The organism is Aquabacterium soli (genome assembly GCF_003933735.1).
GTDB classification, from domain to species: domain Bacteria; phylum Pseudomonadota; class Gammaproteobacteria; order Burkholderiales; family Burkholderiaceae_C; genus Aquabacterium; species Aquabacterium soli.
In genome coordinates, this window is record NZ_RSED01000019.1 from 1 (window position 1) to 57,671 (window position 57,671).

Genomic DNA, 57,671 nt, shown 5'->3' on the forward strand with positions numbered 1-57,671 from the left:
CATCCCGCCGGCGCATTGAGCGCCCCTGAAGGGCACACACACCAACCGGCTGCAGGCTGCCACGCCTGCAGCCGGTTTTTTCATCCCCCTTCGGAGGGAATGCCGCAGGTGGTAAGGTGAAGGCTGTCCGCTCGCTTGTGCACACGCCTCGCCACACCCGATGTCCGTCTGCCCCCCCTTTCTCTCTTTTGCCATTCGGCGCAGTTCGATACAGCTGCTCACCATGGGCCTCGCAGGCAGCCTGTTGAGCGGTTGCGCCTTGGTGCGTCCCCTGACAGACCTGCTGCCCGATGTGTTGCCCGCCCCAGCGCCAACGCCCACCACCGTGGCGGTGGCCGGGCTGCCCGCCGGAGTGCCTGCACAAGTCAGCCTGCTGACGCCCCCTGGCGCGGCCACCCCTGCCCCATCTTCTGGCCAGGCCCCCGCGTTCGACACCGTGGTTCGAGGCGCTGAACGCAGCGATGGATTGCTGCCGATCTGGCGGCGGCAGGACAAGGTGTGGATCGAGCTGGCGCCCGCTGATTTCGGACGGGCTTTTTTCCTGTCACCCAAGATGCGCACAGGGCTGGGCGAGGCCGGCTTTTTTGGCGGCTTGCTGGCCAACCGCAATGCGCAGGTGGGCCGGCCCCAATGGGTCGAGTTCCGGCGCGTCAATCAGCAGGTGCAACTGGTGGCCATCAACGCCAGTTTCACGGCCACGCCGGGCACGCCCCAGGCACTGGCGGTGCAGGATGCTTTTTCGCACAGCCTGCTGGCCAGCGTGCCCATCGCCAGTCAGCCTCAAGGCAGCGAGGGCAAGGTGCTGGTGGAGCTCTCCAGCCTGATGTCCGGCGACTTGCTGGGCCTGGGCCTGCAACTGCAGCGCACCTTCCGGCAGGGCTATGCGCTCGACGCCCGCAACAGCGGCGTGACGCAGGCCCGCACGACGACCTCCGGCTTGCTGCTCGAAGTGCAGCAGCACTACGCCACGGGTTCGCTCACATCGTCGGCACCGTCCAGTGGCGCACAACCGGCCATTCCCACGGTGCTGCCCGATCCGCGCAGCCTGTTCCTGACGGTGCAATACACGCTCAGCCCCCTGCCTGCGCAAGCCATGGCCCCGCGGCTGGCCGATGCGCGCATCGGCCACTTCATCTCCACGGTGGCTGACTTCACGAACGACCTGGCACGCACGCCGCGGGTCCGCTACGTGAACCGCTGGCGCCTGGAAAAGAAGGATCCTCAGGCGGCCATTTCCGAACCCGTGCGCCCTCTGGTCTTCTGGCTGGACCGCAACATCCCTGATGATTACCGGCCGACCATCCGCGATGCCGTGCTGGCCTGGAACGCGGCCTTCGAGGCCATCGGCTTCAAGAACGCGATCCAGGTGCGCGACAGCACCGCCGATCAACCGCTGGACATCGTCGGCAATGGCCAGGCCATCATCCGCTGGATGACCAACGCCCGCCCGACGTTCGGAGCCATCGGCCCCTCTCATGTGGACCCTCGCACCGGCGAGATCCTCACGGCCGAGGTGGCGCTCGAGAGCCTGTCAGCCCGCGCCATCCGTGCGGTTCGGAGCCAGGTGTTCAGCGGCGAAGACAGTGCGCAATCAAGGGCGCATCATTCAAAACCCGGCAGTGCCGACGCGGCGGATCCATCCACGCTGCCGTTCGAAGACCGGTGCGACCACGCCGAGATCGCCGCAGAACAGATGTCCTACGGGTTGGATGTTTGGGCCCTGGCCCACGACGTGCCCGGCGACCTGCCGCCCGACAGTGCCGAGGTCAGGTCCTTTGTGCTGGCGTACCTGCGTGACACCACCATGCACGAGGTCGGTCACGCGCTCGGACTGCGGCACAACTTCAAGGCCTCGCGCTGGCATACGCAGGCGCAATTGCTGGATGCCAAGCTCACTGCCCGCGAAGGCAACAGCGCCTCGGTGATGGACTATGCGGCCATCAACCTCAGCGCACCCGGCCAGCCCCCCGTCACACCATTCCAGACCACGCTGGGACCTTATGACTACTGGGCCATCGAATACGCCTACAAGCCTTTGCCCGGCGGCGCGGCCGAACAGAAGGATGCCCTGGACGCCATCGCGCGCCGCAGCGCCGCCCCCAAGCTCGCCCTGGCCCTGGCCTACGGCACCGACGAAGACAATGCGCTGGGGCTCGACCCCGAGGCATTGACATTCGACCTGGGACGTGACCCGATCGCCTTCGCCCGCACCCGCATGAGCATCGCCCGCGACCTCATCGCCCGGCAGACCACGGCTCCCCTGCGTCCGACCGACGACGCCGCCGTGCTGCGCCGCCGGGTGGGCTACGCATTGCGCGACATCGAGCGCACGGCCGAGATCCTCACCCGCCAGATTGGCGGTGTGGTGACGCGGCGCGGCACCGCAGCCAGCGGGCTGGATGCACTCGACCCCCTGCCCGCAGAGACCCAGCGCGCCGCCCTGAACCTGCTGCTGGACCAGATCCTGTCGCCCCACGGCCTCCAGCTGCCACCGGCCCTTCAACGCCGGCTCGCCCCCGACTACCTGGAGCGTGGCGAGAGCCTGTTCCTCGGCGGCGGCGTGTCACCGACAGATTTTTCCGCTGCCGTGCAACTGGGCGTGTTGCAGCGCAGCGTGCTCAGCGACCTGATGGCCGATGGTCTGGCCGACCGCCTGCTGGACAACATCGACAAGACACGCGACCGTGAACCGCGGCCTCTGACCCTGGGCGAGCTGCACCAACGCCTGCGCGCCACCATCTGGGCCAGCCCGGACAGCCCGCAGGAGCGCCTGGTGCCGCCGCCATGGCGACGCAACCTGCAGCGGGACCACGTCAACCGCCTGAGCGCGGCCTTGCTGCGCGGTGCCAACCGCGCCGACGTACGCGTGCAGTTGCGCCTGCAGGCCGAGCAACTGGCCAAGCTGCTCTCACGCCCGGGTGTGCTGGGATCCAAGGACCCTGCGAGCGTGGCCGAAGCACATCGCCGCGACTGCCTGGACACCCTGCAGCGGGCACTGGACGCCACCGTGGTGCGCAACAACCCTTGAGCCGATTCGAGACCCACCGAGCGCCATGACCGACGCCCGCACCGACGACCTTTCCGACGCGCCACCCGAGACGCCCGCTGCTCAGGCTGATCCCCTGGGCCTGCGCGCCCTGTTCGCAGCCGATGGCCCACTCGCACGTGCCCTGCCGGGCTACCGTGTCCGCCCACAGCAGGTCGAGATGGCCCAGGCCATCGCCATCGCCATCCGCGAGAGCAGCAGCGTCGTGCTGGAGGCCGGTACCGGCGTGGGCAAGACCGCAGCCTACCTGGTGCCCGCCTTGCTGCAAGGCGGCAAGGTGATCGTGTCGACAGGCACCAAGGCCCTGCAGGACCAGCTCTTCAACCGCGACCTGCCCAATGTGCGCGATGCACTGGCCCTGCCGCTCAAGGCCGCCCTGCTCAAGGGCCGCAGCAACTACCTGTGCTGGCACCACCTGGAGCGCACCAACCAGGAGGCCACCCAACTGGGCAGCCGCCAGGAGGTGCGCGATCTGGGCCAGATCAACAGATTCATCCACCTCACGCCCACAGGCGACAAGGCCGAGTGCGCCGCCGTGCCAGAGACCGCCTCCATCTGGATGCGCGTCACCTCCACGCGCGAGAACTGCCTGGGCAGCGAGTGCGGGCATTACAACGACTGCTTCGTGCTCAAGGCCCGCCGAGAGGCGCAAGACGCCGATGTCGTCGTCGTCAACCATCACCTGTTCTTCGCCGACCTGATGCTGCGCGAGGAAGGCGTGCCCGAACTGCTGCCCAATGCACAGACCGTGATCTTCGACGAAGCCCACCAGCTGCCCGACACGGCCACCATGTTCTTCGGCGACACCGTGTCCAGCGCCCAGCTGATGGACCTGCTGCGCGACACCAAGGCCATCGGCCTGGCCCATGCGCGCGATGCGCTGCACTGGCCCGATGCCATCGCACCCACCGACCTGGCGCTGAAAGACCTGCGCCTGTGCTTCGATGCCGGCATGTCCAAATGGTCGCAGGGGCAGTTGCCGCCATCGCACCCGGTGTGGAAAGCCGTGGACACCCTGCGCAATACCTTGCGCGAACTGCGCGATGTGCTCGATGCCCAGTCTGAGCGCAGCCCCGATCTGGCCAACCTGCACCGCCGAGCCAACGACCTTATGCAGCGCCTGTGCCTGTGGGGTCACCCCGAGCGCGCCGACCAGCCCGAACTGTGCTGGCTGGATGTCAGCCAACTGGGGGTGCAGTTGCACCGCACACCGATCTCGGTGGCCGACGTGTTCCGGCGGCAACGACTGGGTGATGAAACAGGCGGCGAAGCACAGTCTCACGAGGATGCCCCGGCATGGGCCGATGACGAAGAGCAGGACGCGCCACCGCCGGATATCCCGCCCCGCAAGGCCTGGATCTTCACATCCGCCACGCTGGCGGTGCGCCAGGATTTCAGCCACTTCCAGGAAGCCTTGGGCCTGCAGGATGCGCAATGCCAGGCGTGGTCCAGCCCATACGACTACCCGTCACAGGCCATGCTCTATGTGCCGCAGCAACTGCCCCTGCCCACGGCACCCGGTCACACCGACGCCGTGGTCGATGCCGCTCTGCCACTGATCATCGCCAATGGAGGCCGCGCCTTCCTGCTGTGCACCAGCCACCGCGCCGTGCAGCGCGCGGCCGAGCGGCTCAAGCAGCGCATCGAGGCCGAAGGGCTGAACCTGAGCGTGCTGACCCAGGGCGATGCGCCCCGTCCCATGCTGCTGGATGATTTCCGCCGCCTGCGCCGCGCCGTGCTGGTGGGCAGCCACAGTTTCTGGGAAGGCATCGACGTGAAGGGCGATGCGCTCACGCTGGTGATCATCGACAAGCTGCCTTTCGCGCCACCTGATGACCCCGTGCTGGCCAAGCGGCTGGAGTTGCTGGAGCAAAGCGGCGGCAACCCCTTCATGGAGCATCAGGTGCCCCAGGCCATCATCGCGCTCAAACAGGGTGCAGGCCGGCTGATCCGCAGCGAGACCGACCACGGCGTGCTGATGATCTGCGACACCCGGCTGATCGACAAGCCCTACGGTCGGCGCATCTGGCAAAGCCTGCCCCCCATGCGCCGCAGCCGCGTGCAGGCCGAGGCGGTGGATTTTCTGATGTCATTGAAGCAGCAGGCATCGGCCTGACGGCTTCAAGCGCTCACAGCTCCAGGTTGTCGATCAGGCGAGTGGTGCCCAGGCGGGCTGCGGTGAGCGCCACCAGCGGCTGTTGCCGCGCGATGTCGTCGGCCGAAGGCACCAGCAGGTCCTGCTGGCGGCGCACCAGCACGTAGTCGGGCTTCCAGCCGCGGCTGGCCAGCGTGGCCATGGCCTGCTGCTCAAGCAGCGCCAGCGAATCGACGGACAAGCCGCCCGCCGCACGCTGCGCCACCACGGTTTCCTGCACACGGCGCAAGGTCGCGCTCAGTTGCACGGCCTCGGCGCGCTCGGCCGGGCTCAGGTAGCCATTGCGCGACGACAGCGCCAGGCCATCGTCAGCGCGCAGCGTCTCGCCGCCCAGCACCTCGATGGGCAGGCCCATCTGACGCACCATGTTGCGCAGCACCATGAGCTGCTGGTAATCCTTCTTGCCGAATATGGCGGCGCCTGGCTGCACGATGTTGAAGAGTTTGTGCACCACGGTGCACACGCCGGTGAAGAACCCCGGACGGAACGCGCCCTCCAGGATGTCGCCCAGCTCGGCGGGCGCGACCACCTTGTAGCCCTGCGGCTGCGGGTAGAGCTCGGCCTCGGATGGGGCGAACAACACGTCGCAGCCGGCCTGGGCCAGCAACTGCGCGTCGCGCTCGAGCGTGCGCGGATAGGTGTCGAAATCTTCGTTGGGACCGAACTGCAGGCGGTTCACGAAGATGCTGGCCACCACCGGGGCGCCTCGGGCCGCGGCCACCTCACGGGCCTGCCGCACCAGGGCCAGGTGCCCTTCGTGCAGGTTGCCCATGGTGGGCACGAACACCGGCCGTGCAGGCGCCTGGTCCAGGCGTTCGCGCAGTTCGCGGATGGTGTGGAGGGTTTGCATGCGTTCAGGCCTCGCGGTGTCTGCTCAATAGCCGTGGAGGGATTCGTCGGGGAAGCGTACGCCCTTGACCTCGCTGACATAGCGGCGGATGGCATCTTCGATCGAGCCGCCCTCGGCCATGAAATTGCGCGCGAAGCGGGGCAGCTTGCCGCGCGTGACATGCAGCATGTCGTGCAGCACCAGCACCTGGCCTGCAGTTCCCGAGCCCGCGCCGATGCCGATGGTCATCAGACCGGGGTTGTCGGCCTGCACCTGGCTGGCCACGGCCGAAGGCATCAGCTCGAGCACCATCATGGCGGCGCCTGCCTGGGCCAGCTCGCTCGCATGGCGGCGCAGCGTGTCGGCGCCTGCCTGGTCGCGGCCCTGGATGCGAAAGCCCCCTAGTGCGTGCACGGTCTGGGGTGTGAGCCCGAGGTGGGCACAGACGGGGATGCCGCGCTCGGTCAGGAAGTACACCGTCTCAGGCGTCCACCCGCCACCTTCGAGCTTGATCATCTGGGCGCCGGCCTGCATCAGGGCGACACAGGACCGCAGCGCCTGTTCCTTGCCTTCCTGGTAGCTGCCGAAAGGCAGATCGGACACGATCCAGGCGTGGCGGTTGCCTCGCACCACGCAACGCGTGTGGTAGACCATGTCGTCCAGCGTGACGGGCACGGTGCTGGTGTGGCCCTGCACCAGCATGCCGAGCGAATCGCCCACCAGGATGGTGTCCACGCCGCACTCGTCCATCAACCGGGTGAACATGGCGTCGTACGACGTGAGCATGGTGATCTTCTCGCCACGGGCGTGCATCTCGCGCAGGCGGTGCAGCGTCATCGGGCGGCGCTCGGCGGGTGGGGCCGTGGGGGTGCCAGTGGCTGTCGTCGTCATGGATTGCATATCCTCAGCACGCGGCGCCAAGGCCGCCGGAAGTGGCGCGATTCTAGGCCTGCTGAACGCCTGTCGCAGAAAATTCACGGGAAAGCCCGCAAACGCTTCACGCACCATCAGGCGAACAATGCCCGGCATGCAACGGGGATGAACGGGAGACACATCATGGCGCTGGGATGGGAGCAGATGATCCTGATGCTGATGGGCCCCCTGTTCGCGGTGTGCATGGCGCTGGAAGCCTGGTGGCAGTCACGCCCGGGGCGACGACAGACCTACACGGCGGACGGCACGGCCACGAACATCGCGTTGCTGTTGGGCTACGCGCTGGCAGATGGTTGCGCGTGGGCCCTGCTGACAGGACTGTTTTATACCGTGCACGAGCATCGGGTAATGGACGTTCCCGTCAATGCCTTGGGGCTGCTGGGTCTGCTGTTGGCGCAGGACTTCTGCCACTACTGGTTCCACCGCGCCAGCCACCGTGTGCGCTGGTTGTGGGCCAGCCATGTCACGCACCATTCCAGCCAGACCCTGAACCTGTCGACGGCACTGAGGCAGAGCCCCGCGTCACCCGTCTCGGGCATATGGCTGTTCTGGTTGCCTCTGGCCTGGCTGGGCTTCGAGCCTATGCACGTGATGCTGTGCGTGGCCGCGAGCCTGGTCTTCCAGTTCTTCGTGCACACGCAATCCATCGGCAAGCTGCCCGGCCTCATCGAGGCGGTGTTCAACACCCCGTCACACCACCGGGTGCACCATGCCCGCAACCCACAGTACATCGACCGCAACTACGCAGGCGTTTTCATCATCTGGGACAAAATGTTCGGCACCTTCGTGCCCGAGGTGGCGCCTTGCGAGTACGGCATCGTGCGCCAGGTGTACACCCGCAATCCGCTGGTGATGGTGTTTCACGAATGGGCCGACCTGCTGCATGACGTGGCACGCCCCGGCAAGTTGAGCGCAAGGCTGAAGCATCTGTGGGCTCCGCCGGAATGGCAGCGCCCCTATCAGGATCGCCCGGTCAGGCGAAAGGCACCGTCCGGGCCCATGCTGTCTTACGACGGCACGGAAGACTGGCCCATTCACGCAGGCTGGTAGGCCAGGCGCACATAAATCGGGGCGAACGCCTCGGCCTGGGTCACCTCGAGCAGGCGTTCGCGCGCCAGCTCCAGCATCGCGATGAAGGTGACCACCAGCACCTGCGGGCCACGAGCAGGGTCGAACAGGTGCTCGAACTCCACGAAGCGCTTGCCCTGCAGGGTGCGCAGCACGAAGCCCATGTGCTCGCGCACGGACAACTCTTCACGCGTGATGGTGTGGTGGGTGTGCAGCTTGGCGCGCTTGAGGATGTCGACCCAGGCCTCGCGCAGCTCGTCGAGGGCGACATCAGGGTGGCGTACGCGCACAGTGGGGTCGTTGTGGATCTGCACCCGCAAGAAATCGCGGCCCAGCAAAGGCGCCTGCTGGAGCCTGGCCGCGGCCAGCTTCATCTGCTCGTACTCGATCAGCCGGCGAACCAGCTCGGCGCGTGGATCTTCCGGCTCCTGGCCCTCTTCCACCCTCTTGGGCGGCAGCAGCATCCGCGACTTGATCTCGATGAGCATGGCGGCCATCAAGAGGTAATCGGACGCGAGCTCCAGGTTGCTCTTGCGGATCTGGTCCACGTAGGCCAGGTACTGCCGTGTGACATCCGCCAGCGGGATGTCTAGGATGTTGAAGTTCTGCTTGCGGATCAGGTAGAGCAACAGATCCAGCGGCCCCTCGAAGGTCTCGAGGAACACCTCCAGCGCGTCAGGCGGGATGTAGAGGTCGGTGGGCATGGCGAACAGCGGTTCGCCATAGAGCCGCGCCACGGCCACGTGGTCGACCACCTGGGGCTGGCCCTTGGCGTCCAGCGCTGGTGGCGCAGCATGGCCCTCATCAGGGGCCAGCACGGCCTCGTTCACACCCGGTGCCCCGGCCTGATCCCGGCCACTCAGGCCTTGGGCCGCAGCCAGGAGAAGTAGACATACGGGGACTGGGCCACGTTGGCATCACGCCATTCGGCCTGCGCGTCGCGGTCCAGGTCCTTGTCCCACAGCAGGTTGCGGCCTTGGCGCTGGCGGTCTTCCAGTTGAGGATCGCGCTGCTTGAGGCTCTCGATGAACTGGGTGGCGTCGGACTTGTAGGGTTTCCAGAACAGCGGCATGGTGAAATCGCTCGGGTGGGCAGGGATCGGCCATTTTAGCGGGTCTGCCCGCCGGCATCCACCCACCTGCCTGCTCAACATTCACGCAGTTCGAGCACGCGGCCCCGGCGGGCGAAATCGTTGGGCTGACCCGCGATCCATTTGGCCAGCTCGTCCAGCAGCGGCACGGTCACGTCCGCAGCCTCGAACGCGATCACCCAGCGCGCAAGCCCTTCCAGGTTGTCCACCGTGAACCGCACGGTGGCATCGTCGTGGTTGGGCTTGAGGCGCACGCCGGCCTGCATGTCGGCCACGAAGCCATAGCGGACCTCGATCAGCTTGCCCGTGTCCGGATCCCGGATGGGTTCGGGAGTGCACTGCACGCAGCTCTGCTGGATGCGCCGCTCCAGCTTTTCGATGTCCGTCAGGAAGTTCTTGGTGAGCTGGACCTCCTGGCCCGTCCGGATATCGCAGTTCAGGGCGACATGGTCCGTGACCTGCTGCCCCTGGTAGGGGCGCTTGCGGATGTCCGGCCGGAACGACACCAGGCGCAGGCCGTCGAAGGCTGCCTTGCTGTCGAACACATAGCGTCCCCGAGCCACGGGCTGGAGCACGTCGAGCTGACTGCACAGGTCAACCCAGTACTTGAAGGTCATCTGGCAGGCCTGCTCGGTGATGTCGATGCGCGCCTGCAGCACCGCCTTGTCCACCCCTTGCCCCGCCCTGAGTTGGTCGGCCTGCTTTTTGAGATCGTTCAAAAAACTCACGATGTCTCTCGTTTGTCGCCCCTGTTGGGCGCAAGGATAACGCAGTGTGTCCAATTGCAAAGATGCAGGATGTCCAAAAAATCCGCGCGCCGGATGCAGGCACAGGCCTCCCCGCACAATGCGCCCATGCAAGAAATCGAACTGAAATTCCAGATCCCGCCTGACCGGATCGAGGCCGTGCGCAGTGCGGTGGCGCAGGCCGCCGCGAACATCGCCCCCCTGGGCCTGCAGGCTGCTTACTTCGACACCCCCGAGAGCCTGCTGGCACAGCACAGGATGGCCTTGCGCGTCAGGCGCGAGGGGCCCGACTGGGTCCAGACCTTCAAGGCGGCGGGCCGGGACGCCATGACACGCGTGGAAGACAACCAGCCTGCGCGAGCGCCACTGGACGGGCGTTTGAAACCGGATCTGTCACTGCACACAGCCCCCGCCGTGCGTCAGGCCCTGGGCCGCGCCTTTGGCATGCCGGACATCGGCGCCAGCACGGCGGCCGATCTGAACCTGCAGGCCGTGTACGAAACGCGTTTCGACCGCTGGACCAGCCGCCAGGCGCATCCGCTGGGCCAGGTCATCGTGTGCGTGGACGTGGGTTCCGTGGTGGCCGGCGATCTGAGCGAGCCCTTGAACGAGCTCGAGATCGAACTCGCCGACGGACAGGCGGTGGCGGTGATCGACACGGCCCGCCAGTGGGTGGACCAGCACGGCGTGTGGCTGGACATCCAGTCCAAGGCCTACCGCGGCACCCGGCTGGCCCAGGCGGCGCGCACCGGCCAGCCTGCCCCGGCCGCACCGGTGTCTCACGCCCTGGCCGATACCCTTGCCGACGATGGACGGCTGCAGTTGCGCAAGACCCTCTCGGCCGCGGTGGATGCCGCCGCGGGCAACTGGAGCGAGGTGGCCGCGGCGCGCCCCGGCTGGCCGCAGGCCCTGACGGCGTGGCACGACACCCTGGCACACCTGCTGGTGCTGGCAGAGCAGCACACATCGCTGCGAGAGGCCCTGACAGACACGACCTGGCAGGCCACGCAAACACTGCTCGATGAGTTGGCACGGCTGCAAGCCAGGGTCACGGAACTCACCACCGACGCCGAATTGCAAGCCCAGCGCCTGGCGCGTGCCCCGGGCACAACCCATTGGGGCCTGGATTTGCTGACAGCCCTGCGGCGCTGAGCCCCGATCACCCGCCCGCGAGTTCCGCGGCGCGCACCAGGGCCTGGTCCATCGTGGGCAGCACATTGGCCTGCCCGAAGCGGCCCTCATGTCCGCTGCGCCGGATCAGTCCCAGCGGCTGTTCATTCAGGCGGCACAGCAACAGCGTCTGGCCCTGCCGCTCCAGCGCACGCCGCAGTTGCAGCAGCGCATCCAGCCCCGAGGTGTCCATGGCCACCAGGCGCTGCAGATCGAGCACCAGCACGCGGGTGCCCTGAGGCAACTGCTCAGCCAAGGACTCCACCTTGCCCACCGCGCCAAAGAACAGCGCGCCATAGAGCTGGCAGACCTGGGTCTCTGCGGGCCAAACGGCACCCTGTGGCGGGGCCACCACCTCGGCACGGAACAGGGTGCTCATGCGGTAGATGAAGAACAGGCAGGCCAGCACCAGCCCCACCTCCACGGCCACGGTCAGGTCGAACACCACCGTCATCACGAAGGTGCCGACCAGGATGGTGCCGTAGGTGAGGTTGAACTTGCGCAGGCGCGCGAACTCATGCCACTCGCCCATGTTCCAGGCCACGAACAGCAGGATCCCCGCCAGCACCGGCAAAGGCACGTGCACGGCCAGCGGTGCCGCCACCAGCACGATCAGCAGCAGCGCCAGCGCGTGCACCATGCCGGCCACCGGGCTGGTGGCACCGGCGCGCACATTGGTCACCGTGCGTGCGATGGTGCCCGTGGCCGGAATGCCGCCAAAGAACGGGGCCACCACATTGGCCACGCCCTGGGCCATCAGTTCCTGGTTGGGGTCGTGGCGCGGGTGGTCGGCCATGTTGTCGGCCACGCGGGCACACAGCAGAGATTCGATCGAACCCAACAGTGCAATCGTCACGGTGGGCATGAAGAGCTGCCGCACACCATCCCAGGTGAATGAGGGCCATTCGAAGCCGGGCATCGCCTGCGGGATGCCGCCGAACTTGCTGCCGATGGTCTGCACCGGCAGATCCAGCAAGGCGGTCAGCCCCCCCAGCAGCAGCAGCGCCACGATGGGCCCTGGCATGCGCGAGGCCATCTTCAGCGAGCGCGTCAGGCGGGGCGACGCCACCGGCAAGTGTGGCGAGGTGAACAGCCTCGGCCACACGAACAGCAGCACCAGGGTGGCCGCCCCCAGGCCGAACGCGAAGACATTGAACTGGTGCTGATGCCCCCACAGCGTGCGGATCTGCCCGACGAAGTCGGCCGGCATGTGCGCCGGCATCAGCCCGAACAGGTCCTTGAGCTGGGACAGCGCGATCAGCACGGCGATGCCATTGGTGAAGCCGATGACGATGCTGACCGGGATGTAGCGCACCAGCACCCCCAGCTTGAACAGCCCGAGCAGGAACATCAGCGCCCCCGCCAGCACGGTCGAGATCAGCAGGTTGGCCAGGCCGTACTGCTCGACGATCCCGTAGACGATGACGATGAAGGCACCGGCCGGCCCGCCGATCTGCACGCTGGAGCCGCCCAGGGCCGAGATCAGGAAGCCCGCGATGATGGCCGTGAACAGCCCTGCCTCGGGCTTGACGCCCGAGGCAATGGCGAAGGCCATGGCCAGCGGCAGGGCCACGATGCCCACCGTGAGGCCGGCCCCCAGGTCCACGAAGAAGCGGCCGCGGTTGTAATCCTTGAGGGCATCGAGCAACCGGGGCCGAAACGGCGCCAGATCCAGGTGCTGCGCCCAGGCCAGGCCAGGCATGTCGGCCAACCGGCGCTTTGAAGGCGCCTGATCTGGTGGTGGCACGGGGGCACTGCTCATGGCGTCATCTTGCAGCAAGCCCCGGGCCAGGGCAACGCGAGATCAACGCACCCGCATGCCTGGTTGCGCACCCGCCACGGGCTCGAGCACATAGATGCCAGGCGTCGCCTTTTCATCCGCGTGCGACGCTGCCAGCACCATGCCCTCGCTGATGCCGAACTTCATCTTGCGCGGCGCCAGGTTGGCCACCATCACGGTGTGCTTGCCGATCAGGTCTTCAGGCTGGTAGGCCTCCTTGATGCCCGAGAACACATTGCGCGTGCGGCCCTCGCCCACATCCAGCGTCAGGCGCAGCAGCTTGGTGCTGCCTTCCACATGCTCGGCGTTGACGATCTTCGCGATGCGCAGATCGATCTTGGCAAAGTCGTCGATGGTGATCGTGGGGGCGATGTCCTCGCCGCCGGGCCGCCCCAAGGCGAGGTCCCCCTCGGGGGGCATGGGGGCAGCACCCTTATCGCCACCGGGCTTGGGGGCCTCAACCGCTGGCGCGGCCGGTGCCTCGAACAGGGCTTCGAGCAGCTTCGGATCGACACGCTGCATCAAGTGCTTGTACTCGCCGATGGTGTGCACGCCCAGCAGTTCCTGGCTCTTGGCCAGGCTCATCGGCGTCACGTTCAGGAAGGCTTCGACCTGGGCAGCCAGGGCCGGCAGCACGGGTTTCAGATAGATCGTGAGGATGCGGAAAGCCTCGATGCACACGGTGCAGACATCGTGCAGACGGGCATCCTGCCCCTCCTGCTTGGCCAGCTCCCAGGGCTTGTTCGCATCCACGTATTCATTCACGCGGTCGGCCAGCAGCATGATCTCGCGCAGCACCTTGCCCAGCTCGCGCTCTTCGTACAGGGCCGTCACGGTGGGCAGGCCGGCCTGCAGGGTGGCCAGCAGCGCCTTGCCGTCGTCGGCCAGGTGCTGGGTCAATCGGCCCTGGAAGCGTTTGCTAAGGAAGCCCGCGGCGCGGCTGGCAATGTTGATGTACTTGCCTACCAGGTCGCTGTTGACCCGCGCGACGAAATCGTCCTTGTTGAAATCGACATCCTCGACACGGCTGTTGAGCTTGGCGGCGATGTAGTAGCGCAGCCATTCGGCGTTCATGCCCAGGCTGAGATACTTGAGCGGATCCAGACCGGTGCCACGGCTCTTGGACATCTTCTCGCCGTTGTTCACGGTCATGAAGCCGTGCACGTTCACCTGGTTTGGCAGCTTACGGCCGCTGAACTGCAGCATGGCCGGCCAGAACAGGGTGTGGAAGTAGGTGATGTCCTTGCCGATGAAGTGCACCTGCTCCACCGCCGGATCGGCCATGAACTCGTCGAAGCTGCGCGATTCGCCGTAGGTGGCCTTGGGGCCGCCCGAGGCAAAGTAACTCTTGAGGGAGGCCAGGTAGCCGATGGGTGCGTCCAGCCACACATAGAAGTACTTGCCCGGCGCGTCCGGGATCTCGATGCCGAAGTAAGGTGCGTCGCGGCTGATGTCCCAGTCGCCCAGGCCGCCCTCGCCGTTCTCGTCCTTGGTGAACCACTCGCGGATCTTGTTGGCCACCTCGGACTGCAGCTTGCCATCGCGCGTCCAGTTCTGCAGGAACTCCACGCAGCGTGGATCGGACAGCTTGAAGAAATGGTGGTCGCTGGTCTTCATGACCGGCGTGGCGCCGCTGAGCGCGGAATAAGGGTTCTTCAACTCGGTGGGGGCGTAGACCGCACCGCACACCTCGCACGAATCACCGTACTGGTCCTTCGCACCGCACTTCGGGCACTCGCCCTTGATGAAGCGGTCGGGCAGGAACATGCCCTTGTCCGGATCGAAGAACTGCTCGATCGGGCGCACGGTGATCAGCCCGGCGGCCTTGAGCGCCAGGTAGACCTCGCGGGCCAGTTCGTGGTTCTCGGGGCTGTCGGTGCTGGACCAGTGGTCGAAGCTGATGTGGAACCCATCCAGATAGGGCTTGCGGCCCGCTGCGATGTCGGCCACGAACTGCTGCGGAGTCTTGCCGGCCTTCTCGGCCGCGATCATGATCGGCGCGCCGTGCGCGTCGTCCGCGCCCACGAAGTGCACCTGGTTGCCCTGCATGCGCTGGAACCGCACCCAGATGTCGGCCTGGATGTACTCCATGATGTGGCCGATGTGGAAGTGGCCATTGGCGTAGGGCAGCGCGGTGGTGACGAAAAGCTGGCGTGGCATGTTGAGCGATGGTGGGTGGCTGCAAGGCAACGCGCGGAGCGTTGAATGGCCACAGTAAGAAGACCCTTGCCATTTTAGGGCGCTAGACTGACAGTCCGGGCGACGAGCCTGTTGCCGCCCCGCGCCTTCCGCAGTTTTCCGCCCTGATCCGCATGAGTTTCACCCCCCGCACCGCCACCGAGACCGCCCTGGTCGACGCCCTCAAGACCGTGACCGACCCGTTGACCGGCCGCGACTGGGTGTCCACGCGCCAGCTTCAGAACCTCGTGGTCGATGGGTCGACGGCGGTGCTCGACATCGTCCTGGGCTACCCGGCGCGCAGCCAGTGGCCCGCCTACACCGCCCTGATCAACCAGGCACTCAAAGGCGTGGCCGGCATCGACGATGTCGCCGTGAACTGGCAGCTCAAGGTCATCACCCATGCCGTGCCGCGGGGCATGACCGCCCTACCCGGCGTCAAGAACCTGGTCGCCGTGGCCTCCGGCAAGGGCGGCGTTGGCAAGAGCACCACCGCCGTCAACCTGGCCCTGGCGCTGGCCGCCGAAGGCGCGCGCGTGGGCATGCTCGATGCCGACATCTACGGCCCCAGCCAGCCGCTGATGCTGGGCCTGTCCGGCAAACCCGACAGTCCGGACGGCAAGACCATCACACCGCCGGTCAACCATGGCATCCAGATGATGTCGATCGGCCTGCTGGTGGCCGACCAGGCCCCCACCATCTGGCGCGGCCCCATGGCCACACAGGCGCTCGACCAATTGCTGCGCCTGTCCAATTGGGGCGAGCCCGATCAGCCGCTGGACTACCTGATCGTGGACATGCCCCCGGGCACCGGCGACATCCACCTGACCCTCAGCCAGCGCGCCCCGCTCACGGCCGCCGTGGTCGTGACCACGCCGCAGGACATCGCCCTGCTCGATGCCCGCAAGGGCCTGCGCATGTTCGAGAAGGTCAGCGTGCCGGTGTTGGGCGTGGTCGAGAACATGGCCGTCTACCATTGCCCGCAGTGCGGCCATGAGGCCCACATCTTTGGCGAGCATGGCGGCCAGCGCCTGGCCGATGAAGGCGGCGTGACCCTGTTGGGCTCGCTGCCGCTGGACCTCAAGATCCGCGAGCAGGCCGACTCTGGCCGGCCCACCCTGGTGTCCGATCCCGACAGCCGCGCCGCAGAACTTTACAGAGAGATCGCCCGCCGGGCCGCTGCCCTGGTCTCGCTGCTGCCCAAGGACTACTCTTCCAAGCTGCCCGGTGTGCAGGTGATCCAGCCTGCCGCCGCGCCCACGCCACCCAAGGGTTGAACCTTTGCCGCGCCGGGCGGCTCCAACACTTCACACCTCCGCATTGCGTTGCCTCATGGACCTGAGCCCTTCTGACGACTGGTTTGACCTGGTCCCCTCGGCCCTCGCCGAGTTCGATGAGCAGGGCCGCTGGCTGCGGCACAACCATGCGTTCGCCACCCTGGTGGAGCGGACACCCACCCCCGGCCAGCACCTGGCCACCACCGCGTCCCATATACAGCAGTTGACAGGCTGGGACACCCCCCTGGGCCTGCTCGGCCTGCGCCCGGGCGAAGGCGCCTTCCCAACGCGCGTGCATGTCACGCGCGACGATCTGGTGCCCTGTGTGCTGATGGGCAGGGTGCACGCGGCGGCATCGCTCACCACGGACGGCGAACGCAAACTGCTGTGCATCGCCTGGAGCGCCACGCCCAGCACCACGGGCGATGGCATCGAACCCGGCCACCCCGCGCTAGACACCGAACCGCTGCTGCATGAGCTCACCACCATCCTGGAAAGCTCGCCCGCCGGCATCGCCTACCTGCGGGCCGACACCCTGGTGCGCTGCAACCGCCGCTTCGAGCGCATGCTCGGCGTCGAGCCAGGCACATTGACCGGCCAGCAGCTGGAGGCCCTGCTGGGCCATGACCCACGCATCAAACGCGTGGCCACGGAATCCGTTGCACGCCTTCAGCACGAAGCCCAGTACGAAAGCGAGCTGGAGATCGACGTGCCCGGCAGGCCGACCATGTGGTACGCCTTGTCGATCAAGCGCATCGGCAGTTCGGCCGGCCCGCTGGAAGCCATCGCCGTGCTGTCGGACATCACCCGCATCCGCACGCAAAAGGCCCAGCTCGAAGCCATGGGACGCGACCTGGCCCTGCAGGCCGACCGCACGCGAGCCATCCTCGATTCGGTCTTCGTGGGCATCGTCACCTTGGACGCCAATGGCATCTCGTGGATGAACCGCTCTGCCCGGCGCATGTTCGGCGGCACCCTGCCCGATTTCGTCGGACAGCCCTTGTCCACCGTGGCCACCACGGACCTGGACCACCCCTTCCGCATGACCGAATACCTCGACGACCTGCTCGACGGTCAGTCGCACACCTTCGAGTGCCAGGTCATGGGGCGTGACGGCCGGGTGTTCTGGGTGGTGGGCAACGCCGTGGTCACGCTGGGCGAGTTCAACCAGCGTCAGACCACCTACGCCCTGCTGGACATCGACCGCCGCCGCCAGGCCGAGGCCCGTTCGGCCGACGCCGAAGCCACGCTCAAGCGCATCATCGAAATGGCGCCCATGGCCATCAGCGTCCTTGAGGCCTCGACATTGCGCGTGCTGCAGGCCAACAAGGGCGCGGCCGGCTTCCTGCAGCGGGATCCTGCCCAGGCGGTGGGCGAACCGCCCGAAACCCTGTTCCCTGAGGCCCGGGCGCGCCAGCTCCGTCTGGAGATGCAGAATGCCCTGGACACCAATGCACCCGTGCACCTGGAACACAAGGTCGCCCTGAGCAACGGCCCTGGCCAGGAGAACGCCAAGGCGCCATCCCAGATCTGGGATGTGAACTACCTGCCGCTGGGCAGCGAAGACCAGCCAGCCGACCAACTGCTGGTGGTGGCATCGGACATCACCGAGCAACGCGCGGCAGAAAAGGCCCGGCTGGACGCCGCCATCGCCCAACGCGAGATGCTGGTGCGCGAGGTGCACCACCGCATCAAGAACAACCTGCAGGGCGTGGCTGGACTGCTTCAGCAGATCGCCCAGCGCAAGCCCGAGGTGGCGCCCGCCATTTCCGAGGTGGTCGGCCAGGTGCAGGCCATCGCGCAGGTCTACGGCCTGCAGGTGGGGGCCGGCGGCCCACTGCGCCTGCACAGCGTGGTCGAGGCCATCGCCTCTTCCGTACAGAAGACCTTCGGGCACCCGATCGCCCTGACGCTCGAGGGGCCCCAGGTCAACGACTGGCAGCTGCCCGAAGCCGAATCCATCCCGATCGCCCTGAGCCTCAATGAGCTGCTCACCAATGCCCACAAGCACAGCGACAAGGGCTCGCCCATCGCCTGCGGCCTGAGCAGCGACGAGCAGGGCGTCACCATCTGCATCCGCAACCGTGGCCACATGCCGGAGGGCTTCACGATGGACCGCATCCGGGGCGGTGTGTCGGGCCTGGGCCTGGTGCGCGCGCTGCTGCCCCGGCGCAGCTCAAGCATACAGATCCAGCAAGAGGGCACCCAGGTGCTCACCCGTTTGCAGCTGACCCCGCCTGGCATCAGTTTGTCGCCCTACCCCCCGAACTTGGGTGAACCTGCTGGTCAACAGTTCGCTCTTTGGCCACAATAGGGAACTGGCAGTATAAAAACACTGATCATTCAACATAATCAATAAAAATCCGGTTTGCGGTTTGCATGGAAGGACAGCGGTTTGAATTGAACCGCTGAATCGTGGCACCACCAGCACCCCGGGCACCGACCCGACATCCATGAATGCGACGACAAGCGCCCCGAACAAGGGCAAGGTTCTGGTGGTCGATGATGACCGCCTGGTGCTCGCCACCGTGACGCATGGTCTGTCGCAGGCCGGCTATGAAGTGATCGACGCCGACAACGGCGACGATGCGATCCTGCTCGCCCGTCAGCACAAGCCCGATCTGGCCCTGCTCGACATCCGCATGGAAGGCAAGACCGGTTTCGACGTGGCCGCCTACCTGCGCGAGTATTGCCAGATCCCTTTCATGTTCCTGTCCGCGTTCTCTGACGAGGCCACCATCAACCAGGTCAAGGCGCTCGGTGCCGTCACCTACCTGGTCAAGCCGCTGGACATCCAGCAGATCGTGCCGGCCGTAGAGGCTGCCTTTGCCAAGCGTCCTGCCGTGCAGGACGCCGTCGCCGTCATCGCAGCGGCCGGCCCGCTGGTGGCCGCCCCTGTGGAAGCCGCCAACCCGCTACAGGACACGGTGGCCATGGCCGTGGGGATCGTGATGCACCGCCATTCGCTGGGCCGCATTCATGCCCTGGAGCGCCTCAAGGCACAGGCCCACCAGGACGGGCGCTCGCTCGAGTCGCTGTGCCAGCGCCTGCTCGAAGCGCAGGAAGTGCTGTCAGGCCTGGGACCGCTGCACTGACGTGGCTGGCGCCGCCACCGGCGGCAGCGGCGTACCAGCCAGGTCCGTCAGAGGGCCCGGGGCATCCGTCGGGTTGCCCAGAGGCGCGCGCAGCGACGTGGCAGAGGCCGACGCCGTCAAGGTGAAATAGAAACACGCTCCCTGGCCCGGCGTTGCCTCGGCCCACACCCGACCTGCATGGCGGCGGACGATGTTCTGCACCCCCGCCAGGCCCACACCGGTGCCCGGAAAATCCTTGTGGCTGTGCAGGCGCTGGAACAGGCCGAACAGCTTGTCGGCATGCTGCATGTCAAACCCAGCCCCGTTGTCGCGCACAAAGTACACGCACGGGTTGGTGGCAGCCACCATGCCCACCTCCACCCGGGGATGCGCCACCTTGCCGCTGTATTTCAGGGCGTTGCCGATCAGGTTGTCCAGCACACGCCGCACCAGCACAGGGTCGGCCTCTGCATGCATGCCCGGCTCGACGATGATCTCGACCGGCGTGGTCGACCCTTCTCCGGTCAGGCCGGAACGCCGCGCTGCGCGCTGCTCGGCCGCCACATCCTGGGCCAGCACGGTCAGGTCCACAGGGGTGCGCGTCACCGGGGCCTGTGACAGTTGTGCCTGCTCCAGGATGGCATCGATCATGCCGTTCATGCGGGCCGTGGCCGCCAGAACCCGGTCCAGGTGGTCATTGCCGATGCGGTCCAGCAGGCGGCCATAGTCTTCCTGGACGATGCGCGTGAAGCCATCGACCACGCGCAGGGGCGCGCGCAGGTCGTGCGACAGCGCATAGCGCAGCACCTCTTGCTCGGCCTCGCTCATGGGCGTGGGAGCGCAGGTCAGATCCTCGGCAGACGTGTCGTCGACCACCCCCTGCGGCAAAGGTGACGCAGGTACCGCGTGGATGGCGTTGTGACGCCAGACCCCGTGGTAGCCGGCAAACTGCCCCTGGGCATCCGTGCGGGGCATGCCGATCAAGTGGGATCGCGGCACCGGTTCACCCGCCTGACCCGCATCGATCAGCCATGGCAGGCCTGCCACATCCAGCGGCAAACGGGACTTGATCCGCATCTCGACCATCGACAGCGCCACCTGAACGGTCTCGTCTGCCAAGTTACGGGCAGGTCGACAGCACTGCCACAAAGGCATCCGGGCTGCGGTCAGCCGGCTCGCAACAAGCCACGAATCAGCCTGGTCATGGTCGGGCTTGAGCAGCACCAGGCGGTGCTCGGCGTCGGTTTGCCAGTACCAGCCCTGAACCCAGTCCTGCCAATATTCCATCGCGTTTGATGGGGAATATGTTTGAGGGGCTGAAGGACGGGATATCCCGCGGCGCAGCATCAAAGGAGCCGCGCCGAGCAACAGAAATACAACAGCAGCCCATGCAGCCCCTTGCGTCAACACCACCACCAACGCCGCCAGCAGCCCACCAACCAAGGCCAGCCAAGGGCCTGCCAGGCCGCTGTCCAGCATTCCGCGAGAGTTGAAACGTCGTGTTTGAAATTCCTGCATCAATTTGATTGTATGGAGGGCAGGACGGGGTTTCTTCGGCTGGTTCAAATGATTTGGAACCTTGTACAGTGCAAGGCTCCGGATTCCATTGTCAAGTATGCCCCGTGTTCATCGGAGGTAAAGGGGTGAAACTCCCCACCCGTGGATTCAAACGATGTCGCAGGTCAAGCATTCGACGCGAAAACCATGGTTACTGCTGCTCGCCCTAGCGGGGTTGATCGCCAGCGCGCTGGCGGCCTGGCCCTGGGGGTGGAGCGGATTGGGCCTGGCCCTGGCCGCCTGGTCGGCCGCCGGCATGGGCTTCATGGTACGCCACAGCATGCAGGCCCGATCCCTGCTTGAGGGAAGCACCCTGCCCGGCCCGGCCACCGCCGCTCCGGCGGATTCCCCGTTTCCAGAACAACAACCACAGACCTTGCCTGACATCCGCCCGGCCTCCCAGCGCTGGCTGTACCTGACCCGCGACATCGCGCAGGCAGCCCAGCAGGCCCACTCCCTTCCCCAAGCCCTGAACGCTGTCGGACAACTGCTGCACGACCACCTGGGCTCGCGCGCCTGGGTCTGTCTGCGCGTGGAAGGCTGGAACGGCGATTCCGCCCTGCTGCGCCCCTGGATGGACTCTGGCAGCGATGCCGACGACCACATTGACCCGGCCGCCATGTCTACGGTGCGCCGCGAAGACCTGCCCCTGGGGCAGGCGCTCACGCTGAGGCAACCCTATGTGGTTGATCTGGACGCCGTGCCACCCCAGCAGGCCCCCACGCCCTGGCGGCAAGGCACCGCTCGCCGAGTCCTGGCCGTGCCAGTGATCGTCGACAACCGACCCGTGGCATTGCTGGAGTACTTGGATCCGACCCCACTGTCCAGCGACCAGCATGTGGTGCTGCAGGTGGCCACCCTGCAGTTGGGCTTCGTGGCTCAGCGCGACAACACCCAGACCCGCATCGCCCACGATGCCGAACACCTTGGCCGCCTGGGCATGGTTGCCTCTCGCATCACCAGCGGTGTGGCCCTGCTCGATTCCAACGGCCTGATCGAATGGATCAATCCGATGTTCGTGGCCCTGACCGGTTGGCCGCACGACCAGGTGCTGGGCCGCTCCTTGCCCGATCTGCTGGCCGAGCAGGTGCAGGATGCCGGTCTGGTCGAAGAGGTTCGCCGCCTCAGCAGCAATGCGGCCCCTTTCCGCATCTCGTTCGAGGGCAGCCGGCAAGGGCCGGGCGCCATCACCCGCTACTGGGGTGAGATCGACGCCATCCTGATGCTCGATGAGGGTGGCAGCCACCACCAGTACGTCTGCCTGTTCAACGACATCACCAAGCGCAAGCAGCTCGAGCACCAGCAGGCCCAGGAGAAGGAGTTCCTGGAGGCCCTGCTGGGCAACCTGCCCATCAGCCTGCTGGTGATGGACCCCGAAGACCTCACCGTGGCGGCCATCAACCGCTTCGCCGAATACGAGCTGGACCTGCGCCATGACCAGGTGGTCAAGCGCCCTTTGTCTGAAGTGCTCGGCCCGGAAGTGCTGACGCTGGTCGAACCCCAGATGCGCAAGGCGATCCGCTCTGGAGAGACGGTCGACCACGATTTCGTATGGCAAAATTCACAGCGCCGCTTCGTCGTCAACGCGCGCCATTTCGCGCTGCGGCACGTCAACGGGCAACCCCGGTTGCTCATCACCCTTGCCCGGGACATCACGGCCCAGCGGCAGGCACGGATCGACCTGGAAGAATCAGAACGCCGGTTCCGGGAACTGGTCGAATCGATGGACGATTGCGTGTACGTGGCCACCCAGCATCACCGCCATTTCGTCTACCTCAGCCCTCGCACGCACGATGTGATGGGCTTGCCTGCCGAGTCGCTGCAACGCGACGCCCGCCTGTTCGACAGCCTGGTCATCCCTGAAGACCGCCCCCTGCTCAAGCAAGAGCTCCCCGCAGACACCAGCGACGATGATCTGCAACCTGTCGACCAGGTGGTGCGCATCCAGCACCCCACCCGCGGATTGCGGTGGTTGCGACGCCGCAGCCACGCCCGCCGCCTGGACAGCGACGAGTGGCGCATCTACGGCCTGGTCTCCGACGTGACGGACGAGCACCAGCAGGCGCTCGAACTGCAGCGTGCCCGCGACGCCGCAGAGAGTGCCAGCCAGGCCAAGAGCCAGTTTATGGCCAGCATGAGCCACGAGATCCGCACACCCATGAACGCGATCCTGGGCATGACCGAATTGCTGATGGGCACCAACCTCAGCGACAAGCAACGCCGTTACGCCCAGTCGGTGTTCCGTTCAGGCGAATCGCTGCTGGAGATCATCAACGACATCCTCGATTTCTCCAAGATCGAGGCTGGCCGGCTGGAGCTCGCCCCCACCGACTTCTCGCTGCAGACCCTGCTGGACGACACCCTGGAGCTGATGGCTCCGCGCGCCCATGAGAAGGGCCTGGAGATCGCCTCGCACTTCCAGCCAGGCCTGCCACCCATCATCCACGCAGATTCCCTGCGCCTGCAGCAGATCATCACCAACCTGGTGGCCAACGCCGTCAAGTTCACCGAGCGCGGCGAGGTGGTGGTCAATGTGCGGCGTGTCGACGCCGACCTCAGCCGCACCGCCGCCGAACTGGTCGGCCAGCCCATCGAGCTGGAATTCAGCGTGCGCGACACCGGCATCGGCATCGCTGCTGAAGACACGCCCAAGCTGTTCAGCGCCTTCACGCAGGCCAACGCCGGCTTGGCACGCCGCTATGGCGGCACGGGGCTGGGCCTGGCCATCACCAAGCAATTGGTCGAGCTGATGAACGGCCAGATCGAGGTGCAGAGCGCGCCGGGCGTGGGCTCGGAGTTCATCTTCCGCGTGCCCGTGGTCGTGGCCAGCATGAACACCGACTTCGCCATGCTCGAAGAGATCGACATGCCGGTGCTGCACATCCTGGTGGTGGACGACAACGCCACCAACCTGACCGTGGTGGAGAACATCCTGTCGGCCTGGGGCATGCGCGTGACCTGTGCCCACGACGGCCAGGAGGCCCTGGAAATCCTGCTGGATCCGGCCAGCGACCTGGACGTGGACATGGCCATGGTGGACATGAACATGCCACGCCTGGACGGCCTGGGCTTCGCCGAGCAACTGCGCAAATCCGGCCGCTACCCGCAGCTCAAGCTGGTGCTGCTGTCGTCCATGTCCACGGTGGACGACGTGCGCCGCTCGCAGGACTCGGGTTACGACCGCTTCGTGCCCAAGCCCCTGCGCAAGACCGAGCTGCGCCAGGCCATCCTGGGCCTGTCGGCCGACCTGATGCCCCCCTCGGCCGACATGGTGCAGTTGCGCCTGAACGTGCTGGTGGTCGAGGACAACCTGGTCAACCAGGAGGTCTGCAGCCACATGCTGTCGCGTGCGGGTTGCACGGTGCACCTGGCCAATTCGGCCATGGAAGGGCTGCGCCGCCTGTCTGAAGATGTGTATGACGTCGTGCTGATGGACATCCAGATGCCGGGCATGGACGGCGTCGAGGCACTGCAGCTTTTCCGCAACCCCCGCCAGGGCCGTTTCAATTTCGCGACGCCGCCAGCCACCACCCCGGTGATCGCCGTGACGGCCAATGCGCTGGAGGGTGACGAACAACGCTTCCTGGGCCTGGGCTTCAATGCCTACCTGTCCAAGCCCTTCCGCATGCAGCAACTGGTGCGGGTGCTGCAGAACTCCGTCTCGCCCCCCCCGCCTCCAGTGCCCGTGCCCCCGCCAGCACCCGCCATCGAAGCCCCTGAACCCCAGGCCTGGCGCGAGGTGTTCGAGGAGGTCGCCGTGCAGCGCCTGGTCGAACTCGACCCCGACGGACGGAACCACTTGCTGGAACGGGTGACCAAGATGTTCGCCAACTCGGTTGACAAGTACGTTGGTCAACTGGAGGATGCTTGGCGTGCAGGCGATCTCAAGACGGTCCGTGACGTCGCCCACACCATGAAGTCTTCGTCGGCCAACCTTGGGGCGCTCAAGTTGTCACACAGTTGTGTCGAAATCGAAACCGTGATTCGTGAACAGACGGGAGACGACTTGGGTCCGCTCATCATCGCCCTCCAGAATGAGGCCAACAGGGTGCTTGCCGCCCTGCCCCTTCTGCTGGAGGCAGGCCAATGAGCCTATACGCGCCATTCGACGACGACACCGCGGTGGAACAGCCGCGTGTGCTGCTGGTCGACGACGACGAGGTGAACCTGCTGCTGACCTCCATCGCGCTGCGCGAGCGAGGGTTTTCCATAGTAGAAGCCTCTTCCGGTGAAGACGCGCTTCAGCGCATCTCCGACTGGCTGCCCGACGTGGTCGTGCTCGATGCCGTCATGCCCGGCCTCGATGGTTTCCAGACCTGCGTCGAATTGCGCAACATGCCTGGCTATGAATCCATCCCGGTGCTCATGCTGACCGGGCTGGATGACGAGGCCTCCATCACCCGCGCCTACGAAGTGGGCGCCACCGACTTCTTCGTCAAATGCAACCAGTGGAGCCTGCTGGCCGGGCGCCTGCGCTACCTGCTGCGTGCCTCGCGCACCCGGCATGAACTGGAGCGCAGCAAGGCCAAGCTGGCCCGTGCGCAAGACCTGGCCCGCATGGGCAGCTTCGACTGGCGCAGGGAAGGCGGAGGCCTCGCGTTCTCACTGGAAGGCCTGCGCGTGTTCGGCATGGGCCCCAACGACCATCCCGGCCTGCGCCAGATCGTGCGCATGATGCCCCGGGAAGACCAACCCGCCTTCCGCCGCATTCTGCGGGACGTGATCGACCACGGCACCGTGTTGTGCAACGACATCCAGGTCACCTTGCAGGACGGCCGCCTGCGCGTGTTGCACGTCGAGGCTGAACCCGAATTCAACGAACTGGCCAACCTGATCGGCTACACCGGCATCGTGCAGGACGTGACCGACCGGCGCATGGCCGAGGACAAGATCAAGCACCTGGCCAATTTCGACACGCTCACCGGCCTGCCCAACCGCCGCCAGATCTTCTGGCGCAGCGAGCGCGCCATCGAGCACGCCAAGCGCAACAACCACCGCGTGGCCCTGTTGCAGATCGGCCTGGACCGCTTCAAGGTGATCAACGAGAACCTGGGCCACCACGCCGGCGACGAATTGCTGATCGAGGTGTCGCGCCGCCTGCGCAACTGCGTGCGCCACTCCGAGCAGGTCATGGAAGGTGGCCTGGACCTGCATGGCCACCGCGGCCACCGAACCCTGGAGGCCGTCGGCCGCCTGGGCGCCGACGAGTTCGTGGTGCTGCTGCCCGAGGTGATCGACGAGGGCGAAGCCATGCTCACCGCCCACCGCGTGCTCGACAGCCTTCGCGAGCCCATGATGGCCGGCGGCCAGGAATGCTTCATCACCGCCAGCGTGGGCGTGTCCTGCTTCCCGGGCCACGGGCTCACGGTGGCCGACCTGCTGCGCCATGCCGATGTGGCCATGGACCTGGCCAAGAGCCATGGCCGCAACTCGTCCATGCTGTACGACCCGCAGGTGGCCAGCAAGGGCCGTGTGCGCCTGGACCTGGACACCGCATTGCACAAGGCCCTGGAGCGCAACGAACTGGTGCTGTACTACCAGCCCAAGATCGACGTGCGCACCAGCCAGATGGTGGGTGCAGAAGCCCTGATGCGCTGGATGCGCGACGGCAAGCTCATCCCGCCAGGCGATTTCATCCCCCTGGCCGAAGCCACCGGCTTGATCAACGAGATGAGTCTGTGGGCCATCACCGAGGCGGCCCGCCAAGCCAAGCAATGGCAGCAGAAGTTCGGCTTCGATTCGTCGATCGCCGTCAACCTGCCCAGCCGCCTCTTCGAGCGCCCCGACCTGGTCGACACCATCGAGCAGATCCTCAAGGCCGAAGGCGTGGCCCCGCGCGCCATCGAGCTGGAGATCACCGAAACCGGCCTGATGAAGGATCTGCAGGGCGTGGTGCCCTCGCTGCACAAGCTCAACCAGCTGGGCATCGAGATCTCCATCGACGACTTCGGCACCGGCTACTCCTCGCTGGCCTACCTCACCTCGCTGCCCATCAGCGAACTCAAGATCGACCGCTCGTTCGTTCGCGATCTCGGTACTACGCCACAGAGCTCGGCGGTGGTTTCTGCCATCATCGCGCTGGCAAGGGCCCTGGGCCTGCGCGTCATCGCCGAAGGGGTTGAACAGGTCTCGCAGATGGAAGTGCTCTACAACCTGGGTTGCCAGATCTGCCAGGGCTTCCTGTTTGCCCGCCCCATGCCACCTCAGGACATCGATGACTGGCTGCAGCAGTTGCAACAAAGCCCGCTGCCGCGCATCGAGACCGATTTCGGCGGACTGGGCTCGATGGCGGGCAAACCCATCTGATGGCGGCCTTGCACGGTTGCAACCCGGGGTGCGGACTTGAGCGTCGCTCACCCTGCTGACACAGGCGCTCACACGGCGGTGCCCAGCACCCGGATCACCTCATGAGCACCCAGCCCTCAGCCCCTGACACCGCAACGCCTCCTGCCCCCGCACAGCTCGCGAAGGCCGCCCTGCGGCGCCTGGCCCTTGAGCGGCAGGAGCCCACGCCTGAGAACTTTCGCGCGGCCTATGCGGCCGAGTCAGCCGCGCTGGGTTGGCCAGTGGCAGAACCCACACCCGCCGAGCCCTCGCCCCCCTCTGGCCCCGACACCGCGCCTGTGGCACTGGACACCGAGGATGGCCCGGCGTGGTCCGATTTGATCGGGCGCATCGCTCGCGGCCTGGAGCGCAGCAACAAGCAGTGGACGGCCGCCCGCCGCAAAGACAGCCTGCAGCGGGTGCTGGCCGGCAGCAAACAATCATCCGCGCGGCTGCTCCAGCGGCTCCAGCAACTGGCACTGGCGTGGGACAGCGATCGCCCCGAAGACGCCGGCAGCACGACCGCGGCGCTGCAAGCCACAGACCCTGAAGCCGCCCCGGGCAGCACTGACGCACCGAAGAATCAACCGGAGCACTCCGCCGCCGAACCAACCTCGAACCACGACAGCCTCCAGGCACAGGCACAGGCACAGGCACAGGCTCAGGCCCTGGACCAGGGCTGGATCGGCACCCAGCTGGCCGACACGCTCTACACAGCCCTGCCACCGGCCGACACCCAGGCTGTGGATGCCCGCTCCGCGCTCGAGCAAGCCGTGGCACGGGCGTTGAATCAGAGCAATGACCTTGCCGCCACTGCCCCGCAAGCACTGCAAGGCGAACTCCGCGACGCCTGTGACCAGGCGCGACGCGTGATCGAGCACCGCCACCACCTGATGGACCAGTTGGTCGATCTGTGCCGCTCGCTGACCGACAGCCTTGTCGACCTGGCCGAGGACGACAGCTGGGCCCGGGGCCAAAGCGACGCCATGCGCGCCGAACTCGACGAAGGCCTGACCAGCCGTGGTGCGCGCCGCATCCAGCAACTGCTGGAAGATGCCCGCCAGCGCCAGCAACTGCTCAAGCAGGAGCGCGAAGCCGCGCGCCAGGCACTCAAGCAGCTGATCTACCAGATGCTCAGCGAGATCGGCGAACTGGGCCAGGCCACCGGCCGCTTCCAGGACAACCTGAGCCGCTACGCCGACACCATTGGGCAGGCCGACACGCTCGAGAGTCTGACGGGTGTCGTGCGCGAGATGGTCGCAGAAAGCCGCAACGTGCATGGCGCGATCGCACAGACCCAGGAACGGCTGCACAGCGAGCACGCCCGGGCCACCGAGCTCACCCAGCGCGTGCGCGATCTGGAGGACGAGATCCGCAAACTGTCGGATGAAGTCTCAACAGACCCGCTCACCCAGATCGCCAACCGGCGCGGGCTGATGCGCATCTTCGAGAGCGAACGCTCACGCGTGGAGCGCCAGGGGCAGTCGCTGGCCATCGGGCTGCTGGATGTCGACAACTTCAAGAAGCTCAACGACACCCTGGGGCACCACACGGGTGATGAAGCCCTGAAGTTCCTCTCGCGCCGTGTCAGCGAAACCCTGCGCCCCAGCGACGCGCTGGCGCGCTACGGCGGCGAAGAGTTCGTGGTGATGATGCCCAACACCGAGGTCGACGAGGGCCAGCAGGTGCTCACGCGCCTGCAACGCCAGCTCAGTTCGGAGTTCTTCACGCAGGACACCACCAAGGTCTTCATCACTTTCTCGGCCGGTGTCACCCAGTACCGTGAAGGCGAAGCCATCGAGCAGGCGCTGGACCGCGCCGATGTGGCGCTCTACGAAGCCAAACGCACCGGGAAGAACCGAACCTGCATCGGCTGACCCTCAAGGTTCGGACCACAACGCCCTGAGTACCGCAGGGACCTGCTCGGGCAGATCTTCGGCCAACAGGCCCGGCCCGAAAGCTTGTGCACAGGCCCCATGCACCCAGGCCGCCGCACACGTGGCCTCCCAGGCCGGCAGGCCTTGGGCCAGCAAACCACCGATCATCCCGGCCAGCACATCGCCCGCGCCTGCCGTGGCCAACCAGGCTGGCGCGCCTGTATTGATCGCCACTCGACCATCCGGTGCCGCGATCACGGTGTCCGCCCCCTTGTGCAGCACCACGGCAGCACTGCGCCCTGCCGCGTCGCGGGTTCGCGCCAGCTTGTCCCCTTCACCCTCGCCGAACAGGCGCACGAACTCGCCCTCATGCGGGGTGAGGACCACAGGCCGGGCGGCCTGCTGAATCGCAACGAACAGTGCCTCAGGGCATCCCTCGAACGCCATCAGCGCATCTGCATCGAGCACCAGAGGTCGTGCCCCCGGGGCCTGCAGAGCGGCCAGCACCAAAGACCTCAGAGCGGCATCGGCCGGTGCAGGCAGACCTGCCAGCGCACCGGGCCCCAACACGGCTGCGGCCCACCGCGGCGGCGTCAGCAAGTCGGTCCAGTCCGCCAGCAAGGCCTGCGCACTGTCGTCCGACAAGGGCTGTGCCATGGTCGACATCACCTGGCTGGCATAGACCACCCAACTTGACGAAGGCACGGCCAAGGTGGTCATGCCGGCACCGATGCGCCCAGCCGCCCTCGCCGCCAAGCGGGCTGCACCCACCATCCGGGCACCACCCAGCACCACCACATGGCCGCGGCGGTACTTGTGGGTGGTCGCGGCCGGGGCTGACCACAGGCCTTTCCACAAAGCGGGTGAGTTCTCCCATGTCTGCACGGGCACATCCTCAAGGGCCTGGGGAGCGATGCCAATGTCGCCCACGACCACCTCACCGCACAAGGCACGTCCCGGCATCAGCACATGCGCGGGTTTCTTGCGAAAGAATGTGACGGTGAGTTGCGCGGGCACGGCTCCCCACGACTGGCCCGTATCGCCTTGAACGCCGGATGGAACATCCACCCCAACCAACGCCATGCCACGGGTCACGGCTTCGCCCATCAGCGCCGACACGCCGGGCTCCAGCGGCCTTGCCAGACCGGCGCCGAACAGCGCGTCCACCACGATCGCAGCCCCATCGAGCACCGACGCGGCAAGAGACTCTGTCACCGCGCCCGGCAGCGCCTGCCAAAGGCGCGCATGGTGAAGGGCAGCGCCTTTCAACGGGCTTGCGGGCTCAAGCACAGCCACGCGCACAGGCCAGCCGGCTTCAGCCAGCAGACGGGCTACCACATGGCCATCGCCGCCGTTGTTGCCCGGCCCACACAGCACCACCACGGGCCGGATGCTCCATCGCGCCCGGATGGCATCGGCTACAGCCCTGCCCGCTTGCTCCATCAGTTGAGTTTCAGGCACGCCATGGGCCATGGCCCATGCGTCGGCTTGTGCCATCTGAGCGCAGGTCAGCAGTTCGTTCATTCCATTTCCAGCCAAACATCTCCCACCGAGATCACACATGCGTTTCAAACGCAAAGTGCGTGCATGTTTCACGGCATCACTTGCGAAGCATGCCACGAGGGCACCACAAAACGATTGATCAGGGCCACACTGCAAGCGTGGATGTTCGACGAGTTCTTCGTCAGTCCACAGGACACACCGGATCTCGGTGGTCATCCCAGGTAGCGTTGGGCCGCATGGCCAACTGGCAGGATGGATCTGCCAAGCATGCCTGGCCGCCGGTGAGGCGGTGCTCTCCTCCGCGAGAGAACAGGGTTGGCAATCATCTCGCCCACTCAGGACGCGCGGTGTGCACGTCCGAACCACAGCCCGTCAGGTCCTAGGCCAGATGGGCTGTTTTCTTTCCTGGATTGATCACTGCAAGATCGCGATGAGCCTCTGATCGAGTCCCGCACGGCGCATCGTCTTTCAAGGCCTGGACACGCTGTGGACATCACCCACCATTGGATTCCGCGCTCAGAACAGCGGCCAATGCCAGATCCCATACCTGATATTGCACGACGACGTGGCGCCCGGTCGCACGGGGTTTTCAGCGCATGTGGCGGAACCCGCACCGCCAGGCGCGATCGAGTCATGAACAGTGCCCTTCGGCCATCAGGGGTATAGTCCGCGCAAAGATCAATAAGAAGATTGCAGCGGAGGTCGTGAGCGCAAGCTCTTTATACCCATCGACAAACGACCCATACCGACATGGCCAAGACCTACATCGAACTCATGGCTGAGATTGAACAGCTGCAAAGCCAGGCAGCCAAGCTCAAGGACCGAGAAAAGTCCGACGTCGTCGCCCGCATCAAGAAGGCCATCGAGGTGTATGGCCTGACCGCCAAGGACCTCGGCCTGGGCAAGACCGGCCGCACCACCACCGGCAAGGCTGCACCGCGCAAGGCCAAGGCAGCCAAAGCCGCCAAGCGCGGCCGCAAGGCCAGCGTTGCCAGCGCGCCCAAGTTCCGCGACGACGCCGGCAACGTCTGGTCCGGCCGCGGCCCCCGCCCTCTGTGGCTCAGGAACGCCCTGGCCTCCGGCGCCACGCTGGAAAGCTTCGCAGCGCCAGCTCAGTGAGCCCGAAGGCACCGTCGGCCCCGCACCAGGGCCGGGCGGTGCTCTGCCACCGGTGAACCCGCAAGCACCTCACGCTCACGCCTCATCGAGGAACAGGTCGATGATCGGCGTCGCGCCGGGGGTGACCAGGTAAGCACTGAAGTCTGTCAAGCCACGGGCACGCAGCACCTCTTCATCGACAAAGGTGTGGCCGCTGCGGCTGCGCGCCTCGGAAGTCAGGATGTCATGGGCCGCATCGGCCATGATCTTGGGCAGGCGACCCATCTCGCCCAGGCCGGCCTGCGCCACTTTCAGGGCCGACGTGGCGATGATCGTCTTCGGCCACAGGCAGTTCACCGCGATGCCGTCGCCACGCAGCTCCTCGGCCATGCCCAGTGCCAGCAGACTCATGCCGTACTTGGATGCCGTATACGCCGGGTGCGCGCCCAGCCACTTCGGGTTGAGGTTGATGGGCGGTGACAGCACCAGGATGTGCGGATTGGCAGCGCGCTTGAGGTGCGGGATGCAGGCCTGCGAGCACACGAAGGTGCCCCGCATGTTGATGTCCATCATCAGGTCGTAGCGCTTGGCCGGCGTGTCTGTCGTGCGCGTGATGCTGATGGCGCTGGCGTTGTTGACCAGGATGTCGATGCCACCGAAATGGCTGGCCGCTTTGTCCACGGCCGCGGCCACGGCATCCGCGTCGCGGATGTCCAGCTGCAGCGGGAGTGCACGGCCACCTGCGGCCTCGATCTCCTGCGCCGCACTGAAGATGGTGCCGGGCAGGCGCGGATCAGGCTCTGCCGTCTTGGCGGCGATGACGATGTTGGCGCCATCCCTGGCGGCGCGCAGCGCGATCTCCTTGCCGATGCCACGGCTGGCACCCGTGATGAACAGTGTCTTGTCTTTGAGGGAGGTCATGCGGGCCTTTCAAGCCATGGGGTTGCAGGCGCCACAGTAACCTCTGGCCCGCCGCTGCGCTTGTGCAAACCTGCTGAGCCCGTGAAAGGGCTGACGCGCCTTTGCCCGCGCCCGCTCAGCGCCGGTCCACCACCAGTGCGCGCGATCCGGCCAGGATGTCCCGGGGCCGCAAACCCGTGAAGTAACGGATCGAATTGCTGAAATAGGCCGAATCGCTGTAACCCAGGTCCAGTGCGATCTGGGTGAGCGTGGCCTGGCTGTCCACGGCGTTCAGCAGGCTGCGCGCCCGCTTCCAGGTGCGAAAGCTGCGAAACGGCGTCTGGCATTCGCCCTTGAACAGGTGGATGAAGCGGGAGGCAGAGATTGCACAGGCCGCCGCGCACTCATCGGCCGTGAGGAGGCTTGAAGGATCATGGCGGATGCGTTCGATCACGCCGGCAATGCGCGGATCCACACGGCGCCGAGGCAAGGCCATGCCGAACAGCGCGGCCTCCAGGGATGGGGCATCCCCAGACAGGGCCGCCAGTCGCGCGCCCCACGCATGGCCATCGAAGGCGGGCTCCCACAGGCCCAGAACGTCTGGCAGCTGCGTCACATCGATGAAATCGGGCTCGACCAGCACACACTGGATCCGCTGGTCGGCCGTGCGCAGGCTGTGGGGCACATAAGGTGGCACCACCCAGGCCGGCACGCTGACAGGGGCCGCGTCGCCCACGGTGATCTGCATGCAGCCCGATTCAGGCGCGTACAGCGTCCAGGCGCCCAGCACCCGCGTGCGCGGTCTGCCCAGAAGGCCCGCGTAGAACACGATGTCGCTGTCGAACATCAACCGGTTTGCTCCGGTACCCATGCCAGTCTCCTGTACTCCGTCAGCGGATCATACCGACGACCAGTTGTTCCAAGACAGACCGCATCCGCAGGCCGCAACATGCGGGCCGAGGCACGCCAAAGGATGACAAGGCCATGGACGACATCGATCTACTGCTGGGCAACAACAAGCGCTGGTCGCAGGCCATGCAGCAGCAGGACCCCGCCTTCTTCAGCCGGCTGGCCGGTCAGCAGACGCCTCGCTACCTCTGGATCGGCTGTTCCGACAGCCGGGTGCCGGCCAACGAGATCGTCGGCCTGGCACCGGGCGAGGTCTTCGTGCACCGCAACATCGCGAACCTGATCGTGCACACCGACCTGAACTGCCTGTCGGTGATCCAGTACGCCATCGACGTGCTCAAGGTTCAGCACGTGATGGTGGTCGGCCACTATGGTTGCGGCGGCGTGCAGGCGGCCCTGCGGGAGTTGCGCGTGGGCCTGGCAGACTACTGGCTGCGCTACCTGGAGGACATCCGCCACATCCACGGCCGGCGGCTGGCGCTCGAGCCCGACGAGACAAGCCAGGCCAACCGCCTGGCCGAGATCAACGTGATCGAGCAGGTATGCAACTTCAGCCGGCTGGAGGTGGTGCGCTCCGCCTGGCAACGGGGCCAACCGGTGTCGGTGCATGGCCTGATCTACGGCCTGCACGATGGCGTGCTGCGCAACCTGGGTGCCAGCATGCATGGGCCGCTGGACCTGGTGGCCTGGCGCAAGGCCGCCTTGACGACCTTGTGGAGCCCCCATCGGCTGGCCGGCTGAAAGCTCTACAAGCCCGTGCCCAGCACCGCCACCGTGTCCCACAGCAGGCATTGGTGCCGCAGGTAAGTCGCGCCCAGTAGCTCCGTGCCGATGCCTTGGGATTTCAGTGTCTGCGTGGCCTGCAACAGCCGGTTGAAGCGCGGCCAGGCCTTCTGACCTGGCACCCCGGGCTGGCCCGTGGCCGCGAAGCGTCCCCAATAGGCCATCATCTGGGCCGACAAGGCACGTTGTGCCGGCGTGGACACCTCGCGCGGATCCGGGCTGGGGATCGTGGTCACGATGCGCGTGCCGAACACGAATGGCAACTCGGCAGCGTGGAAGGCCCCCCAGGGCATGAAGGGATCGCTGACGAAGGCTGGCGTGTCCTTCTCCTGAAACTCGTAGGCATAGGTGGGCACGTGGTCCGACAGCGTGCGCGCCAGCGCCTGGGTCGGGCAGGCGAAGAGGCTGTCCCCCAGCAAGGCCGCAGCCGACAGATTGGGCGAACCATAGCGGCTGGGGCTGTAGGCATTCAAGACGATGGCACTGGCCAGGGCCGCCACGGGCGACGCATCACCGCCACTGCCCTGCACCATCGCCTTGAACTCGGCCTCGGTCATCGGAGAGCCCCGCTTCAACTCGAATGCCAGTGCGATGAACAAGGTGCCCTCGTCCGCGTTGTTGCCCAGCAGCACCGGCATGCGGTGAAAGCGCCCGTGGCGAAAGGCCTGGCGCGCCTGCTCAGGCAGCACCACGCCGTCGACATGGGGGCTGAACTGCGCCAGAGAGGCCGCGTTGGCCGCATCGATGGCCGGAGACGCCAGCAAGGCCGTCGCCGCGGACTGGCCACGCAGGCAAGCCAGTTGGCCCGGGCCGGCCGCGCAGCCCAGCTTCTCGGCATACGCATTGCCCACGGCCAGGGCCTGCGCTCGCGTGGGCTGCACCGACGGGCAGGTGCCGCTCTGGATGATGGCGCGGTGGAACAGCCCCTTGGCCGTTGGCGACAGCAACTGGTTGCAGACACTGGTGCCGCCCGCCGATTCACCGAACAGCGTGACCCGGCTCGCATCACCGCCGAACCCGGCGATGTTGCGCTGGACCCAGCGCAGCGCGGCTTGCTGATCCTGCAAGGCGTAGTTGGCGGCCTTGTCCTCGGCCGCCAGCGACTCCAGCGCCAGCGCGCCGAAGATGCCCAGGCGGTAGTTGACCGTCACCACCACCACGCCCGCTTCCCGCGCCAGCGTGCCCCCGTCGTACTGAGAGCCCGCGCCGTTGATGAACGCGCCGCCGTGAACCCACACCATCACGGGCAAGGGCTTGGCCATGCTGGCCTGGGGAGGCACATGCACATTGAGATAAAGGCAATCCTCGCTGTTGTTGCCGATGCCTGCGGGCGGGATCCTGGGATCCTGCATGCACGTGGGGCTGGCTGCCTGGGCCGGTCGTACACCGCTCCAAGCAGCCACCGGCTGAGGCGCTCGCCAGCGCAGTTCACCCACTGGCGGCGCCGCAAAAGGCACCCCCAGAAAGCGGGTACCGGCCGATGTGGCAGCGCCTTGCAGCGTGCCTGCATCGGTGTGCACCGTCGCGCCAACCGTGTGTGCAAGTGCGTTGCCCACCAAGCAGACGGACAACAGAACGCCCGGGATGGCCACGCGCAAGGCGTCGCGCTTCGCCAGCGTCGTCAAGCAAGCAGGGATGAGGGGCATGAGGGGTCTTCACATTGAATGAATGGCTCGTCGGACATGGCTGCTTCGTGCAGACACGCCGGCGCGATTCTTCGTGGGAAACCACTCGCCTTACCGGACATCCCCATGGGCCCTGGAGGGGCAGTGGCGCGCACCCCTCAACCCGGCCACGCCGATCATTCAATTGACCGGCGAAGGCATTGACATCAAGCGCCGCGGGATTGGATGGCCGCTGTGGCCTGGGCGATCTCGTTGCCGCCCTGCTCTGCCCCGCTGCCCGGCACCTTGTCGCCCTCGCGCGCCGTCACGGTGGCGAGTTGCTCGGCCAGGCGCTCCGGTACATCGTCGCCCAGGCCCAGGTGCAGGCCGTGTGTGAGCGTGATGTGTGACGCCGCGAAGGTGCCCGCGCCAGCGTTCAGGATGGTGCGGTTGGGCGCCGATTCATGTGCCAGCACCAGCATCGCGGGCGTGACGGCCTCGGGCTTGAGCAACTCCAGCATGGCCGGCGGCAGCAGGCCTTCCGTCATCTGCGTGGCAGCCGTGGGGGCCAGGCAGTTCACGCGGATGTCGCTGCGCGCACCTTCCAGCGACAGCGTCTGCATCAGTCCCACCAGAGCCATCTTCGCGGCACCGTAGTTGGACTGGCCGAAGTTGCCGAACAGGCCGGACGACGAGGTCGTCATCACGACGCGGCCGTACTTCTGCTCGGTCATCAAGGGCCACACGGCCTTGGTGCAGTTGACGGCGCCCATCAGGTGCACTTCCAGGACCAGGCGGAAATCGTCCAGCTCCATCTTGGCGAAAGACTTGTCGCGCAGGATGCCGGCGTTGTTGATCAGGATGTCCACGCGCCCCCAGGCATCGCGGGCCTTGTCGACCATGGCCTGCACCTGGACCAGGTCCGTCACGGAGCAGGCAAAGGCGATGGCCTCGCCACCGGTGGCCGTGATCTCGTCGACCACCTTCTGCGCCGGCGATGGCTGCCCGTCACCCCGGTCGATGTCGTTGACCAGCACCTTGGCACCACGCTTGGCCAGAGCCAAGGCGTGCTCGCGGCCCAGACCACCACCAGCGCCGGTCACGATGGCCACACGGCCTTTGAAATTCAGTTCCATGCTTCAAATCCTGCGGGCTGGAGCGCCCAAAAACAAATCACACATGAGGATACAACGCGTGGGCACAGCGTGAATTCCGCTGCGCAGGACCAGGGCCAAAAGCACGCGCGTAAGGCAGCGCCTACAGCGTGTAGGCCGTTTCGGACCCCGCGTACGGGATTCTCCGGTGGGGGCAACACTTCTACACTTTTGAAACAGACAGGTGTCCCCAGAGGCGTAGTTGCTGACTGAACGGCCCATGTCGGATTGAACACAAGAGCGGCATCAGCTGCCATGAAGACATGGGGTGGGCATATTGCCCGGCTTTCATCACACAACCTGCCAAGGAACATCCATGAAATTTTCTGTCCGCCAACTCGCAGCCGCTGCCCTGATGGCTGTTGGTTCCATCAGCGCCATCGCAGCCCCTGTGGGCAATCTGGGCCTGAACCCCAGCTACGCTGAAATCACCGGCTACGGCACCCAGTTCGGCACGGTCACCTTCAGCTACGCCTTCACGCTGGATTCGGCAACCGACCTGTCCAATCTGTTCGGCAGCCTCAAGGCCACCGACGAGTCGTCCATCCTGGTCACGCTGAGCGGCCCCACCTCCTACTCGGCCACCATCACCCCCACACTGACGACCCCCCAGTCGTTCTCCTTCAATAACCTGGCTGATGGTGCTTACACCCTGTCGTTCGTGGCCACCCCCACCGTGGCCACGTTCGCTGCCTACGGCGGCTTTGCCACGACCGTGGCCGCTGTGCCGGAGCCCGAGTCGCTGGCCTTGATGCTGGCTGGCCTGGGTGTCGTGGGCACCATTGCACGCCGCCGCTCGCGCGCCTGATCGAGCCCATTCCTTCAGGGGCCCTTCGGGGCCCTTTCTCTTGGCAAGGACCACACATGGGTCCTGGCATAACGGGTGCTCCCTCAAGCACCAGCGGAGAAAAGCGCAACGACAGCGCCAACTGCTTGGCGGGCGCCGCATGCAGACCGTGCTGTCGTTGTGACTTTCGTGGCTTGACGCCCCATCGAACCCCATCACATGCAGCCGTCTTCAGAAAAACCGGCCATCACAGGCTCTGACGCCCCCGGCGTGCATTCCGCTGACGCGGGCACCAGCGCGATCCAGGATCACAAATCCGACATCTTCTTCGCAGCGATCGAAACCACGCGCATGCCCATGCTGGTCACCGATCCGCGCCAGCCGGACAACCCGATCGTGTTCGCCAACCGGGCCTTCATGTCGATGACCGGCTACTCAGCTGAAGAGGTGCAGGGGCACAACTGCCGATTCCTGCAGGGCCCGGAGACCAATCCCGACACCATCGCCGAGATCCGTGAAGCCATCGAAGATCGGCGCGAGGTGACGACTGAGATCCTCAACTACCGCAAGGATGGCTCCACGTTCTGGAACGCCTTGTTCGTCTCGCCGGTGTATGACGAGCACCAGAATCTGGTCTATTTCTTTGCTTCTCAGCTCGATGTCAGCCGCCGGCGCGATGCCGAACTGGCCTTGTCGCGCGCGCAACGCATGGAAGCCCTGGGGCAGTTGACGGGTGGGATCTCCCACGATTTCAACAACCTGCTGCAGGTGATTTCGGGGCATCTGGACATCCTGCGCATGAACTTCGAGCGCGATGAGATCAATCCCGCCCTGGCCAAGAGAAGTGTCCAGGCGGCGCGCAATGCCGTGGTGAAGGCCGCCACCCTGACGCAGCAGTTGCTGGCTTTCTCACGCAAACAGCACCTGGAGGGGCGCCCTGTCAACCTCAATGCGGTGACCACCGGCATCACGGACCTGGTTCGCGAGACCCTGGGGCCGGGCATCACACTGCAGACCGTGCTGGCCCCCGACCTTCCCAACTGCCGCGTCGATCCCAGCCAGTTGGAGATGTCACTGCTGAACATCCTGGTCAACGCACGAGACGCCCTGCCGGAAGGCGGCAAGGTGGTGATCGAGACCAAGACGGTGTCCGTCACCCCGGAAGACCTCAGCGCCTTTTCCGGCCTGCGGCCGGGCCGGTACGTGGCCGTGTCCATCACCGACAACGGCGTGGGCATTCCGGCGGACATCATCGACCGGGTCATGGACCCCTTCTTCACCACCAAGGAAGAGGGCAAGGGCACAGGCCTGGGCCTGTCGATGGTCTATGGCTTTGCCAAGCAATCCAGTGGCCAGGCATCGATCTATTCCGAGGTGGGGCAAGGCACGACCGTGCGCATGTACTTTCCGGTGACGGAAGACGCCCCGAGGCTTCGGGAAGTCATGAAACCCACCGGGCGCCATGGCGGCCAGGAAATGATCATGGTGGTGGACGACCGCCCCGAAGTGGCCCACCTAGCCCGGGACATGCTCGAATCCCTGGGCTACCGGACCGTGGTGGCCGGCAGTGGCGTGGAGGCCTTGGCCTGGTTCCAGCAGCCCGGCAACATGGGGCTTGCTGACCTGCTGTTCTCCGACATCATCATGCCCGGCGGCATCAACGGTTTCATGCTGGCTCGAGAGATCCGACAGCTTCGTCCTGACATCCGAGTGCTGCTCACCACCGGCTATGCGGGTGGTGAGAACGCCCACCTCAGCGACAACAGCGAGTTCGAGGTGTTGAGAAAACCCTACACCCTGGACGAGTTGGCCCGCAAGGTCCGGACGGTGCTGGACACGGCCGTCTACCTGGCATGCGGCCCAGACAAGGCGCCATGAGCCTCACAGGCAAAGGGGCCGAGGCCCCGCTCAATCCCGCTCGGGCACCGGCACGTTGAACCCATTGAGCGTGACCGACACCAGCGCGTACAGGCCAATCAGGTAGATCAGCTCATTCATGCCGTGCTGGCCGAACGTGGACACGCCAAGCCGGTACAGCGGCTCTGGCAGGACACCGCCCCGGCTCAAGGCGAAGGCCACGTCATAGGCCACGCTTTCCTGCTCGCTCAGGTCGTCCGGCTTGAGTTCGGCCGTGAGCGTGGCCAGCCGCTGGGGCGTCATCCCCTCGCGCTCTGCCACTGCGATGTGCGCGTAGATTTCGTAGGCGGCCTTGTAGCGCGCCCCCACCACCAGGATGACCACCTGCCGCACCGGGTCAGGCAGCACCGCCTTGGCGGTCATCGCGAGCGTGAGGTCCCACACGGCCTTGCCGATGACCGGCTCATGCAGCCACGGGTTCCACGGCCCCATCAGCGCACCGTCCTCACGCTGCGCAATGAAGGCGTTGAAGTTGCTGGAGATGCCGCGACGCATGTCCTCGTACAGAGGCCGTTGTTCGGGGGATAGATCCTCGGGGGCGATCAGAGGCAGGCGCATGGGGTGATCCTTGTCGTGTACGAAAACAGGATCACCATAACCACCGCGTCATGGCTGCTTTGGCAGCAGGGTCAGGCAACACGACATGTTGTCATGCACCGTTCATGGAGCGCGCAACGGCATGCGCTGGGCTCCGTCCAAAGACAGGGGTTTTGGTCTGCACACCTTGAACCTCTTTTCAGAGGCTTGGCGGAAGCGGTGAGATTCGAACTCACGGAGGGCGCAAACCCTCGCCGGTTTTCAAGACCGGTGCCTTAAACCGCTCGGCCACGCTTCCCAAGCAGCAGGCCGACAGTATAAGTGGCCCGCCACACGTTTTCAGAGCTGGACGATGGCTTGAAAGCCGCCATAGATCATCCGTTGCCCGTCAAACACCATGGGGTTGTGCGCCGGATCCAGGGCGGGATCCTCCATCGCGGCCTTCATGCCCTTGTCGCGCACTTCTTTCGAGGGCCAGGTGATCCATGAAAAGACCACAGCCTCGTCGTCCTTGCGCTGCACGGCCATCGGGAAGGACGTGACCTTGCCATCGGGCACGTCATCGGCCCAGCACTCGACCACGCTGAGCGCCCCTTGGGCCTTGAACACATGGGCGGCCTTGTCCGCCATCTGGCGGTAGGCCTCGCGGTTGGCCGTGGGCACGGCCAGAACGAATCCGTCTACGTAATCCATCGAGCGCTCCTGGTTGTGGTGGGGGCGCTGCGATGATCGTCCGGTTTTCAAAGCCCTGCGCCTTACCCAGGCTTGCGCGCCTGCTCGCAAGGGACCTGGATCACCTCCCGTCCACCGCCCTCGAGCAGGCGCACGGCGGTGAGCTCGCCGCCCCACACGCACCCGGTGTCCAGCGACAGCAAGTCATCGCGGTTGATCAGCCCCAGCGTGGACCAATGCCCGAACGCCACCGATGCCGACGCCGTGCGCCGCCCCGGCACCTCGAACCAGGGCATGTACCCTTCAGGTGAGCCGCCCGCGCCTTCCTTGGTCGCGAACTCCATCGTGCCATCGGCCGCACAGAAGCGCAGGCGCGTCAGGCTGTTGATCACACAGCGCCAACGGTCTGCGCCCTGCAACGCCTCGTCCCAGCGGGCCGGCTCGTTGCCATACATGCGCGGCAGAAACTCAGCCAGGTCCGGCCCCTGCAGCACGGCCTCCACCTCGTTGGCCAGCGCCAACGCCTGGGCCACATCCCATTGCGGCACCACACCAGCGTGCACCATCAGCCACCCATGCGCATGCACCGCCAGCCGGCGATGGCGCAGCCAGTTCAGCCAGTCATCACGGTCAGGCGCATCCAGGATGGGGGCCACGGTGTCGCCCTTGTGCAGCTTGCGCACACCATGTGCCACGGCCAGCAGGTGCAGGTCGTGGTTGCCCAGCAGGCAGGTGGCGGCGCCTTCGAGCCCGCGCAGGCGGCGCAGCACACCCAGCGAGTCCGGGCCCCGGTTGACCAGGTCACCCAGCACGTAGAGGTGGTCGCGCGAGGGCGAAAACTCGACGGTGCGCAGCAGCCGATCGAGCGGGTCGCAGCAGCCCTGCAGGTCTCCGAGCAGATAGATCATGCGGGTGATTCTGCGGGCAAATGCCCTGCGCCGTGGGCTGCTCGCTCAAATCCTTTGAACGGTGCATGCAAGCCTCTTGGCTGGCAAAACGGCGTCACGCCCCCATCATGGATGCATCGACGCTGCGAGGCTCCCTGGACGGATCCCGCCACCGCGTCCAGGAGCCCCGCATGACCACTGCCGACACCACCGCCCTGCCCCTCACCCGCCCCGTGGCAACCGCCCTTCGCGGCCAGCCCGCGGAAGACGGTGCCGGCGTTCGCCTGACACGCGTCTTCCAGGCCCGCTCCACGCTGAACCTGGACCCTTTCCTGATGCTCGACGAGTTCGCGTCCGACCAGGCCGACGATTACATCGCGGGCTTCCCGTCGCACCCGCATCGCGGCTTCGAAACCGTCACCTACATGCTCGAAGGCCACATGCTGCACGAGGACCATCTGGGCAACCAGGGGCATCTGCGCGATGGCGATGTGCAGTGGATGACGGCCGGGCGCGGCATCATCCACTCAGAGATGCCGCAGCAGCAAGAGGGCCGCATGCGTGGCTTCCAGCTGTGGATCAACCTGCCCGCAGCCGAGAAGATGAAGCCCGCAGCCTACCGCGACATCCCAGCCGACCAGATTCCCCGTGCGGTCCTTGCCGACGGCGGCTGGGTGAAGGTGATTGCAGGCGAAACGGCCAACGCACAGGGGCAGCCCGTGCGCGGCCCGATCCAGGGCTTGAGCACCGAGCCGCTCTACCTGCACGCCCACCTGCCGGCCGGCGCAGCGTGGCGCACCGCCGTGCCGCCGGGCCACACCGCGCTGGTGTACGTGGCCGATGGTGACATCGAAATCGATGGCCGCGCCCTGCACCATGGCTGGGCCGGTGTGCTGGGGCACGGCGCCGAAGTGGCACTCGCCGCCGGCCCGCAAGGCGCCGACGTGCTGCTGCTGGCGGGCAAGCCCCTGCGCGAACCCGTCGTGCAGTACGGCCCCTTCGTGATGAACACGCGCGAAGAAATCGAACAGGCGCTGCGCGACTACAACCAGGGGACATTGGCCGGGCCTGAAAAATGATTCTGATAACCTTGCGGCATCGAAACCGATGGCCCGGCCATGCCCGGCGCCAGTCATGGAACTAGCACTGCTGATTTTTCTGATCCTGCTCAACGGCCTGTTTGCCATGTCTGAGATGGCCTTGGCCTCCAGCCGCAAAGCCCGTTTGCAAGTCATGACCGAGACGGGCGACGACGGCGCCCGGGTGGCCATGGACCTGCACGACAACCCGACGCAGTTCCTGTCCACCGTGCAGATCGGGATCACGTCCATCGGCGTGCTCAACGGTATCGTCGGCGAGGCCGCATTCTCTGCCCCTCTGGCCCAATGGCTGGTCTCGCAGTTCGAGATTTCCGAACGCGTCGCGGGCATCACCGCCACCGGCCTGGTGGTGCTGATCATCACCTTCGTCACCATCATCTTCGGCGAACTGGTGCCCAAGCGCGTGGGCCAGATGTTCCCTGAATCGGTGGCGCGCCTGGTGTCGCGTCCCATGCGCCTGCTGTCTCGGCTGACCAAGCCCTTCGTGGCCTCCCTGTCGTTCTGCACCAACGCGGTGCTGAGCATGCTGGGCATCAAGGACAACGGCAACCGCGGAGTGACCGAAGAAGAGATCGCTGCCAGCCTGGAAGAAGGCCTGGATGCCGGCGTGATCGAGGCGCACGAGCACCAGATGGTGCGCAACGTGTTCCGCCTGGACGACCGCCAGGTGGGCTCGATGATGATCCCGCGTGGCGACATGGCCTGGCTGAACCTCGAAGACACGCTCGACGAGAACCTCGCCGTGATCAAGGAGCATGGCCACTCGCGCTACCCCGTGTGCCGCGGTGGCCTGGACGATGTGGTCGGTGTGGCCACCGCGCAGCAGTTGCTGCAGCAGTTTGCGCAGACGCACACCGCTGACCTGACACTCGGTCTGCAATCGGCCGTGTTCGTGCCCGAAACCCTTTCAGGCATGGAACTGCTGGAGCACTTCCGCGCCTCCAGTTCGCAGATGGTGTTCGTGGTCGATGAGTACGGCGAGGTACAGGGCGTGATCACCCTGCGCGATGTGCTGGAGGCCATCACCGGCGAGTTCACCACCGCCGACGAACCAGAGGAAGCCTGGGCCGTGCAACGCGAGGATGGCTCCTGGCTGATCGACGGCCTGATCCCCGTGCCGGAGCTGAAAGACCGGCTGGGCCTGAAGAACCTGCCCGATGAAGACCGGGGCCGCTACAACACCCTGGCCGGCCTGGTCATGATGCTGCTGGGCCGCCTGCCCAAGACGGCCGACCACGTCGAATGGGATTGCTGGCGCTTCGAGGTGGTCGACATGGACGGCAAGCGCATCGACAAACTGCTGGTCAGCCGCACGGCTGAACCGGTGGGCGAAGACGGCTGAATCCCTGTCCCACGTGCACCACGCCCACATGCCTCAGGGCGCGTGGTACACGTGGCAGACTGCCTTTGATTCATGCAAGGCCCGGCGCACGGGCAGCTCGACCGTGTTACCCGGCGTGAGTGCACGGGCCAGTACCAGCTCTTTGTCGGCACCTGTGAGGTGCAGCAGCATGTGCCGGGCATCGAGCAAGGTTCGCGGCGTGAGCGTCATGCGGGGCTCGGGCACATTGGGCGCAGGCGGCACGCCAACAGCCGCGCAGTGCGCCTGCCAGACCGCATCCATCACCTGCCCCGGAAACCACGAGGCCGTGTGCCCGTCCCCTCCCATGCCGAGCACCACCACGTCTGCCGGCCACCCAATGGTGGCCAGACGAGACTCCACCGCAGGCTGGGCGGCTTCAGGCGTGTCCATGCCGTTGTAAAGCGGCACCCAGCGGGCCCAGGCCGCCTCGTTGCGCAGCAGGTGGCGACGTACCAGGGCTTCGTTGCTGGCCGGGTCGTCCACCGGCACCCAGCGCTCGTCGGCCAGGGTGATGGTGACGTGGGTCCAGTCCAACTCGGCCATTGACAGGCGCTGCCACATGGGCACGGGGGTGGAGCCGCCCGAGACCACCAGCGTCGCCCGGCCGCGCTCAGCGAGGGCCTCGCGCAGGCCCGCCTCGACTGCCTGCGCCACCTCGATCGCCAGGCTGGCCGCATCGGCCGCCCGGTGCAGCACCGGTCCAGCGTTCCCACCCATTACTTCGTCCTCACTGTGGTCATGGCGCCAGTGTAGGTCCAGCGGCACGCCCCCTGGGTTTATGCTGTGGAACCCACATTGACAGGATCGCTATCCGTGAGTCCCCACCCACGCCTGATCGAGGTCACCGCCCGCATCCGTGCCCGCAGCGCAGCCACCCGACAGCGCTACCTGCAGCACGTTGCCGCCCACCACGCCCGTGGCGTGCAACGCGCCGGGCTGGGCTGCACCAACCTGGCCCACGGCTATGCCGCCGCCCCGGAGAGCGACAAGATCTGGCTGCGCGCGCAGCACGCGCCCAACATCGGCATCGTGTCCTCCTACAACGACATGCTGTCGGCCCACCAGCCGCTGCTGGCCTTCCCGGCCTGGATCAAGGAAGCCGCACGCGAGCATGGCGCCACGGCGCAGTTCGCAGGCGGCGTGCCCGCGATGTGCGATGGCGTCACGCAGGGCCAGCCCGGCATGGAACTGTCGCTGTTCTCGCGGGACGTGATCGCCATGAGCACGGCGGTGGCCCTCACGCACAACATGTTCGATGCCACCTTGTGCCTGGGCGTGTGCGACAAGATCGTGCCCGGCCTGCTGATCGGCGCGCTGAGCTTCGGACACCTGCCCACCATCTTCGTGCCTGGCGGGCCCATGCCCTCAGGGCTGTCCAATGAGGCCAAGGCCAAGATGCGCCAGCGCTTCGCGGCAGGTGAAGTGGGCCCCGATGCGCTGCTGGCCGCCGAGGAGCAGTCCTACCACTCGGCCGGCACCTGCACCTTCTACGGCACGGCCAACAGCAATCAGATGCTGATGGAGATCATGGGACTGCACGTGCCCGGCTCGGCCTTCATCAACCCGGGCACGCCACTGCGCGAGGCCCTGGTGCGAGAAGCGGCCAACCGCGTCCTGCAGATCACCGCCCACGGCCCTGATTACACCCCCATCGCCGAGGTGATCGACGAGCGCGCCATCGTCAACGGCATCGTCGGCCTGATGGCCACGGGCGGTTCGACCAACCACACGCTGCACCTGGTGGCCATTGCACGGGCCGCCGGCATCCTGATCGACTGGAGCGACTTCGACGACATTTCGGCCGTGGTGCCGCTGCTGGCCCGCGTCTATCCCAATGGCAAGGCCGATGTGAACCAGTTCCATGAAGCTGGCGGCCTGGGCTTTTTGATCCGTGAGTTGCTCGATGCCGGCCTGCTGCACGAGGACGTGCGCACCGTGGCCGGCGGCAAGGCCGGCCTGCGCGCCTACACGCGCCATCCGGTGTTGCACGAAGGTCCCGATGGACAGCATGTGCTGGCCTGGGAAGATGCCCCCGCCACCAGCGGCAATGACCAGATCGTCGGCACCGTTGCCACCCCCTTCGCGGCCAATGGCGGCCTGCGCCTGCTGAAGGGCAACCTGGGCCGTTCGGTGATCAAGGTGTCGGCCGTCAAGCCTGAGCACCAGGTCGTGCAGGCCCCCGCCATCGTCTTCGAAGACCAGGAAGATCTGCTGGCCGCCTACAAGCGGGGCGAACTGCAACGCGACTTCATCGCCGTGGTGCGAGGCCAGGGCCCGCGCGCCAACGGCATGCCCGAACTGCACTCGCTCACACCCACCCTCACCAACCTGCAGGACCAGGGATTCAAGGTGGCCTTGGTGACCGACGGCCGCATGTCAGGTGCCTCCGGCAAGGTGCCCGCTGCCATCCACGTCACACCTGAAGCCCTGGCTCAAGGCCCCCTGGGCCGCGTGCGCGATGGCGATGTGATCCTGCTCGATGCGGTGGCCGGCACGCTGGATGCGCTCGTCTCGCCGCAGGAATGGGACGCACGCGATCTGCCAACGCTCGACCGTGAAGCGCATCACCATGGCATGGGCCGCGATCTGTTCGGTGGCATGCGGCACACCGTCACCGGTGCCGAGCAGGGCGCAGCCACCTTCGGTGGTGACTGGTGACGACCGCTGACCTGTGTTTCAACCCGCTCCATTGAGCCCACCCCACTGCTCACACCATGCCTGATGCACGCCCCGTTTCCCTGATCGATCAAGCCATGCGCCTGGCCCCGGTGATCCCGGTGCTCGTGGTGGATGAGGTGGCCCATGCCGCGCCGCTGGCCCGGGCCCTGTTCGAGGGCGGGCTGAAAGTGCTGGAAATCACCCTGCGAACACCGCAGGCCCTGGCAGTGATCGAGGCCATGGCGCGCGCCGTGCCCCAGGCTGTGATCGCCGCAGGCACGGTGACGACCCCTGCTCAACTGGCGGCAGCCCAATCCGCGGGGGCACAGTTCGCGGTGTCTCCCGGGCTGACACCCGCCCTGGCCGAAGCCACGCAACACCCCGGCGCCCTGCCCTTGCTGCCCGGCGTGGCCACCGCGTCAGAGCTGATGATGGGCCTGGATGCCGGCCTGGACCGTTTCAAGCTGTTCCCGGCCGAGGCGGTGGGCGGCATCAGGCTGCTGCAGTCCCTGCACGGCCCGTTCGCGCAAGCCGTGTTCTGCCCCACTGGTGGCATCACGCTGGAAAGTGCCCCGCGCTACCTGGCCCTGCCCAACGTGGCCTGCGTGGGAGGCTCGTGGCTGGCCCCCAAGGCGGCCCTGGCCGCCGGGCGCTGGGACGAGATCCGCGCGCTGGCCCAACAAGCCGCCGCACTCGCTCAAGCCTGAGCGGAAGGCTGACTCATCGATTCGATCGCCTGGGTCAGCAGCAGTTCGACCTGCTGGGCCGTCTGCGCCGGGTCATCTGACGCACTGATCAGTTGCGCCCCCTCGATCAGCAGCGCGATCAGCAGGTTCGACAACACCCCGATCGACACCTGGGGCAGCAATTCGGCCACGCCGTAGCGGCCTACCAGGCGGGCCAGCAGCCCGAAGGCGTAGCGCATGTCGATCTCGCGGCAGACCTTGCTGCCCAGCACCGCGGGGCCCTCCACGAAAAGCACCCTGCGGTAGCGGTCTTGAGTGGCCAGCGCCAGGAAGGCGCCGATGGGCCCTCCCACCGTGGTTTCCTGCATGCGCGGGTCCGCGGACAAGGCTGCGATCAGATCCTGTGACAGCAGCTCATAAGCCGCCAGGAACAGCGCCTTCTTGTCCTTGAAGTGATGGTAGACCGCCCCCTTGGTCGTCCCGATGTCTGCCGCCACGTCGTCCAGGCTGGTGCCCGCATGCCCATCCCTGGCGAAGCGCAGTGCGGCTGCCGCCACCAGCGCCTTGCGCGTGGCTTCTGCATGGGTATCCCTGAGACGTTTGACGCTCTTCATTCCATCTGACATACTATGAGTATCTTAAATTCTATTGGTATGTGGACTGTCGTGCTGGCGCGTTTTCGCTGGCTCAGATGGTTCGCCGGCCTGGAAGGACAAGGATCATGCTGGTGGACTATGTGGTGGTGGGCGGTGGGTCGGCAGGCTGTGTCGTGGCCAGCCGGCTGAGTGAGGATCCTGACGTGACGGTCTGCCTGCTGGAAGCAGGCCCCAAAGACTGGCACCCGGCCATCCACATCCCGGCGGGGATGCTGTGGCTGATGTTCAGCCGCACGCTCAACTGGCAGTTTACGACCCGGGCCGAAACCGAACTGGCAGGACGTCAGCTGTTCTGGCCACGTGGACGCATGCTGGGCGGCTCCAGTTCGATGAACGCCATGTGCTACACCCGCGGCCACGCGGCCGACTACGACCACTGGGCCTCGCTGGGCAACCAGGGCTGGGGCTATGCCGATGTGCTGCCCTACTTCAAGCGCTCCGAGCACCAGGAACGGGGTGCCAGCGAGTTCCATGGCGTGGGCGGGCCGCTCAATGTGATGGATTTCCGCCAGCCCAATGTGCTCACGCAGCGCTACCTGGAGGCCGCTGAGCAAGCCGGGTTTCCGCTGAACAACGATGTCAACGGTGCCGAGCAGGAAGGCGTGGGCTACTTCCAGGTCACGCAGAAGAACGGGCGGCGTTGCAGCGCGGCCAAGGCCTTTCTCAGCGACGAAGTGCGCGCACGCCCCAACCTCACGATATTGACAGGCGCACAGGCCACGCGCCTGCTGTCCCAGGGGCGACGCATCACCGGCGTGGCCTTCAGGCAGGGGCGACATCAGCGCGAAGTGCACGCCCAGGCCGAAGTGATCCTGTGTGCAGGGGCCGTGCAGAGCCCGCAGTTGCTGATGCTCTCGGGCATCGGTGATTCAGCCCACCTGCATGAACACGGCATCAACACCCTGCACCACCTGCCCGGCGTGGGCCGCAACCTGCAGGATCACCTGGACGTGACACTCACCTACCGCTCGCTGCAGCGCGTGTCATCGGGCCTGAGCTGGCGCAACATGCTGCGCATGCCAGGTGCCGTCCTGCAGTTGCTGACAAGCAGCTCCGGCTTCCTGACCAACAATGGGGCGGAGGGCTGCGGCTTCATCAAGAGCTCACCCGACGAGGCCATTCCAGACCTGCAGCTGCACTTCATGCCAGCCAGCCTGCGCAACCATGGGCGCGACCTGCGTTTCATGACCAACGAAGGCTTCACCATGCACGTGTGCCAGTTGCGGCCCAAGAGCCGTGGCCGCATCACGCTGGCCAGCACCGATCCGCTGAAGGCGCCCATCATTGACGCCGGCTACCTCACGCACCCGGAGGATCTGCAAACGCTGGTCAAGGGCTTCAAGCAGGTGCGGCGCATCTTCGCCTCACCGGCCTTCGACGCCTACCGAGGTGAAGAAGTGGCGCCGGGGCTGGATGCCATCAGCGACGAGGCCATCGAACAGCACATCCGTCAACATGCCGAATCCATCTATCATCCTTCGGGCACCTGCCGCATGGGACAGGGCGACATGGCCGTGGTCGATGATCAACTGCGCGTGCACGGCGTGCAGGGCCTGCGCGTGGTGGATGCGTCCATCATGCCCACGCTGATCGGCGGCAACACCAATGCCCCCACCATCATGATCGGCGAGAAAGCGGCAGACATGATCCTGCAGGCCCGCAGGCGAGCACGGCTGAGCGGGCGACACGCGGCCGCCCCCCTGGCTCAGAGCGAAGGCTGCGAGTACGCGGCCTGAAGCAGCACGGGCGACACCGCCGATTCGCGCCACTTGATCGAGCAGCCGATGCTGGGGTTCTGCTCGGCCGGGCCGTAGCCGTAGTGCGCAATCAAGCGCATGGCGTCGAACAGCTCGCGCGGCTCATCCTCGGGCGCCAGCTCCTTGCGCGAGGCGTCCAGGCGGCCACGGTACTGCAGGCGCAAGTCGGCATCGAAGCCGTAGAAATCAGGGGTGCACACGGCATCGTACGCACGGGCCACGTCCTGCGTATCGTCGTGCAGGTACTGGAACGGAAAGGCGTTCTCGGCCGACAGGCGCTTCATCTGCTCGAAGCCGTCTTCGGGGTAGGCCTCGTCGTCGTTCGAATTGATGGCGATGGTGTTCACCCCATGCTTGCTCAGCTCACGTGCCTCGCGCAGGATGCGCGGCAGCACCGCCTTCACGTAAGGACAGTGATTGCACATGAAGATGACCAGCGTGCCACGGGGGCCGGCCAGTTGCTGCAGGCTGTAGTACTGGCCGTCCACGCTCTGCAGCCGAAAGGGCTCTGCGGGCCAGCCGATGTCGGCGATCGGGGTGCTCACTGCCATGCTTTTCTCCTGGTCGAGGGTTCAGGGGTCACATCTTTCACACAATGATCGCGCCCGCTTCGTGACCGCACCGTGATGCGCGTCAAGCCGCCTTCGCGGCCACGGACAGCACATGGTCGGCCACCGCATCGATGCCGGGAAACAAAACGTCAGGATGCGACGCCTCGATGGGCATCCCGCCGTTGTAACCGTAAGGCACGGCCCACGCCGCCACGCCTGCCCGGCGTGCGGTGTCGACATCGATGCTGGAATCTCCCAAGTGCGCTGCCTGTGATTGAGGCACAGCCAGCGCGTCAAGGCAATACTGGATCACCGCCGCGTGGGGTTTTTTCTGTGCCAGGCTGTCACCGCCGACGACCAGGCGGAAGAAGGCGGACAGCCCGGTGGCCTGCAGCACCCGCACCGCGAACCGGTGCTCCTTGTTGGTGACGCAGGCCATCTGGATGCCTGCATCGCGCAGACGCGTGAGGCCCTCCAGGCAGCCCGGGTAGAGGCGGCTGTCGGTGCCCGTGGTGTCGTGGTAATGGCCTTCGAAGCACTGCATGATGGCCTCGAAATCCACATCCTCCGCGCGCGCATCCCCGGCCTCCACCGCCTGGGCCAGCAGACCCCGCATCAGCTCGCGGGTGCCATGGCCGATCAGCCGCGTCACATCGGGCAAGGCGCGGCGCGGCAGCCCGGTCTGCGCCAAGGTGCGGTTGGCGGCCTCGGCGATCTCGCTGGCGGTGTCCACCAAGGTGCCATCCAGGTCGAAGGTGATCAGGCGGACGCTGTGCGGCACAGCGTTGCCAGGGCATGGGTCGGTCATCAATCGCTCTCTCCTGGGTGGTGCGTCATGGCTGCATCAGTGCCATCACTGCATCTGCGCGCGGCGAATCTCCATCAGGCGCAGGATCATGGGCGTGAGGATCAGCTGCATGGCCAGGTCCATCTTGCCACCGGGCACCACGATGGTGTTGGCGCGCGACATGAAGGACTCCGGGATCATGGACAGCAGGTAAGGGAAATCAATGCCGCGCGGGTTGCGGAAACGGATCACCGTCATGCTTTCGCCGGCCGTCGGGATGTCGCGCGCGATGAAGGGGTTGGAGGTGTCCACCACCGGCACGCGCTGGAAGTTGATGTCCGTCTCGGCGAACTGCGGGCAGATGTAGTGCACGTAATCGTGCATGCGGCGCAGGATGGTGTCGGACACCGCCTCGCGCGAGTAGCCACGCGATTTGGTGTCGCGGTGGATCTTCTGGATCCATTCCAGGTTGATGATGGGCACCACGCCGATCTTCAGGTCCACATGACGGGCCACGTCCACCGTGGCGGTCTTGGCGCAGCCGTGCAGGCCTTCATAGAACAGCAGGTCGGTGTCCACGGGGGTGTCCACCCAGGCGGTGAAGGTGCCGGGCTCCTGCCCGTAGGGCGCGGCCTCTGATTCGTTGTGCAGGTAGTAGCGTGTCTTGCAACGGCCGGTCTCGCCATAGGCGCGGAACTGCTGGGCCAGCTCCTGCCACTCGTTGGCATCGGGACTGAAGTGGCTGAGGTGGCGGTTCTCCAGTTCGGCCTGCGCCATGGCCAGCTTCATCTCCGAGCGGCTGTAGCGGTGGAAGGCATCGCCTTCGATGATCGCCGCGCTCACGCCTTCGCGGCGGAAGATGGCATCGAAGGTGGTCTTGACGGTGGTGGTGCCAGCGCCGCTGGAGCCGGTCACGACGATGATAGGGTGGCGCTTGGACATGCTGATCCCCGCGTTCAGGCTTGAGGCTGCACGAACAGCGAGCGTGTGCGAAACAGCTGCCACGACACGTTCTCGCTGGGGTCGGCGTGGTAGCCCACAATGCGGTCGACCTCGTCCCGCGAGCCCAGGATCACGGGCACACGCTGGTGCAGCGTGTCGGGCACCAGGTCGAGCAGCTCGCTGGTGCCGTTGACGGCGCGGCCACCGGCCTGCTCCACCAGCAGGGCCATGGGCGCGGCCTCGTACATCAGGCGCAGGCGGCCGGGCTTGCGCGGCTCGCGGGTATCGCGCGGGTAGAGGAAGACGCCGCCGCGGGTCATGATGCGGTGCACCTCGGCCACCATGGAGGCCACCCAGCGCATGTTGAAGTCCTTCATGCGCGGGCCGCTGTCGCCGGCCACGCATTCGGCCACATAGCGCTGGATGGGCTTTTCCCAGAAACGCTGGTTGGAGGCATTGATGGCGAACTCGCACGTGTGCGCGGAGATCTGCACCTGGTCTCGCGTGAGCACCCAGCGCGGGGCGCTGCCCTGCCCTTCTCCACGCCTGTCCAGCGCGAAGACCAGCACGCCACGGCGGCAGGTCAGCACCATCAGCGTGGCCGGCCCATACAGCACATAGCCCGCCGCCAGTTGCTGATGCCCGGGCTGCAGGAAGCTTGATTCGCAGGGCGCCATGCCGCGGTAGCGGTGCGGCAACACCGAGAAGATCGTGCCGATGGAAATGTTGGCGTCGATGTTGGATGAGCCATCGAGCGGGTCGAACACCACCAGCTGGCTGCCCTGCAGACCATGGGCCTGCGACACATGCACCTGCTCATGCTCCTCGCTGGCCCAGCCGGCCACGTGGCGGCACTGGGCCAGGCTGGCCGCCATCAGGCCATCGGCGATGACATCCAGCCGCTGTTGAACCTCGCCCTGGCAATTGATGGCGCCAGCCACGCCCATGGCATCGGCCAGCACGCCCTGCGCCGCCACATCGCCGATGCGGGCGCAGGCCTGCGCGATGGCGCCCAGGGTGTCCCGCAGGGCCTGCGCCACCTCCGCGGGCATGTCCCCCAGGTGGTGCTGCAAGGCCTCGTCCAGCAAGGTGCGCGAGGGCTGGCTGGGCAGCGGTGTCATGGCGTTCATGGGGTGGTCCTCCGGCTTTGTAGATGTGTGTTTGTCGCGGATGCGCTGGGGGCTGGAGCTGCGTCAACGACGCCTCTCAAGCCGCCTGCACAGTGGCCCCGTCATCGGCCACGCCGAACAGCCGGCTGGCGCGGATGTCGCGGGCCTCCAGCGTGACGAGGTCATCACGGCCCAGCACCCGGTCCCGGTCGGTAAACAGGCGGCTGGCCTGGCGCAGTCGGGCACGGTCCAGTGCATTGCGCACGCTGCGGGCATTGGCAAAATTCGGCTGTGCCAGGCGCCGGTGCAGGTAGTCGTCGAACGCTTCGCGGGCATCCGGCCCGAAACGGTAGTGCTGCGTGGCCAGCATGGTGTCGGCGATGGACAGCAACTCGCCCACGGCGTAGTCCGGAAAATCCAAGTGGTGCGCGATGCGCGAAGACATGCCCGGGTTGCTCTTGAAGAAGGTGTCCATGCGGTCCTTGTAGCCCGCCAGGATCACGACCAGGTCGTCGCGCTGGTTCTCCATCACCTGCAGCAATATCTCGATGGCCTCCTGCCCGTAATCGCGCTCGTTCTCGGGCCGGTAGAGGTAGTAGGCCTCGTCGATGAAGAGCACGCCGCCCATGGCCTTCTTGAGCACTTCCTTGGTCTTGGGCGCCGTGTGGCCGATGTACTGGCCGACCAGGTCGTCGCGCGTCACGGCCACCAGGTGGCCCTTGCGGATATAGCCCAGGCGGTGAAGGATCTGCGCCATGCGCATGGCCACGGTGGTCTTGCCCGTGCCGGGATTGCCGGTGAAGCACATGTGCAAGGAAGGGCTCTGCGCCGCCAGGCCATGTGCGGCTCGCAGCTTGTCGATCACCAGCAGCGCGGCGATGTCGCGGATGCGGGCCTTGACCGGGGCCAGGCCGACCAGGTCGCGATCGAGCTCGTCCATCACGGCTTCGACCTGGCTTTGTGCCAGCACGTCGGCCACGGTGCGTGGTGCCGGGGATTCAACACGCACCGCGGCAGGCGCCTCTCCAACGGAGGCCGGCGTCTGCGTCTGGCTGCCCGGCAGGCTGTACAGCGGTGCGTTCATCGCGTGCTCCTTTGCATCAGCCCTGGTAACGCTCGCCCTCTGGGCGGTCGGCGGCATAGACACGCGTGGTGTAGCGCATGCTGCGGCCATCGATCTCCTGGCGCTCCAGGAAGAAGCCTGGCTCGCGCGCTGGCCGGTTGACGATGAAGCTCATCACCACCGTCTCCACACCGCGTGTCGAGTCAAAGGCCAGCAGGCGGATGTAGTGGTTGGGAAAGGCCTGCCGGCAACCCCTGAGCTCCAGCATCACGCCGGCCGCATCCTGCAGGTCGAACATGGGGTGGCCGTACATGTCCCAGTAGGTGTTGCGGGGGTGCGGATCATCCGTGTACTCCACGCTCCAGGCATAGCCCTTGTTCAGGCCATACTCGATCTGCATCGAGATCTCGTCGTCCGTCAGGTCGGGCAGGAAGCTGAACTGGCCTTGCGTCAGGCGGCCGGTGGGGTTGGTCATCATGGTGAAGTCCTCCTGCTGGTGTCACAGGCCCACGGACGGGGTCACGGCGTAATCGCTGGTGTCCGTCGAGGCATAGTTGAAGGTGATGTCGCCCCAGGTGTCCAGCGCCTGCTTGAGGGGGGAGCAGAACTGCGCCGCCTTCTGCAGGATCTGCGGGCCTTCGTGCTTGATGTCGCGGCCTTCGTTGCGGGCCTTGACCATGCACTCCAGCGCCACGCGGTTGGCCACGGCGCCGGCCTGGATGCCCTGCGGGTGCCCGATGGTGCCGCCGCCGAACTGCAGCACCACGTCGTCGCCGAACAGGTCGATCAGCTGGTGCATCTGGCCGGCATGGATGCCGCCCGACGCCACCGGCATCACCTTCTTCAAGTCGGCCCAGTCCTGGTCGAAGAACAGGCCGCGCGGCAGGTCCTGCCGGGTGATGCTTTCGCGGCAGACGTTGTAGTAGCCCTGCACCGTCATCGGATCGCCCTCCAGCTTGCCCACGGCCGTGCCGGTGTGCAGGTGGTCGCAGCCGGCCAGGCGCAGCCATTTGGCGATCACGCGGAAGCTCACGCCATGCGACTTCTGGCGGGTGTAGGTGCCATGCCCCGCGCGGTGCATGTGCATGATCATGTCGTTCTTGCGGCACCAGTTGGCCATGGACTGGATCGCCGTCCAGCCGATCACCAGGTCGACCATCACGATCACCGAGCCCAGGCTCTTGGCGAACTCGGCGCGCTCGTACATGTCTTCCATGGTGGCGGCCGTCACATTCAGGTAACTGCCCTTGACCTCGCCTGTCACGGCGCTGGCCTTGTTGACGGCGTCCATCACGAACAGGAAGCGGTCGCGCCAGTGCATGAAGGGCTGCGAGTTGATGTTCTCGTCGTCCTTCATGAAATCGAGCCCGCCCTTGAGGCCCTCGTACACCACGCGGCCATAGTTGCGGCCCGACAGGCCCAGCTTGGGCTTGGTGGTGGCGCCCAGCAATGGGCGGCCGAACTTGTCCAGCCGCTCGCGCTCGACCACCATGCCGGTGGGCGGCCCCTTGAAGGTCTTCACATAGGCCACGGGGATGCGGGTGTCCTCCAGGCGGCAGGCCTTGAGGGGCTTGAAGCTGAAGACATTGCCGATCAGCGAGGCCGTCATGTTGGCGATCGAGCCTTCCTCGAACAGGATCAGGTCGTAGGCCACCCACGCGAAGTACTGGCCGGGGTTGCCCGGCACCGGCTCGACCTTGTAGGCCTTGGCGCGGTAGGTGTCGCAGGCGGTCAGGCGGTCCGTCCACACCACCGTCCAGGTGGCCGTAGATGATTCGCCCGCCACCGCGGCGGCGGCCTCGATCGGGTCCACGCCCTCCTGCGGTGTGATGCGGAACAGGCACAGCACGTCGGTGTCCTTGGGCTGGTAGTCGGCATCCCAGTAACCCATCTGGCGGTACTTGAGCACACCTGCGCTGTAGCGCTTCTTGGCGTCCAGGATGACGCCCTCTTCGACTGGCTTGTTCATGTCGACCTCGCTGCAATGACTCGTTGAAGGGGTTGCGAATCAATGTAGGGAATCGGACAAATAAGGTAAATTCAGATTTTGTTTTGCCTTGATTAAGGAATTGCTTAATGAAGAGCGTGACTTTTCGGCAGTTGAGGGTCTACACGGAGGTCGCGAAGCACTTGAGCTTCAGCCGCGCGGCAGAAGCGCTGCACCTCTCGCCCCCCGCGGTGACCATGCAGGTGAAGGAACTGGAGGGCCATGTTGGCCTGCCGCTGTTTGAACGCCAGGGCAAGCAGGTGCAGTTGACGATGGCCGGCGAGTACTTCATCGTCTACGCCAAGCGGCTGATGTCTACGCTCAAGGATGCCGAAAACGTGATGGCGCGTTTCAAACGTGTCGAAACCGGTGTGCTCACGATCGGCCTGCTGAGCACCGCGGGCTATTTCCTGCCGTCGCTGCTGGCGCGCTTTCGGGCCGAGCACCCCGGCGTGGACGTGCGACTGGATGTAACGCGCGACCTCACCAAACTGCTGGATCGCCTGCACAGCAACGAGATCGACCTGGCCGTGATGGGGCGCCCACCGCGCGAATACGCCCTGCGCTCTGAGCCCTTCGCAGGGCACCCGATGGTGTTCGTGTGCACGCCGGGCCATCCGTTGCTGAGTGTGGGCCACCCGCCCCTGGAAGCACTGGTCCACTACCCATTGATCGTTCGCGAACTCGGCTCGGAAGTGCGCCACGCGCTGGACAACTACCTGCGAGAGCGCCGGCTGGCGCCGCGCATCGCCATGGAGATCCCCAGCAACGAGACCATCAAGGCCTCGGTGATGGCCGGCCTGGGCATCGGCTTCCTGTCGCTGCACGCCGTGGCGGCCGAACTGCGCGGAGGACAGTTGCAGATCATCGAGTTCGAAGGCACGCCCATCATGCGCACCTGGAACCTCGTGCACGAGGTATCGAAGGTGCTGTCGCCAGCGGCCGAGGCCTTCCGCTATCTGATGCTGGAACACGGCGAAACCTTGATCGCAGAACAGGCCTCGCAACTGCTCGGGCGGGGGCCCTCGCCAAGTCCCCTCGCTCCCGAGCAGCACACCCGCCCGTACCGCCTGGCGGGAGGGGAAACCCCCGCAGACGCGTCATAATCTGACAATCAACCAGACCAGATCTTTCCGGTCTTCCGGACAGGCCTGCAC

The 57,671-nt window shown here is 66.0% G+C and carries 45 protein-coding genes and 1 tRNA gene; 20 read left to right on the plus strand and 26 right to left on the minus strand.

Features of this window, described 5'->3' with window-relative positions; all coding sequences use genetic code 11:
- The first annotated feature begins 223 nt into the window (after nucleotides 1–223).
- Nucleotides 224–3,028: a zinc-dependent metalloprotease gene (locus EIP75_RS18965; protein ID WP_233584952.1), complete on the plus strand. Its 2,805-nt coding sequence runs from the start codon at nucleotides 224–226 to the stop codon at nucleotides 3,026–3,028.
- Nucleotides 3,029–3,053: 25 nt separating this feature from the next.
- A complete protein-coding gene (gene yoaA / locus EIP75_RS18970; protein WP_125244864.1) occupies nucleotides 3,054–5,162 on the plus strand; it encodes a DNA repair helicase YoaA in 2,109 nt (702 codons plus the stop codon).
- Between the two features lie 13 nt (nucleotides 5,163–5,175).
- Here yoaA and panC read toward each other — a convergent pair whose 3' ends face one another.
- Together panC and panB are read right to left on the minus strand one after the other, a co-directional pair.
- Nucleotides 5,176–6,051 carry a pantoate--beta-alanine ligase gene (gene panC, locus EIP75_RS18975; RefSeq protein ID WP_125244865.1) on the minus strand — a complete coding sequence of 292 codons (876 nt, stop codon included), beginning with the start codon at nucleotides 6,049–6,051 and terminating at the stop codon, nucleotides 5,176–5,178.
- Nucleotides 6,052–6,075: 24 nt separating this feature from the next.
- Nucleotides 6,076–6,921: a 3-methyl-2-oxobutanoate hydroxymethyltransferase gene (gene panB, locus EIP75_RS18980; RefSeq protein ID WP_125244866.1), complete on the minus strand. Its 846-nt coding sequence runs from the start codon at nucleotides 6,919–6,921 to the stop codon at nucleotides 6,076–6,078.
- A 165-nt stretch (nucleotides 6,922–7,086) separates the two neighbouring features.
- Between panB and EIP75_RS18985 the strand changes: the two genes are divergently transcribed.
- Complete coding sequence (locus tag EIP75_RS18985; protein ID WP_125244867.1) at nucleotides 7,087–8,013, plus strand: sterol desaturase family protein; 927 nt, start codon at nucleotides 7,087–7,089, stop codon at nucleotides 8,011–8,013.
- Here the strand turns inward: EIP75_RS18985 and EIP75_RS18990 are convergent.
- The 3 genes from EIP75_RS18990 to EIP75_RS19000 all read right to left on the minus strand — a co-directional run bounded on the left by EIP75_RS18990 (nucleotide 7,998) and on the right by EIP75_RS19000 (nucleotide 9,849).
- The gene (locus EIP75_RS18990) at nucleotides 7,998–8,894 is read right to left on the minus strand and encodes a segregation and condensation protein A (protein WP_420797180.1); all 897 of its coding nucleotides are present in this window, start codon (nucleotides 8,892–8,894) and stop codon (nucleotides 7,998–8,000) included. The two genes, EIP75_RS18985 and EIP75_RS18990, sit on opposite strands and share 16 nt — an antisense overlap.
- Nucleotides 8,891–9,103, minus strand: coding sequence for a DUF3460 family protein (locus EIP75_RS18995; protein ID WP_125244868.1), 213 nt, complete (start codon nucleotides 9,101–9,103; stop codon nucleotides 8,891–8,893). The genes EIP75_RS18990 and EIP75_RS18995 overlap by 4 nt, the downstream gene beginning before the upstream one ends.
- Before the next feature lie 74 nt (nucleotides 9,104–9,177).
- The gene (locus tag EIP75_RS19000; protein WP_158622911.1) at nucleotides 9,178–9,849 is read right to left on the minus strand and encodes a hypothetical protein; all 672 of its coding nucleotides are present in this window, start codon (nucleotides 9,847–9,849) and stop codon (nucleotides 9,178–9,180) included.
- Nucleotides 9,850–9,975: 126 nt separating this feature from the next.
- On the opposite strand from EIP75_RS19000, the gene EIP75_RS19005 reads away from it, so the two are divergent.
- Nucleotides 9,976–11,019 (plus strand): CYTH domain-containing protein, encoded by a 1,044-nt coding sequence (locus EIP75_RS19005; RefSeq protein WP_158622912.1) that lies wholly within the window; start codon nucleotides 9,976–9,978, stop codon nucleotides 11,017–11,019.
- 7 nt (nucleotides 11,020–11,026) lie between these two features.
- Here the strand turns inward: EIP75_RS19005 and EIP75_RS19010 are convergent, their stop codons facing one another.
- Entirely contained in the window at nucleotides 11,027–12,739 is a 1,713-nt protein-coding gene (locus EIP75_RS19010) for a SulP family inorganic anion transporter (RefSeq protein WP_125244945.1), read from the minus strand.
- A gap of 102 nt (nucleotides 12,740–12,841) precedes the next feature.
- Nucleotides 12,842–14,977, minus strand: a complete 2,136-nt coding sequence (metG, locus tag EIP75_RS19015) for a methionine--tRNA ligase (protein WP_125244871.1) — start codon at nucleotides 14,975–14,977, stop codon at nucleotides 12,842–12,844.
- A 152-nt stretch (nucleotides 14,978–15,129) separates the two neighbouring features.
- Between metG and apbC the strand changes: the two genes are divergently transcribed.
- From apbC to EIP75_RS19030, 3 genes are all read left to right on the plus strand, one after another.
- Nucleotides 15,130–16,272: an iron-sulfur cluster carrier protein ApbC gene (apbC, locus tag EIP75_RS19020; RefSeq protein WP_125244872.1), complete on the plus strand. Its 1,143-nt coding sequence runs from the start codon at nucleotides 15,130–15,132 to the stop codon at nucleotides 16,270–16,272.
- 55 nt (nucleotides 16,273–16,327) lie between these two features.
- The gene (locus EIP75_RS19025; RefSeq protein WP_125244873.1) at nucleotides 16,328–18,586 is read left to right on the plus strand and encodes a sensor histidine kinase; all 2,259 of its coding nucleotides are present in this window, start codon (nucleotides 16,328–16,330) and stop codon (nucleotides 18,584–18,586) included.
- A 139-nt stretch (nucleotides 18,587–18,725) separates the two neighbouring features.
- A complete protein-coding gene (locus EIP75_RS19030) occupies nucleotides 18,726–19,367 on the plus strand; it encodes a response regulator (RefSeq protein ID WP_125244874.1) in 642 nt (213 codons plus the stop codon).
- Here EIP75_RS19030 and EIP75_RS19035 read toward each other — a convergent pair.
- The gene (locus EIP75_RS19035) at nucleotides 19,344–20,633 is read right to left on the minus strand and encodes a sensor histidine kinase (protein WP_158622913.1); all 1,290 of its coding nucleotides are present in this window, start codon (nucleotides 20,631–20,633) and stop codon (nucleotides 19,344–19,346) included. The two genes, EIP75_RS19030 and EIP75_RS19035, sit on opposite strands and share 24 nt — an antisense overlap.
- Nucleotides 20,634–21,078: 445 nt before the next feature.
- Here EIP75_RS19035 and EIP75_RS19040 point away from each other — a divergent pair, with 445 nt between their 5' ends.
- The 3 genes from EIP75_RS19040 (at nucleotide 21,079) to EIP75_RS19050 (ending at nucleotide 29,104) form a co-directional block, all read left to right on the plus strand.
- Nucleotides 21,079–24,993, plus strand: a complete 3,915-nt coding sequence (locus EIP75_RS19040; RefSeq protein WP_158622914.1) for a response regulator — start codon at nucleotides 21,079–21,081, stop codon at nucleotides 24,991–24,993.
- The gene (locus EIP75_RS19045; RefSeq protein WP_125244877.1) at nucleotides 24,990–27,209 is read left to right on the plus strand and encodes a putative bifunctional diguanylate cyclase/phosphodiesterase; all 2,220 of its coding nucleotides are present in this window, start codon (nucleotides 24,990–24,992) and stop codon (nucleotides 27,207–27,209) included. Before EIP75_RS19040 ends, EIP75_RS19045 begins: the two co-directional genes overlap by 4 nt.
- A gap of 101 nt (nucleotides 27,210–27,310) precedes the next feature.
- Nucleotides 27,311–29,104 (plus strand): GGDEF domain-containing protein, encoded by a 1,794-nt coding sequence (locus EIP75_RS19050; protein WP_125244878.1) that lies wholly within the window; start codon nucleotides 27,311–27,313, stop codon nucleotides 29,102–29,104.
- Nucleotides 29,105–29,107: 3 nt separating this feature from the next.
- Here the strand turns inward: EIP75_RS19050 and EIP75_RS19055 are convergent, their stop codons facing one another.
- Nucleotides 29,108–30,628, minus strand: coding sequence for an NAD(P)H-hydrate dehydratase (locus tag EIP75_RS19055; protein ID WP_125244879.1), 1,521 nt, complete (start codon nucleotides 30,626–30,628; stop codon nucleotides 29,108–29,110).
- Nucleotides 30,629–31,357: 729 nt separating this feature from the next.
- Here EIP75_RS19055 and EIP75_RS19060 point away from each other — a divergent pair.
- On the plus strand, nucleotides 31,358–31,726 hold the full coding sequence (locus EIP75_RS19060; RefSeq protein WP_125244880.1) for an H-NS histone family protein: 369 nt from the start codon (nucleotides 31,358–31,360) through the stop codon (nucleotides 31,724–31,726).
- Between the two features lie 75 nt (nucleotides 31,727–31,801).
- Here EIP75_RS19060 and EIP75_RS19065 read toward each other — a convergent pair whose 3' ends face one another.
- Both EIP75_RS19065 and EIP75_RS19070 read right to left on the minus strand, forming a co-directional pair.
- Nucleotides 31,802–32,626, minus strand: coding sequence for an SDR family oxidoreductase (locus EIP75_RS19065; RefSeq protein WP_125244881.1), 825 nt, complete (start codon nucleotides 32,624–32,626; stop codon nucleotides 31,802–31,804).
- Nucleotides 32,627–32,741: 115 nt separating this feature from the next.
- Nucleotides 32,742–33,476 (minus strand): helix-turn-helix domain-containing protein, encoded by a 735-nt coding sequence (locus EIP75_RS19070; RefSeq protein WP_125244882.1) that lies wholly within the window; start codon nucleotides 33,474–33,476, stop codon nucleotides 32,742–32,744.
- A gap of 113 nt (nucleotides 33,477–33,589) precedes the next feature.
- On the opposite strand from EIP75_RS19070, the gene can reads away from it, so the two are divergent.
- Nucleotides 33,590–34,255: a carbonate dehydratase gene (gene can, locus EIP75_RS19075; RefSeq protein ID WP_125244883.1), complete on the plus strand. Its 666-nt coding sequence runs from the start codon at nucleotides 33,590–33,592 to the stop codon at nucleotides 34,253–34,255.
- Nucleotides 34,256–34,260: 5 nt separating this feature from the next.
- Here can and EIP75_RS19080 read toward each other — a convergent pair whose 3' ends face one another.
- Both EIP75_RS19080 and EIP75_RS19085 read right to left on the minus strand, forming a co-directional pair.
- Nucleotides 34,261–35,943, minus strand: a complete 1,683-nt coding sequence (locus tag EIP75_RS19080; protein ID WP_125244884.1) for a carboxylesterase/lipase family protein — start codon at nucleotides 35,941–35,943, stop codon at nucleotides 34,261–34,263.
- 185 nt (nucleotides 35,944–36,128) lie between these two features.
- Nucleotides 36,129–37,037, minus strand: a complete 909-nt coding sequence (locus EIP75_RS19085; protein ID WP_125244885.1) for an SDR family NAD(P)-dependent oxidoreductase — start codon at nucleotides 37,035–37,037, stop codon at nucleotides 36,129–36,131.
- Nucleotides 37,038–37,371: 334 nt separating this feature from the next.
- Between EIP75_RS19085 and EIP75_RS19090 the strand changes: the two genes are divergently transcribed.
- A complete protein-coding gene (locus EIP75_RS19090; protein WP_125244886.1) occupies nucleotides 37,372–37,863 on the plus strand; it encodes an FxDxF family PEP-CTERM protein in 492 nt (163 codons plus the stop codon).
- A 198-nt stretch (nucleotides 37,864–38,061) separates the two neighbouring features.
- Nucleotides 38,062–39,720 (plus strand): histidine kinase famiy protein, encoded by a 1,659-nt coding sequence (locus EIP75_RS19095; RefSeq protein ID WP_125244887.1) that lies wholly within the window; start codon nucleotides 38,062–38,064, stop codon nucleotides 39,718–39,720.
- Between the two features lie 30 nt (nucleotides 39,721–39,750).
- Here the strand turns inward: EIP75_RS19095 and EIP75_RS19100 are convergent, their stop codons facing one another.
- From EIP75_RS19100 to EIP75_RS19115, 4 genes are all read right to left on the minus strand, one after another.
- A complete protein-coding gene (locus tag EIP75_RS19100; protein WP_125244888.1) occupies nucleotides 39,751–40,317 on the minus strand; it encodes a carboxymuconolactone decarboxylase family protein in 567 nt (188 codons plus the stop codon).
- A gap of 187 nt (nucleotides 40,318–40,504) precedes the next feature.
- A tRNA-Ser gene (locus EIP75_RS19105) sits at nucleotides 40,505–40,594 on the minus strand.
- A gap of 41 nt (nucleotides 40,595–40,635) precedes the next feature.
- On the minus strand, nucleotides 40,636–40,989 hold the full coding sequence (locus EIP75_RS19110) for a DUF1428 domain-containing protein (RefSeq protein ID WP_125244889.1): 354 nt from the start codon (nucleotides 40,987–40,989) through the stop codon (nucleotides 40,636–40,638).
- A 62-nt stretch (nucleotides 40,990–41,051) separates the two neighbouring features.
- Nucleotides 41,052–41,876 carry a symmetrical bis(5'-nucleosyl)-tetraphosphatase gene (locus EIP75_RS19115; protein WP_125244890.1) on the minus strand — a complete coding sequence of 275 codons (825 nt, stop codon included), beginning with the start codon at nucleotides 41,874–41,876 and terminating at the stop codon, nucleotides 41,052–41,054.
- A 170-nt stretch (nucleotides 41,877–42,046) separates the two neighbouring features.
- Between EIP75_RS19115 and EIP75_RS19120 the strand changes: the two genes are divergently transcribed.
- Together EIP75_RS19120 and EIP75_RS19125 are read left to right on the plus strand one after the other, a co-directional pair.
- The gene (locus EIP75_RS19120) at nucleotides 42,047–42,934 is read left to right on the plus strand and encodes a pirin family protein (protein WP_125244891.1); all 888 of its coding nucleotides are present in this window, start codon (nucleotides 42,047–42,049) and stop codon (nucleotides 42,932–42,934) included.
- Nucleotides 42,935–42,989: 55 nt separating this feature from the next.
- Nucleotides 42,990–44,297, plus strand: coding sequence for a hemolysin family protein (locus EIP75_RS19125; protein ID WP_125244892.1), 1,308 nt, complete (start codon nucleotides 42,990–42,992; stop codon nucleotides 44,295–44,297).
- 33 nt (nucleotides 44,298–44,330) lie between these two features.
- Here EIP75_RS19125 and pgl read toward each other — a convergent pair whose 3' ends face one another.
- The gene (gene pgl, locus EIP75_RS19130; protein WP_125244893.1) at nucleotides 44,331–45,035 is read right to left on the minus strand and encodes a 6-phosphogluconolactonase; all 705 of its coding nucleotides are present in this window, start codon (nucleotides 45,033–45,035) and stop codon (nucleotides 44,331–44,333) included.
- Nucleotides 45,036–45,131: 96 nt separating this feature from the next.
- Between pgl and edd the strand changes: the two genes are divergently transcribed.
- Together edd and eda are read left to right on the plus strand one after the other, a co-directional pair.
- Nucleotides 45,132–46,976 carry a phosphogluconate dehydratase gene (gene edd, locus EIP75_RS19135; protein ID WP_125244894.1) on the plus strand — a complete coding sequence of 615 codons (1,845 nt, stop codon included), beginning with the start codon at nucleotides 45,132–45,134 and terminating at the stop codon, nucleotides 46,974–46,976.
- A 56-nt stretch (nucleotides 46,977–47,032) separates the two neighbouring features.
- Entirely contained in the window at nucleotides 47,033–47,683 is a 651-nt protein-coding gene (gene eda, locus EIP75_RS19140) for a bifunctional 4-hydroxy-2-oxoglutarate aldolase/2-dehydro-3-deoxy-phosphogluconate aldolase (protein WP_233584953.1), read from the plus strand.
- Here eda and EIP75_RS19145 read toward each other — a convergent pair.
- Nucleotides 47,674–48,276, minus strand: coding sequence for a TetR/AcrR family transcriptional regulator (locus EIP75_RS19145; RefSeq protein ID WP_158622915.1), 603 nt, complete (start codon nucleotides 48,274–48,276; stop codon nucleotides 47,674–47,676). The two genes, eda and EIP75_RS19145, sit on opposite strands and share 10 nt — an antisense overlap.
- Nucleotides 48,277–48,383: 107 nt before the next feature.
- On the opposite strand from EIP75_RS19145, the gene EIP75_RS19150 reads away from it, so the two are divergent.
- On the plus strand, nucleotides 48,384–50,054 hold the full coding sequence (locus tag EIP75_RS19150; protein WP_199758653.1) for a GMC family oxidoreductase: 1,671 nt from the start codon (nucleotides 48,384–48,386) through the stop codon (nucleotides 50,052–50,054).
- Here EIP75_RS19150 and EIP75_RS19155 read toward each other — a convergent pair.
- From EIP75_RS19155 to EIP75_RS19185, 7 genes are all read right to left on the minus strand, one after another.
- Nucleotides 50,024–50,626 (minus strand): thioredoxin family protein, encoded by a 603-nt coding sequence (locus tag EIP75_RS19155; protein WP_125244896.1) that lies wholly within the window; start codon nucleotides 50,624–50,626, stop codon nucleotides 50,024–50,026. The genes EIP75_RS19150 and EIP75_RS19155 overlap by 31 nt on opposite strands.
- 82 nt (nucleotides 50,627–50,708) lie before the next feature.
- Complete coding sequence (locus tag EIP75_RS19160) at nucleotides 50,709–51,434, minus strand: HAD-IA family hydrolase (RefSeq protein WP_125244897.1); 726 nt, start codon at nucleotides 51,432–51,434, stop codon at nucleotides 50,709–50,711.
- Between the two features lie 45 nt (nucleotides 51,435–51,479).
- Nucleotides 51,480–52,355 (minus strand): phosphoribulokinase, encoded by an 876-nt coding sequence (locus EIP75_RS19165; RefSeq protein WP_125244898.1) that lies wholly within the window; start codon nucleotides 52,353–52,355, stop codon nucleotides 51,480–51,482.
- Between the two features lie 14 nt (nucleotides 52,356–52,369).
- Nucleotides 52,370–53,476 (minus strand): class 1 fructose-bisphosphatase, encoded by a 1,107-nt coding sequence (locus EIP75_RS19170; RefSeq protein WP_125244948.1) that lies wholly within the window; start codon nucleotides 53,474–53,476, stop codon nucleotides 52,370–52,372.
- Nucleotides 53,477–53,561: 85 nt separating this feature from the next.
- Entirely contained in the window at nucleotides 53,562–54,548 is a 987-nt protein-coding gene (cbbX, locus tag EIP75_RS19175) for a CbbX protein (protein ID WP_125244899.1), read from the minus strand.
- Nucleotides 54,549–54,564: 16 nt separating this feature from the next.
- On the minus strand, nucleotides 54,565–55,005 hold the full coding sequence (locus EIP75_RS19180; RefSeq protein ID WP_125244900.1) for a ribulose bisphosphate carboxylase small subunit: 441 nt from the start codon (nucleotides 55,003–55,005) through the stop codon (nucleotides 54,565–54,567).
- A gap of 21 nt (nucleotides 55,006–55,026) precedes the next feature.
- Complete coding sequence (locus tag EIP75_RS19185; protein ID WP_125244901.1) at nucleotides 55,027–56,496, minus strand: form I ribulose bisphosphate carboxylase large subunit; 1,470 nt, start codon at nucleotides 56,494–56,496, stop codon at nucleotides 55,027–55,029.
- Between the two features lie 107 nt (nucleotides 56,497–56,603).
- On the opposite strand from EIP75_RS19185, the gene EIP75_RS19190 reads away from it, so the two are divergent.
- Nucleotides 56,604–57,620 (plus strand): LysR family transcriptional regulator, encoded by a 1,017-nt coding sequence (locus tag EIP75_RS19190; RefSeq protein ID WP_125244902.1) that lies wholly within the window; start codon nucleotides 56,604–56,606, stop codon nucleotides 57,618–57,620.
- Nucleotides 57,621–57,671 lie beyond the last annotated feature (51 nt).

Coding starts and splice junctions, on each gene's coding strand:
- EIP75_RS18965 (WP_233584952.1), top strand. CDS start 224: ATGGGCCTCGCAGGCAGCCTGTTGAGCGGTTGCGCCTTGGTGCGTCCC.
- yoaA (WP_125244864.1), top strand. CDS start 3,054: ATGACCGACGCCCGCACCGACGACCTTTCCGACGCGCCACCCGAGACG.
- panC (WP_125244865.1), bottom strand. CDS start 6,051: ATGCAAACCCTCCACACCATCCGCGAACTGCGCGAACGCCTGGACCAG.
- panB (WP_125244866.1), bottom strand. CDS start 6,921: ATGACGACGACAGCCACTGGCACCCCCACGGCCCCACCCGCCGAGCGC.
- EIP75_RS18985 (WP_125244867.1), top strand. CDS start 7,087: ATGGCGCTGGGATGGGAGCAGATGATCCTGATGCTGATGGGCCCCCTG.
- EIP75_RS18995 (WP_125244868.1), bottom strand. CDS start 9,103: ATGCCGCTGTTCTGGAAACCCTACAAGTCCGACGCCACCCAGTTCATC.
- EIP75_RS19005 (WP_158622912.1), top strand. CDS start 9,976: ATGCAAGAAATCGAACTGAAATTCCAGATCCCGCCTGACCGGATCGAG.
- EIP75_RS19010 (WP_125244945.1), bottom strand. CDS start 12,739: ATGCCTGGCCTGGCCTGGGCGCAGCACCTGGATCTGGCGCCGTTTCGG.
- metG (WP_125244871.1), bottom strand. CDS start 14,977: ATGCCACGCCAGCTTTTCGTCACCACCGCGCTGCCCTACGCCAATGGC.
- apbC (WP_125244872.1), top strand. CDS start 15,130: ATGAGTTTCACCCCCCGCACCGCCACCGAGACCGCCCTGGTCGACGCC.
- EIP75_RS19025 (WP_125244873.1), top strand. CDS start 16,328: ATGGACCTGAGCCCTTCTGACGACTGGTTTGACCTGGTCCCCTCGGCC.
- EIP75_RS19030 (WP_125244874.1), top strand. CDS start 18,726: ATGAATGCGACGACAAGCGCCCCGAACAAGGGCAAGGTTCTGGTGGTC.
- EIP75_RS19035 (WP_158622913.1), bottom strand. CDS start 20,633: ATGGAATATTGGCAGGACTGGGTTCAGGGCTGGTACTGGCAAACCGAC.
- EIP75_RS19045 (WP_125244877.1), top strand. CDS start 24,990: ATGAGCCTATACGCGCCATTCGACGACGACACCGCGGTGGAACAGCCG.
- EIP75_RS19050 (WP_125244878.1), top strand. CDS start 27,311: ATGAGCACCCAGCCCTCAGCCCCTGACACCGCAACGCCTCCTGCCCCC.
- EIP75_RS19055 (WP_125244879.1), bottom strand. CDS start 30,628: ATGAACGAACTGCTGACCTGCGCTCAGATGGCACAAGCCGACGCATGG.
- EIP75_RS19060 (WP_125244880.1), top strand. CDS start 31,358: ATGGCCAAGACCTACATCGAACTCATGGCTGAGATTGAACAGCTGCAA.
- EIP75_RS19065 (WP_125244881.1), bottom strand. CDS start 32,626: ATGACCTCCCTCAAAGACAAGACACTGTTCATCACGGGTGCCAGCCGT.
- EIP75_RS19070 (WP_125244882.1), bottom strand. CDS start 33,476: ATGGGTACCGGAGCAAACCGGTTGATGTTCGACAGCGACATCGTGTTC.
- can (WP_125244883.1), top strand. CDS start 33,590: ATGGACGACATCGATCTACTGCTGGGCAACAACAAGCGCTGGTCGCAG.
- EIP75_RS19080 (WP_125244884.1), bottom strand. CDS start 35,943: ATGCCCCTCATCCCTGCTTGCTTGACGACGCTGGCGAAGCGCGACGCC.
- EIP75_RS19085 (WP_125244885.1), bottom strand. CDS start 37,037: ATGGAACTGAATTTCAAAGGCCGTGTGGCCATCGTGACCGGCGCTGGT.
- EIP75_RS19090 (WP_125244886.1), top strand. CDS start 37,372: ATGAAATTTTCTGTCCGCCAACTCGCAGCCGCTGCCCTGATGGCTGTT.
- EIP75_RS19095 (WP_125244887.1), top strand. CDS start 38,062: ATGCAGCCGTCTTCAGAAAAACCGGCCATCACAGGCTCTGACGCCCCC.
- EIP75_RS19100 (WP_125244888.1), bottom strand. CDS start 40,317: ATGCGCCTGCCTCTGATCGCCCCCGAGGATCTATCCCCCGAACAACGG.
- EIP75_RS19110 (WP_125244889.1), bottom strand. CDS start 40,989: ATGGATTACGTAGACGGATTCGTTCTGGCCGTGCCCACGGCCAACCGC.
- EIP75_RS19115 (WP_125244890.1), bottom strand. CDS start 41,876: ATGATCTATCTGCTCGGAGACCTGCAGGGCTGCTGCGACCCGCTCGAT.
- EIP75_RS19120 (WP_125244891.1), top strand. CDS start 42,047: ATGACCACTGCCGACACCACCGCCCTGCCCCTCACCCGCCCCGTGGCA.
- EIP75_RS19125 (WP_125244892.1), top strand. CDS start 42,990: ATGGAACTAGCACTGCTGATTTTTCTGATCCTGCTCAACGGCCTGTTT.
- pgl (WP_125244893.1), bottom strand. CDS start 45,035: ATGGGTGGGAACGCTGGACCGGTGCTGCACCGGGCGGCCGATGCGGCC.
- eda (WP_233584953.1), top strand. CDS start 47,033: ATGCCTGATGCACGCCCCGTTTCCCTGATCGATCAAGCCATGCGCCTG.
- EIP75_RS19145 (WP_158622915.1), bottom strand. CDS start 48,276: ATGAAGAGCGTCAAACGTCTCAGGGATACCCATGCAGAAGCCACGCGC.
- EIP75_RS19150 (WP_199758653.1), top strand. CDS start 48,384: ATGCTGGTGGACTATGTGGTGGTGGGCGGTGGGTCGGCAGGCTGTGTC.
- EIP75_RS19155 (WP_125244896.1), bottom strand. CDS start 50,626: ATGGCAGTGAGCACCCCGATCGCCGACATCGGCTGGCCCGCAGAGCCC.
- EIP75_RS19160 (WP_125244897.1), bottom strand. CDS start 51,434: ATGACCGACCCATGCCCTGGCAACGCTGTGCCGCACAGCGTCCGCCTG.
- EIP75_RS19165 (WP_125244898.1), bottom strand. CDS start 52,355: ATGTCCAAGCGCCACCCTATCATCGTCGTGACCGGCTCCAGCGGCGCT.
- EIP75_RS19170 (WP_125244948.1), bottom strand. CDS start 53,476: ATGACACCGCTGCCCAGCCAGCCCTCGCGCACCTTGCTGGACGAGGCC.
- cbbX (WP_125244899.1), bottom strand. CDS start 54,548: ATGAACGCACCGCTGTACAGCCTGCCGGGCAGCCAGACGCAGACGCCG.
- EIP75_RS19180 (WP_125244900.1), bottom strand. CDS start 55,005: ATGATGACCAACCCCACCGGCCGCCTGACGCAAGGCCAGTTCAGCTTC.
- EIP75_RS19185 (WP_125244901.1), bottom strand. CDS start 56,496: ATGAACAAGCCAGTCGAAGAGGGCGTCATCCTGGACGCCAAGAAGCGC.
- EIP75_RS19190 (WP_125244902.1), top strand. CDS start 56,604: ATGAAGAGCGTGACTTTTCGGCAGTTGAGGGTCTACACGGAGGTCGCG.